At 60.6% G+C, this 57,671-nt stretch carries 53 protein-coding genes, 1 tRNA gene and 1 pseudogene (1 of these 55 running past the window's edge); 33 read left to right on the top strand and 22 right to left on the bottom strand.

What is annotated here, in order from left to right; genetic code table 11:
• On the top strand, positions 1-259 hold the end of the coding sequence (locus EEQ99_RS32045; protein WP_028759138.1) for a transglutaminase-like domain-containing protein. The gene continues 569 nt to the left of window position 1, outside the view; the window shows 259 of its 828 coding nt (coding positions 570-828); the start codon falls outside the window, past its left edge; the stop codon is at positions 257-259.
• A gap of 18 nt (positions 260-277) precedes the next feature.
• Here EEQ99_RS32045 and EEQ99_RS32040 read toward each other — a convergent pair whose 3' ends face one another.
• Both EEQ99_RS32040 and EEQ99_RS32035 read right to left on the bottom strand, forming a co-directional pair.
• Complete coding sequence (locus tag EEQ99_RS32040; protein WP_003559525.1) at positions 278-502, bottom strand: alkylphosphonate utilization protein; 225 nt, start codon at positions 500-502, stop codon at positions 278-280.
• A 72-nt stretch (positions 503-574) separates the two neighbouring features.
• Entirely contained in the window at positions 575-1,468 is an 894-nt protein-coding gene (locus tag EEQ99_RS32035; protein WP_127431783.1) for a LysR family transcriptional regulator, read from the bottom strand.
• A gap of 138 nt (positions 1,469-1,606) precedes the next feature.
• Here EEQ99_RS32035 and EEQ99_RS32030 point away from each other — a divergent pair, with 138 nt between their 5' ends.
• Positions 1,607-3,034, top strand: a complete 1,428-nt coding sequence (locus EEQ99_RS32030) for an MFS transporter (RefSeq protein ID WP_127431782.1) — start codon at positions 1,607-1,609, stop codon at positions 3,032-3,034.
• 608 nt (positions 3,035-3,642) lie between these two features.
• On the opposite strand, the gene EEQ99_RS32020 is transcribed toward EEQ99_RS32030, so the two are convergent.
• From EEQ99_RS32020 to EEQ99_RS32010, 3 genes are all read right to left on the bottom strand, one after another.
• Positions 3,643-3,978 carry a hypothetical protein gene (locus EEQ99_RS32020; RefSeq protein WP_127431780.1) on the bottom strand — a complete coding sequence of 112 codons (336 nt, stop codon included), beginning with the start codon at positions 3,976-3,978 and terminating at the stop codon, positions 3,643-3,645.
• 126 nt (positions 3,979-4,104) lie between these two features.
• Positions 4,105-4,194 (bottom strand) — tRNA-Ser (locus tag EEQ99_RS32015).
• A gap of 196 nt (positions 4,195-4,390) precedes the next feature.
• Complete coding sequence (locus EEQ99_RS32010) at positions 4,391-5,566, bottom strand: GGDEF domain-containing protein (protein WP_127431779.1); 1,176 nt, start codon at positions 5,564-5,566, stop codon at positions 4,391-4,393.
• Positions 5,567-5,781: 215 nt separating this feature from the next.
• Between EEQ99_RS32010 and EEQ99_RS32005 the strand changes: the two genes are divergently transcribed.
• Positions 5,782-6,108: a GYD domain-containing protein gene (locus EEQ99_RS32005; RefSeq protein WP_025554797.1), complete on the top strand. Its 327-nt coding sequence runs from the start codon at positions 5,782-5,784 to the stop codon at positions 6,106-6,108.
• Positions 6,109-6,201: 93 nt separating this feature from the next.
• On the opposite strand, the gene EEQ99_RS32000 is transcribed toward EEQ99_RS32005, so the two are convergent.
• Positions 6,202-7,053: a glycine betaine ABC transporter substrate-binding protein gene (locus EEQ99_RS32000; RefSeq protein WP_025554799.1), complete on the bottom strand. Its 852-nt coding sequence runs from the start codon at positions 7,051-7,053 to the stop codon at positions 6,202-6,204.
• A 275-nt stretch (positions 7,054-7,328) separates the two neighbouring features.
• Positions 7,329-9,368 (bottom strand): NADH:flavin oxidoreductase, encoded by a 2,040-nt coding sequence (locus tag EEQ99_RS31995; protein ID WP_127431778.1) that lies wholly within the window; start codon positions 9,366-9,368, stop codon positions 7,329-7,331.
• Between the two features lie 299 nt (positions 9,369-9,667).
• Between EEQ99_RS31995 and EEQ99_RS31990 the strand changes: the two genes are divergently transcribed.
• A complete protein-coding gene (locus EEQ99_RS31990) occupies positions 9,668-10,591 on the top strand; it encodes a LysR substrate-binding domain-containing protein (protein WP_127431777.1) in 924 nt (307 codons plus the stop codon).
• Between the two features lie 86 nt (positions 10,592-10,677).
• Here EEQ99_RS31990 and EEQ99_RS31985 read toward each other — a convergent pair whose 3' ends face one another.
• Positions 10,678-10,881 carry a hypothetical protein gene (locus EEQ99_RS31985; RefSeq protein WP_127431776.1) on the bottom strand — a complete coding sequence of 68 codons (204 nt, stop codon included), beginning with the start codon at positions 10,879-10,881 and terminating at the stop codon, positions 10,678-10,680.
• 76 nt (positions 10,882-10,957) lie between these two features.
• A complete protein-coding gene (locus tag EEQ99_RS31980) occupies positions 10,958-11,431 on the bottom strand; it encodes a hypothetical protein (RefSeq protein ID WP_244604882.1) in 474 nt (157 codons plus the stop codon).
• 428 nt (positions 11,432-11,859) lie between these two features.
• Between EEQ99_RS31980 and EEQ99_RS31975 the strand changes: the two genes are divergently transcribed.
• The 4 genes from EEQ99_RS31975 (at position 11,860) to EEQ99_RS31960 (ending at position 16,080) form a co-directional block, all read left to right on the top strand.
• Positions 11,860-12,966 carry a septal ring lytic transglycosylase RlpA family protein gene (locus EEQ99_RS31975; protein ID WP_127431775.1) on the top strand — a complete coding sequence of 369 codons (1,107 nt, stop codon included), beginning with the start codon at positions 11,860-11,862 and terminating at the stop codon, positions 12,964-12,966.
• Between the two features lie 73 nt (positions 12,967-13,039).
• Complete coding sequence (locus tag EEQ99_RS31970) at positions 13,040-14,233, top strand: D-alanyl-D-alanine carboxypeptidase family protein (RefSeq protein WP_127431774.1); 1,194 nt, start codon at positions 13,040-13,042, stop codon at positions 14,231-14,233.
• 132 nt (positions 14,234-14,365) lie between these two features.
• On the top strand, positions 14,366-15,046 hold the full coding sequence (gene tmk / locus EEQ99_RS31965) for a dTMP kinase (protein WP_028757350.1): 681 nt from the start codon (positions 14,366-14,368) through the stop codon (positions 15,044-15,046).
• A gap of 8 nt (positions 15,047-15,054) precedes the next feature.
• Positions 15,055-16,080 (top strand): DNA polymerase III subunit delta', encoded by a 1,026-nt coding sequence (locus tag EEQ99_RS31960; RefSeq protein WP_127431773.1) that lies wholly within the window; start codon positions 15,055-15,057, stop codon positions 16,078-16,080.
• Positions 16,081-16,201: 121 nt separating this feature from the next.
• Here EEQ99_RS31960 and EEQ99_RS31955 read toward each other — a convergent pair whose 3' ends face one another.
• The gene (locus tag EEQ99_RS31955) at positions 16,202-16,987 is read right to left on the bottom strand and encodes a sulfite exporter TauE/SafE family protein (RefSeq protein WP_028758508.1); all 786 of its coding nucleotides are present in this window, start codon (positions 16,985-16,987) and stop codon (positions 16,202-16,204) included.
• 233 nt (positions 16,988-17,220) lie between these two features.
• On the opposite strand from EEQ99_RS31955, the gene metG reads away from it, so the two are divergent.
• The 3 genes from metG to EEQ99_RS31940 are packed head-to-tail and all read left to right on the top strand — an operon-like array spanning position 17,221 to position 20,381.
• Positions 17,221-18,771 carry a methionine--tRNA ligase gene (metG, locus tag EEQ99_RS31950; protein WP_127431772.1) on the top strand — a complete coding sequence of 517 codons (1,551 nt, stop codon included), beginning with the start codon at positions 17,221-17,223 and terminating at the stop codon, positions 18,769-18,771.
• 4 nt (positions 18,772-18,775) lie between these two features.
• Positions 18,776-19,558, top strand: a complete 783-nt coding sequence (locus EEQ99_RS31945; protein ID WP_097544300.1) for a TatD family hydrolase — start codon at positions 18,776-18,778, stop codon at positions 19,556-19,558.
• Positions 19,559-19,562: 4 nt separating this feature from the next.
• Entirely contained in the window at positions 19,563-20,381 is an 819-nt protein-coding gene (locus EEQ99_RS31940; RefSeq protein WP_028757355.1) for an MBL fold metallo-hydrolase, read from the top strand.
• A 1-nt stretch (position 20,382) separates the two neighbouring features.
• Here EEQ99_RS31940 and EEQ99_RS31935 read toward each other — a convergent pair whose 3' ends face one another.
• Positions 20,383-21,009: a TerC family protein gene (locus EEQ99_RS31935; protein ID WP_028758505.1), complete on the bottom strand. Its 627-nt coding sequence runs from the start codon at positions 21,007-21,009 to the stop codon at positions 20,383-20,385.
• A 244-nt stretch (positions 21,010-21,253) separates the two neighbouring features.
• Here EEQ99_RS31935 and EEQ99_RS31930 point away from each other — a divergent pair, with 244 nt between their 5' ends.
• Both EEQ99_RS31930 and EEQ99_RS31925 read left to right on the top strand, forming a co-directional pair.
• The gene (locus EEQ99_RS31930) at positions 21,254-21,937 is read left to right on the top strand and encodes a hypothetical protein (protein ID WP_063475627.1); all 684 of its coding nucleotides are present in this window, start codon (positions 21,254-21,256) and stop codon (positions 21,935-21,937) included.
• A 79-nt stretch (positions 21,938-22,016) separates the two neighbouring features.
• Positions 22,017-22,430 (top strand): hypothetical protein, encoded by a 414-nt coding sequence (locus tag EEQ99_RS31925; RefSeq protein ID WP_052213385.1) that lies wholly within the window; start codon positions 22,017-22,019, stop codon positions 22,428-22,430.
• A 76-nt stretch (positions 22,431-22,506) separates the two neighbouring features.
• Here EEQ99_RS31925 and EEQ99_RS31920 read toward each other — a convergent pair whose 3' ends face one another.
• Positions 22,507-23,469 carry a LysR family transcriptional regulator gene (locus EEQ99_RS31920; RefSeq protein ID WP_025554536.1) on the bottom strand — a complete coding sequence of 321 codons (963 nt, stop codon included), beginning with the start codon at positions 23,467-23,469 and terminating at the stop codon, positions 22,507-22,509.
• A gap of 126 nt (positions 23,470-23,595) precedes the next feature.
• Complete coding sequence (locus tag EEQ99_RS31915) at positions 23,596-24,477, bottom strand: LysR family transcriptional regulator (RefSeq protein WP_025554537.1); 882 nt, start codon at positions 24,475-24,477, stop codon at positions 23,596-23,598.
• A gap of 64 nt (positions 24,478-24,541) precedes the next feature.
• Between EEQ99_RS31915 and EEQ99_RS31910 the strand changes: the two genes are divergently transcribed.
• The 4 genes from EEQ99_RS31910 to EEQ99_RS31895 all read left to right on the top strand — a co-directional run bounded on the left by EEQ99_RS31910 (position 24,542) and on the right by EEQ99_RS31895 (position 29,608).
• Complete coding sequence (locus EEQ99_RS31910) at positions 24,542-25,543, top strand: nuclear transport factor 2 family protein (protein ID WP_244604883.1); 1,002 nt, start codon at positions 24,542-24,544, stop codon at positions 25,541-25,543.
• Positions 25,544-25,555: 12 nt separating this feature from the next.
• Positions 25,556-25,918 carry an antibiotic biosynthesis monooxygenase family protein gene (locus EEQ99_RS31905; RefSeq protein WP_025554542.1) on the top strand — a complete coding sequence of 121 codons (363 nt, stop codon included), beginning with the start codon at positions 25,556-25,558 and terminating at the stop codon, positions 25,916-25,918.
• A gap of 202 nt (positions 25,919-26,120) precedes the next feature.
• Positions 26,121-27,119, top strand: a complete 999-nt coding sequence (locus tag EEQ99_RS31900) for an AraC family transcriptional regulator (RefSeq protein ID WP_244604881.1) — start codon at positions 26,121-26,123, stop codon at positions 27,117-27,119.
• Positions 27,120-27,361: 242 nt separating this feature from the next.
• Entirely contained in the window at positions 27,362-29,608 is a 2,247-nt protein-coding gene (locus EEQ99_RS31895) for a methyl-accepting chemotaxis protein (RefSeq protein WP_127431771.1), read from the top strand.
• Between the two features lie 123 nt (positions 29,609-29,731).
• Here the strand turns inward: EEQ99_RS31895 and EEQ99_RS31890 are convergent, their stop codons facing one another.
• On the bottom strand, positions 29,732-30,658 hold the full coding sequence (locus EEQ99_RS31890) for a LysR family transcriptional regulator (protein ID WP_063475623.1): 927 nt from the start codon (positions 30,656-30,658) through the stop codon (positions 29,732-29,734).
• 131 nt (positions 30,659-30,789) lie between these two features.
• On the opposite strand from EEQ99_RS31890, the gene EEQ99_RS31885 reads away from it, so the two are divergent.
• The 6 genes from EEQ99_RS31885 to EEQ99_RS31860 are packed head-to-tail and all read left to right on the top strand — an operon-like array spanning position 30,790 to position 36,315.
• Entirely contained in the window at positions 30,790-31,716 is a 927-nt protein-coding gene (locus EEQ99_RS31885; protein WP_127431770.1) for an ABC transporter substrate-binding protein, read from the top strand.
• A 31-nt stretch (positions 31,717-31,747) separates the two neighbouring features.
• Entirely contained in the window at positions 31,748-33,490 is a 1,743-nt protein-coding gene (locus EEQ99_RS31880) for a thiamine pyrophosphate-binding protein (protein WP_028756749.1), read from the top strand.
• 1 nt (position 33,491) lies between these two features.
• The gene (locus EEQ99_RS31875) at positions 33,492-34,313 is read left to right on the top strand and encodes an ABC transporter ATP-binding protein (protein ID WP_127431769.1); all 822 of its coding nucleotides are present in this window, start codon (positions 33,492-33,494) and stop codon (positions 34,311-34,313) included.
• Positions 34,310-35,086 carry an ABC transporter permease gene (locus tag EEQ99_RS31870; RefSeq protein ID WP_127431768.1) on the top strand — a complete coding sequence of 259 codons (777 nt, stop codon included), beginning with the start codon at positions 34,310-34,312 and terminating at the stop codon, positions 35,084-35,086. The genes EEQ99_RS31875 and EEQ99_RS31870 overlap by 4 nt, the downstream gene beginning before the upstream one ends.
• Positions 35,083-35,850, top strand: a complete 768-nt coding sequence (locus tag EEQ99_RS31865; protein ID WP_049813421.1) for an ABC transporter permease — start codon at positions 35,083-35,085, stop codon at positions 35,848-35,850. Before EEQ99_RS31870 ends, EEQ99_RS31865 begins: the two co-directional genes overlap by 4 nt.
• Before the next feature lie 30 nt (positions 35,851-35,880).
• Entirely contained in the window at positions 35,881-36,315 is a 435-nt protein-coding gene (locus EEQ99_RS31860) for a GlcG/HbpS family heme-binding protein (RefSeq protein WP_049813423.1), read from the top strand.
• Positions 36,316-36,340: 25 nt separating this feature from the next.
• Here EEQ99_RS31860 and EEQ99_RS31855 read toward each other — a convergent pair whose 3' ends face one another.
• The 6 genes from EEQ99_RS31855 to EEQ99_RS31830 form a co-directional block, all read right to left on the bottom strand.
• A complete protein-coding gene (locus EEQ99_RS31855) occupies positions 36,341-38,026 on the bottom strand; it encodes a glycoside hydrolase family 3 protein (RefSeq protein ID WP_097623429.1) in 1,686 nt (561 codons plus the stop codon).
• Positions 38,026-39,093, bottom strand: a complete 1,068-nt coding sequence (locus tag EEQ99_RS31850; RefSeq protein ID WP_063475619.1) for an ABC transporter ATP-binding protein — start codon at positions 39,091-39,093, stop codon at positions 38,026-38,028. The genes EEQ99_RS31855 and EEQ99_RS31850 overlap by 1 nt, the downstream gene beginning before the upstream one ends.
• Positions 39,094-39,095: 2 nt before the next feature.
• Complete coding sequence (locus EEQ99_RS31845; protein ID WP_127431767.1) at positions 39,096-39,989, bottom strand: carbohydrate ABC transporter permease; 894 nt, start codon at positions 39,987-39,989, stop codon at positions 39,096-39,098.
• On the bottom strand, positions 39,986-40,873 hold the full coding sequence (locus tag EEQ99_RS31840) for a carbohydrate ABC transporter permease (protein WP_063475617.1): 888 nt from the start codon (positions 40,871-40,873) through the stop codon (positions 39,986-39,988). The genes EEQ99_RS31845 and EEQ99_RS31840 overlap by 4 nt, the downstream gene beginning before the upstream one ends.
• 70 nt (positions 40,874-40,943) lie before the next feature.
• Complete coding sequence (locus tag EEQ99_RS31835) at positions 40,944-42,179, bottom strand: ABC transporter substrate-binding protein (RefSeq protein WP_127431766.1); 1,236 nt, start codon at positions 42,177-42,179, stop codon at positions 40,944-40,946.
• 143 nt (positions 42,180-42,322) lie between these two features.
• Positions 42,323-43,039 (bottom strand): GntR family transcriptional regulator, encoded by a 717-nt coding sequence (locus EEQ99_RS31830; RefSeq protein ID WP_127431799.1) that lies wholly within the window; start codon positions 43,037-43,039, stop codon positions 42,323-42,325.
• A gap of 123 nt (positions 43,040-43,162) precedes the next feature.
• Between EEQ99_RS31830 and EEQ99_RS31825 the strand changes: the two genes are divergently transcribed.
• From EEQ99_RS31825 to EEQ99_RS31800, 6 genes and pseudogenes are all read left to right on the top strand, one after another.
• Positions 43,163-44,212, top strand: coding sequence for an amidohydrolase family protein (locus tag EEQ99_RS31825; RefSeq protein WP_127431765.1), 1,050 nt, complete (start codon positions 43,163-43,165; stop codon positions 44,210-44,212).
• A 4-nt stretch (positions 44,213-44,216) separates the two neighbouring features.
• Positions 44,217-45,110, top strand: a complete 894-nt coding sequence (locus EEQ99_RS31820) for a VOC family protein (RefSeq protein ID WP_127431764.1) — start codon at positions 44,217-44,219, stop codon at positions 45,108-45,110.
• Between the two features lie 30 nt (positions 45,111-45,140).
• Positions 45,141-46,718: a bifunctional 3-(3-hydroxy-phenyl)propionate/3-hydroxycinnamic acid hydroxylase gene (locus tag EEQ99_RS31815; protein ID WP_127431763.1), complete on the top strand. Its 1,578-nt coding sequence runs from the start codon at positions 45,141-45,143 to the stop codon at positions 46,716-46,718.
• A gap of 51 nt (positions 46,719-46,769) precedes the next feature.
• On the top strand, positions 46,770-48,080 hold the full coding sequence (locus tag EEQ99_RS31810) for an MFS transporter (protein ID WP_127431762.1): 1,311 nt from the start codon (positions 46,770-46,772) through the stop codon (positions 48,078-48,080).
• A gap of 42 nt (positions 48,081-48,122) precedes the next feature.
• On the top strand, positions 48,123-48,971 hold the full coding sequence (locus EEQ99_RS31805) for a fumarylacetoacetate hydrolase family protein (RefSeq protein WP_097544286.1): 849 nt from the start codon (positions 48,123-48,125) through the stop codon (positions 48,969-48,971).
• A 55-nt stretch (positions 48,972-49,026) separates the two neighbouring features.
• Positions 49,027-49,445 (top strand): annotated as a pseudogene (locus EEQ99_RS31800) (universal stress protein); the annotation flags it as partial.
• A gap of 143 nt (positions 49,446-49,588) precedes the next feature.
• Here the strand turns inward: EEQ99_RS31800 and EEQ99_RS31795 are convergent.
• Complete coding sequence (locus EEQ99_RS31795; protein ID WP_063475610.1) at positions 49,589-50,125, bottom strand: PAS domain-containing protein; 537 nt, start codon at positions 50,123-50,125, stop codon at positions 49,589-49,591.
• A gap of 350 nt (positions 50,126-50,475) precedes the next feature.
• Here EEQ99_RS31795 and EEQ99_RS31790 point away from each other — a divergent pair, with 350 nt between their 5' ends.
• Positions 50,476-51,165 (top strand): DUF599 domain-containing protein, encoded by a 690-nt coding sequence (locus tag EEQ99_RS31790; RefSeq protein WP_127431798.1) that lies wholly within the window; start codon positions 50,476-50,478, stop codon positions 51,163-51,165.
• A gap of 112 nt (positions 51,166-51,277) precedes the next feature.
• The gene (locus EEQ99_RS31785; protein WP_097544285.1) at positions 51,278-52,192 is read left to right on the top strand and encodes a LysR family transcriptional regulator; all 915 of its coding nucleotides are present in this window, start codon (positions 51,278-51,280) and stop codon (positions 52,190-52,192) included.
• On the opposite strand, the gene EEQ99_RS31780 is transcribed toward EEQ99_RS31785, so the two are convergent.
• Complete coding sequence (locus tag EEQ99_RS31780) at positions 52,181-53,131, bottom strand: alpha/beta fold hydrolase (protein ID WP_097544284.1); 951 nt, start codon at positions 53,129-53,131, stop codon at positions 52,181-52,183. The genes EEQ99_RS31785 and EEQ99_RS31780 overlap by 12 nt on opposite strands.
• A gap of 413 nt (positions 53,132-53,544) precedes the next feature.
• Between EEQ99_RS31780 and EEQ99_RS31775 the strand changes: the two genes are divergently transcribed.
• On the top strand, positions 53,545-54,855 hold the full coding sequence (locus EEQ99_RS31775) for an epoxide hydrolase family protein (protein WP_097544283.1): 1,311 nt from the start codon (positions 53,545-53,547) through the stop codon (positions 54,853-54,855).
• A gap of 240 nt (positions 54,856-55,095) precedes the next feature.
• A complete protein-coding gene (locus EEQ99_RS31770) occupies positions 55,096-57,246 on the top strand; it encodes a mechanosensitive ion channel family protein (RefSeq protein ID WP_097544282.1) in 2,151 nt (716 codons plus the stop codon).
• The last annotated feature ends 425 nt before the right edge of the window (positions 57,247-57,671 follow it).

Below are 57,671 nucleotides of genomic sequence, written 5' to 3'. Positions count from 1 at the left end.
CACCGGCTATCTCGGCGATATCGGCGTGCCGATCGATCCCAACCCGATGGATTTCAGCGCCTGGTTCGAAGTCTTTCTCGGCGGCCACTGGCATACGGTCGACGCCCGCCACAATACGCCGCGCATCGGCAGAATATTGATGGGAACCGGCCGCGACGCCACGGATGTCGCGATGTCGACGGCCTTCGGGCCGGCAACGCTTTCCCGTTTCGAGGTGATCACCGAGGAAGTGCCGCAGGAGGCACCCAGGAACGATTGATGGTGGGCGACGGAGATCCTATGCCTTCTTCAAAAACTCGGTTTTCAGCACGAGACCTTTGACCTGCTTGGTGCTGCATTCGATCTCACCGGGATTGTCGGTGAGGCGAATGCCCTTGACCAGCGTTCCGCGCTTCAGCGTCTCCGAAGTTCCTTTGACCTTGAGGTCCTTGATCAGCGTTACGGAATCGCCGTCGTGAAGCTGGCTTCCGTTGCTGTCTTTTACGATAATGTCGTCAGCCATGATGTCCTCGCTTGTTGATGCGAGACGGGAAATCACGGCGACATGGCATAGTCAACCTTAGGCGGCCTTCAATCACATAGCCGCGCAGACATCCCGGACACACTCGCGCAGCCAGAGATGGGCGGGATCGGCATCCATCCTGGGGTGCCAAAGCAAGGAAATCGTGATCTCAGGCGTCGGAACGGGCAGGGGAAAACTATGCATCCCCGCGCGCAGCGATTCCGTGTGACGCTCGGGCACGCTGGCGATCAGATCGGAGGTTCGGGCGAGCGCCAGCGCCGTGGAAAAGCCGCCGACGATCGTGGCGACCTGCCTGTCCAACCCGAGCGCATTCAGGGCTTCATCGATCGGCCCCTTGTCGAGCCCGCGCCTGGAGACAATGATGTGCCGGCCGGCCGCGTAACGGGGAGGCGTGATCTCGCCTTCGCTGAGCGGATGGCCCCTGCGCACCACGCCGATGAAACGGTCCCGGAACAAGGCCTGCGCCCGCACCTCCGGACTGGTCGTATCGCCGACGACGCCGGTTTCGAGATCGACGGTACCGTCGCGTAGCGGGGTGCTGTCCTTATCCGGCTTCTGCATGAAGCGCAGCCGGACGCCTGGCGCTTCCCGGCTGAGGCGGGCGATGAGATCGGGACCGAAATTCTCGGCGAAGCCTTCGCTGCTGCGCAGTGTAAACGTCCGGACCAAGCTTTGGAGGTCGAGCGCCTCCAAGGGCCGCAGCACCGCCTGCGCCTCCTCGACGACCCAACCGACCCGCTCACGCAGTTCCAGCGCCCGTGGCGTGGGAACGAGGCCGCGGCCGGCGCGCACCAGCAGCGGATCGCCGGTCGTCTCGCGCAATCGGGCCAGCGCCCGGCTCATCGCCGACGGGCTCAGCCGCAGCCTTCGGGCGGCGCGCGCAACGCTGCCTTCTGCAAGCAGGACGTCCAGGGTGACGAGCAGGTTGAGATCGGGTGTCGACATGCATCCCATATAACATGGTTTCATCATGATGTGGCGTCAGACGCATGAATGAAATGCAAATCGTGCGCCTTCCGCCACGCCACGCAGCGGACTAGCTTTTCATCGGCTCCATTCGGGCCCACGGAAAAGGAGGCCATTGTGAAACCAGTCATTGCAGAGCGAGGCGAGGCCGTCGCCGAACGCATACCCTCCGCCCGCTGGGCGCTTGCCAGTCTTTCCCTATCCATGCTGCTGCCATCGCTCGGCACCAGCATCGCCAATGTCGGTCTGCCGACTTTGGCGCAGGCATTCGACGCCACCTTCCAGGATGTCCAGTGGATCGTGCTCGCTTATCTGCTCGCCATCACCACCCTGATCGTCAGCGTCGGACGGCTCGGCGACATCACCGGCCGCCGCCGGCTGCTGCTCATCGGCATACTGCTCTTCACGCTGGCCTCAATCCTCTGCGGCCTGGCGCCGACACTCTGGCTGATGATTGCCGCGCGTGCGGTGCAGGGCCTGGGCGCCGCCATCATGATGGCGCTGACCATCGCCTTCGTCAGCGAAACGGTGCCGAAGGCGAAGACCGGGAGCGCCATGGGGTTGCTCGGAACCATGTCGGCGATCGGCACCGCTCTTGGGCCTTCGCTTGGCGGGTTCCTGATCGCCGGGCTCGGCTGGCCGGCAATCTTCCTCGTCAACGTGCCGCTCGGCGTGCTGAGCTTCGTTCTCGTCCATCGCTATCTGCCCGCCGATCTCAGCAAGGGGAAGGCGAATCGGACCAGCTTCGATACGATGGGCACGCTGGTGCTTGCCCTGACGCTGTCAGCCTATGCGTTGGCGATGACGATCGGGCGCGGCAGTTTTGGTCCGCTGAACATTGCCCTGCTGCTCACGGCTGTCTTCGGCGCCGGTCTGTTCGTGTTCACCGAGGCGAGAACGGCATCGCCGCTGGTCCGCTTGGCGGTGTTCCGCAACCCGGTGCTCAGCGCCAGCTTGGCGATGAACCTGCTCGTTGCAACGGTGATGATGGCGACGCTGGTGGTCGCGCCGTTCTACCTCTCCCACGCGCTCGGGCTCGATCAAACTCTCGTTGGGCTCGTCATGTCGATCGGCCCTGTCATCTCCATCTTGAGCGGAATCCCGGCCGGCCGCCTGGTCGATCGTCTGGACGCATCATTCGTGGTTATCGCCGGGCTCGTCGCCATGGCGGCGGGCTCCGTCGCCGTGGCCGTGCTTCCCGGCATTACAGGCTATATCGCTGCCATCGCCATGCTGACGCCAGGCTATCAACTGTTCCAGGCGGCCAACAACACCACCGTCATGGCCGACATCAGCCCCGACCAGCGCGGCGTCATCTCCGGCGTGCTCAATCTGTCGCGCAATCTCGGACTGATCACCGGCGCTTCCGTCATGGGCGCCGTCTTCGCTTTCTCTTCGGGAGCGCACGATATTGCGGCGGCGCATCCCGACGCGGTTCACTCAGGCATGCGGATCACCTTCGCCGTCGCGGCAGCGCTGATTGTCGTTGCGCTCGCCATTGCGACCGGGACTTGCCGGTGCCGCCGAGCGCTCGGGGAGAGTTAGCCCGACCCTCATCGGCCGCCGAGCGAAACTCAGACCAAGGTCCGATCTGTCCCGGACTTCATGCCGATACCAAAGCTTCGGTCGCTGCAATAGGTTTTGCGGACTTTGGTGGAGTTTGCGGAGCTATTGCTGTGACCAAGATCATTGTTGCGGGGATGATACTTATGCCAGTAATCTTCTGGGGTTCTGTTGGCGTCCTGATATACTCTCACCTCTCGTGAGGGCACTCACCAGAGCAATTCCAGGATCTGTGGCTCCTCGTAGAGGATCAAGCTGCTCGGACGCCGAGGGCCTGATCGTGAAGGAATGTCTGATGAAAATTATGGCGGAGAATGCCGCTCAGCTGGAAGGTTGAACCAAGCCAAACTCGCTTCAAGGCTGCAGCGAGAACGTCTTTGCGACGCCGGCTCAAAGGACGGCCACGTGATCTCGTGGCAGCGACGTGACGTCAATCTGCCGCCCGACCCCATTCTTAAGTTAATGGCAGTCGCGTCCTGCTGCAGCCTGTATATCATCTCATCGTCAACGCAAAGGAGCAGGCGTAAGACTCACCAAGATCGACGAAGGTGTGATGATCAGTGCGACCACGGCAACGCGCAGCTGCCCGCCTAACGTATGGCGAAGTAAAGCTGTGCTTCACATTGTTCATCCGGCGTCGGCATACGAGTTTCAACCAATGGAAATTTCTCGCCGCGCCGTCGCATGACTATGCCGCCAAGGTTTCCTTTTTCTTCGGAAGGGAAAGGCGCCCATTCAGTCGAGCAACTCATCCAGGAAAGCCATGCAAAAAGCTTCAAGCGAATTATCTCCAAATGACTTTGAGCAGTTTCGCTGACTTGTTCGCAAGTGAATATCCCAGCAACGTCGAGATGATTGAAATCGCGCCAAAAGACAATCGTGATTTTTGGGAGATTGCCCGCGAGCGTCAGGGCGAGCAGAATCATTGGGGCAACACTAAAACGGAGGCCTGCGATACCGCGCCGATGCTTCTGAGATGGCATCCTACCGTTAAGATAAGGGCGCAGCTCCCAAGCGGAAATCGGAAATTATATAACAAAATCAATATGAAATGGCGGAAGAGGTGGGATTCGAACCCACGGTACGGTTTCCCGCACGCCGGTTTTCAAGACCGGTTCCTTAAACCACTCGGACACTCTTCCATCTGATTGAAAAGGTTAAGAAATCGACATTTTGTTGATTCCAGCAACCGGTCATTGCTGCCGATTTGCGACCCAATCATTCGATGGCTGGCTTTTTAGCAGCTTTGATCGCAGCGTCAACGTGCTCTGCAGCATTTGCCGACATCTCCGCTATGATGGGCAAATAGCTCGGGAGAGAACCGCCTTCAACCGTTCTTCAGCCTGCGCGAGCCCGTGCCATTTCCGGCGCAAGGAAGCTGCTGGTCAACCCGGCACTGCTAAACAATTCGACCCTGTTACGGCCGTTGTTTTTGGCAATGTAGAGCGCCTGATCTGCACGTTTCTGGACGTCTTGGTCGGTCAGACCCGCTTCCCAAAGTGCCACGCCTGCGCTGACGGAAGGGGTGACCTGATTTCCTTCGAAGACAAGGCTGACGGCGCTTACCGCCTCGCGTATCCGCTCAGCGAGTGCAAAAGCGGAAGATTGCGTTTGGCCGCGAAGAAAGAGGCTGAACTCCTCGCCGCCCAGCCGGCCGAACACGCAGGAAGGGGGGACATTCTGCGCAATTGTCCGAGCAACATTTATGAGAACGACATCGCCTTTGTCGTGCCCGTACATATCGTTCACACGCTTGAAAAAGTCGATATCGATGAGGACGAAGGCGTCTCCGGGGCCGAGGCTTTTCGGAAGCGAATTGAAGAAATGCTGCCGATTGGGAATGCCGGTCAGCATATCGGTATTTGCAAGTCTGGTAAGCTTCTCTTCGGCTCTCTCCTGCACGAGCACGAGCACAAACAGCGCCACCGCGAAATGACAGATGATCAGCAAAAAGAATGCGTAGCGCGGAGGAAGGGGCGCATCGTTCGGAAAGACGAAGCCGACGACCACCAAAACGGAGAGAGACGTCGCCACCCATATGGATGCAGAAAGACCGAGCCGCGCGGTAAGGCGCTCGTGGAAGAAGTCGCGGGCGATCACGAAACCTGACAAGGCAAGCAGGACGGCGGCGCTGCCGTTGAACACCGATGCTCTCAATCCGTTGTTCAAATACCATGGCGTTATCACCGCACTCAGCGTCAGGACGACGGGCAGGAGTAACGGCCACCAGTCTCGTAGAGAGTTTTGACGCCGGCTGAGGCCGAAAAGCCCAACCGCCATGAGCCCATAACCATTGGCGCCGAGTGAAAAACTCCAGAACGTCCTGGCATCGTCGGACATATGAAGGCTCTCATCCAAACCAGCGAGCGTTGAGGCGATCGCAAGCAAAGAGAAACTGCCGGCAAGTACGCCAAGCCCTGGCGTCGCTCCGGAGCGCCATCTCACGTAAAAGAAGCAGATTGCTCCGACGATGAAGGAAGACTTGTGTAGAAGAAGAACAGTCGCAAGATCCATTGCCGGAACCCGATATGAGATGAGAAGCGGGCTCCGAATAACGGCTAAAATCTACTTTTCAATGAACGCGGAGTGACCTTTAGACGTCAGTATTCGCGGTGCTTCCGGAGACTGGCGATAGGAAGCGTTGAGCGGCCTGTTCCTCCCGCTGGAAATGACTCGCCTTCGCCCCGGCTTGAGCGTTTACTGTGCTATTCTGGCGGAGGACACACACCATGGCCATGTATCTCACGCGCTTCAGCTACACGCCCGAGACATGGGCGCGCATGATCGAAAACCCCGAGGATCGCCGGGAGGCGGCACGCAGCTATATTGAATCCGTAGGCGGAAAGCTCCACGGGTTCTGGTACGCCTTCGGCGAGCATGATGGTTGGAATCTTTGGGAGGCGCCTGACAACGTCTCGATGGCGGCGGTCGCACTGGCTATCGGCGCAGGAGGCGCGCTCAGCGCGATGGAAACCACTGTCCTCCTCAGCGTCGAGGATACGATCGAAGCGTTGGAAAAGGCGAAGTCGGTTCGATATCGTCCACCGGCAGCGTAATAAGCAGGGGCCGAATGCCAGCGAGCCCTCCGCGGCTCTCCGCGTAAAGTCTGAGCCGGGCCGCCGATTGTTCGGTGGCCCGGCAGTTAAGCGTTACTTCGACTTGATGTTTTCCCAGCGCTTCAAGAGGTCGGCATGGGTGTCGGTCCAGCCCTTAACCGCCTCGTCCATTGTCTTGCCGTCGGCGACCGCGCCGGCGATCGCGGTGATATCTGCGAGCGGGAGATATACGCTGGCGATGACTTCGCGCGCATGCGGGTTCTCGGTGGAGAAGCCGCTCTTGGCTATCCAGTTGTAGGTCTGCGCCAGCGGGAATATCGCCTTCGGATCCTTCAGAAACTTGACCGGGTACTTCTGTATCATCCACGACGGCTCCCAGAGCGTCACAGCAATCCATTCCTTTCGGTCGATGGCCGACTTCAATTCAGCCGTCATCGCAGCCGTGCTGCCTTCGACAAGCTGTAGCTTGAGGTCGTAGGCTTTGACCGAGTTGGCGGCATCGCGCATCAGGCCTGAACCCGGTTCGATACCGACGATCTTGCCGCTGAACTTGTCGGCGTTACCGTTCAACTGCTCCATGGAGTCGATCGGCACATAATTCGGAACCGCAATAGCCTGGTACAGGCCAAACGAAACCGGCGATATCTTCTCCAGCTTCTTCTTGTTCTTGTCCCAATAATCCTGTGCGACGTAGTCGGTCAGCGAGGCGAGAATCTGGATATCGCCCTTGCTGAGAGCGGCATAGGCGATGCCCCATTCGGAGAACGACACGACCTTGACGGTGTAGCCGGAATCTTCCAGCGCCTTCTTGGTGACACCGCTGATCGCTCCCAGATCTTCCCACTGCATCGTGCCAATGGTGATGGTCTTTTCTTCCGCGTGCGCGGGCAGCATGGTCATTCCGAACATGGCCGCGGCACAAAGCATTTTCCACAACTTCATCATTTTTTGCTCCTAGTTTTCGTTCCCCTTTTCATGAAACACCAGCGGTCGGCCTGGCCTTCATGATTGCGCGGCGAGGGGTCATCCCTGCGCGCAATTCCTGCAATCAGATCACCGAGTCCCGCTCGTAGCCATCATGGCCACGACCTTGTAGACGGCGAGGCCCACATCTTTCGGGACTTCAGGCATGCCTTGACTTGCGTATGCCTTTAAGATCGATCCCTGGAGGACTGGCCGAAATCGAACTGATTGGCGGGCATTCAACCCTACGGCCTTGATCAAACCGCGGCCATGAATCGATGCGCGTCGTATATGGCCGCGTGGATGTTCCTGCTTGCGACCGCATCGCCAATCCGAAACAGCTGAAACTTGCCACCGGGATTATTGGCAACAACTTGCGGCTTGCCCGCTATGAACGCCCGGTAATCGATTTCACCTTGGTTCCGGGAGAGCGGCTTGAGCGAGAAATAGAGTTCGTCCATCGGCTTCGTCCCGCTTTCGACGACAACCTGGTCCACCTCTTTTTCGACGCAGACCTTGGAATACTCGTCGAAAAGTATGACTGCGATCCTGTTGCCGCGACGTTCGAGGCGCTCAATGCGCAGGTTCAGGGTGATCTTTGCGCCGGCTTTGTTGAGGGCACGGAAATAGGCGGGGTAGCTCGTTGCCCCGATGTCCGGCGCAAGGGTTCGTGCAGGCGTGACAACTTCAAGATTCGAGCCCGCGTCGGCCAGAAACTCAGCGATCGTCATGGCGGGGTGCGAACCGTTGTCGTCGTAGACCAGCACATTTTTCGCGGGCTGAACGCTTCCGCCGAGGATGTCCCAACTGGTCGTCGCAAGCTCCTGTCCTTCCTCAAGACAGTCAACATTAGGCAGTCCGCCCGTGGCAACGACGACGACGTCGGGTTCTTCCGCCACAACGTCACTCTCATCGACGAAGCGATTGTAGTGGAATTCGACGCCGAGGCGCTCGCATTCAGACAAGCGCCAGTCCACGATCCCAAGGATTTCGCGACGGCGTTTCAGTGCCGCGGTTATTAGAATTTGTCCGCCTGCTTTGGATCCAGCCTCAAAAACCGTGACCTTGTGGCCCCGCTCGGCCGCGACCCGTGCAGCCTCAAGACCGCCCGGTCCCGCTCCGACGACCACAATCTTATGCATTGGCCCGTTGGTCTTCCTGATCACATGCGCGAGGCTGCCCTCCCGACCAGTCGCCGCATTGTGCACGCAGGTGGCGTTGCCAGCGGGGTAAATGGAATCGATGCAGAACCCCATGCCGACACAGGGGCGAATTTGATTCTCCTTCCCTTCGATCACCTTGCGGATGATGTGAGGATCGGCAAGGTGCGCGCGTGTCATGGCGACCATATCAAGCTTGCCGCTCGCAATCGCGTGTCGCGCGGTAGCCACATCCTGAATTCTTGCCGCATGAAAGGTCGGTATCTTCACATTCTGACGAACCTCTCCGGCGAAATCGAGATGGGGAGCAGATGCGGTTCCCATGTTCGGAATCACATGACTCAAGGCCTCGTCTTCTGAGACGTGGCCGCGAATGACGTTGACGAAATCGATCAAACCGCCGGCCTTCAATCGACGGGCAATCTCCACCCCTTCGTCTCGCGAGAGCCCTTTATCCCAAACCTCATCGCAGACCATGCGGACGCCGACAATGAATTCGTGACCGATGCGCTTACGGATGGCGGTGAGAATATCGTTCACCAGGCGCATCCGGTTCTCGAGCGAGCCGCCGTATTCATCCTCCCGCTTATTTGTTGCCGGAGACCAAAAATGCGCGATGAGATGCGAGGCGCATTCGAGCTCGATCCCGTCAAGCCCTGCCGCTTTGACCCGCTCCGCACTGTCGGCATAGGCTGTGATCACGCGCTCGAAGTCCCAATCCTCCATCGCCTTGGGATAGGCGCGATGCGCGGGCTCCTGGATGTGGGACGCATCGATTATCGGGAGCCAATCGCCTTTGTTCCAGTTGGTTCGGCTTCCCAGGTGAGTGATCTGAATCATCACGGCAGCGCCGTGGTCGTGAACGTCGTCGGCAAGCTCTCGAAGCCACTTCACGGACTCGTCTTTGTGGAGCTGGATATTGCCGAACGCCTGGGGACTGTCGATGTCGACGACGGACGAACCGCCGATCATCGTCATTGCTATCCCGCCTTTGGCTTTTTCCGAATGGTAGAGACGATAGCGCTCCTTCGGGAGTCCGTCCTCAGTATATCCCGGCTCGTGCGCCGTCGACATCATCCTGTTTCGGAGTGTCAAATGCTTGAGTTGGAAAGGCTGGAGCAATGGATCGTTTGACATCTCAATTGTTCCCGTGACGGCCTATTGTCGTAGTCGCCTGTTCTCCCGACGTCGGGTTCTGGCGGGTGAACGACAATGTCCGGCGAGGGCGTGAGGCCGTAAAGGGCAAATAAATTCATGGAAGTATGAGGCAGGATGGATAAAGACCGGATCGGCCGGCAGGTGAGTGGGTGATCGTCCTCCAGGCTTGTTGACCACGCGAACGATAAGGTGTTTCGCTTCTTGCCGGTGCGCAGTCTTGCACCGTGTGACGGAGATTCCGTGCGCTGCAATTTTCGAACGGCGAAGAACTCGAAACCATGAGTCATGATAGTCAGTCGTTACGACGGACAATTCCCTCCCTCCACAGCCTGATCCTGTTCGAGGCTGCGGCGAGATATCTGAATTTTTCGAAAGCCGCCGCGGAATTGTCCATCACTCAGCCTGCGGTCAGCCACGGGATCCGACAACTCGAGTCGTCTCTCGGCCACGCGCTTTTCGTCCGGGAAAGGCGGGCGTTAAGCCTGACAACGCAAGGCCAACGCCTCTATTCGGCGGTATCGGGGGGATTTGCGTCGATCGCCGAAACGCTTGACGATATCGCCGGCATGCCTCGCCGAGACACCCTCGTCATCAGCGCCTCGACGGTGATGGCAACAGAATGGCTGATGCCGCTGCTGCCGGAATTTCGCCAAGTCCATCCCGACTTGATGATTGACCTGCGATGCCTGGACCGCGATCCAGCGATGACGACGAGCAACATCGATGTTCACATTCGGCTCGGCGATGGAAACTGGCCGGATTGTGATGCCATTCCGCTGTGGAACGAGGAAATATTGCCTGTTTGCAGCCCGGTTTATCAGGCGAAGAGCAAGCCTCTGTCACTTGCCAGCGATATACTGTGCCATCGGCTTATACACTACGTTGACCCGTATCGCTTCAGGATCGGTTGGGCCGACTGGTTGCGGGCTACAGGCGTCGGCGCTCCGCCGACCTTGCCGACATCGCTGCAGGTTAACGATTCCCTTGTCGCGATGAAGGCTGCTGAAAATGGCGAAGGCATCGCGCTCGGTTGGCGACCTCTCATTGATCGTCCCCTTCGAGAAAACCGCCTCGTCATTGCTCTTGACCGCACCCTGAAGACAGGGAGGCGTTTCTATGCGGTAACGCCAAGTGCCCCGAACCGCAGAAAGGTCGCCCTGATTTTCAGGGACTGGCTGGCGAACCGTTTTGAAGGTCTTTGAGGCGCGCGTGTCGTTCCCGCCCTTGGCGTGATTCCGGAGGGGATGCTGCGCATAGACGCAATTCCAACGGCTTTGGGAAGTGGCAGCTAGCGCCCGTCGGATCCAAGGCCCTTCGGACCGTTGAGCTGGTTCATATCCTCGCAAAGAGAACGAACCGCCTCCATCGTCACGGCGAGTGCCGACATCAGGATCGAGATGTCGTTGTCTTTATCTGGCTGGGAAAGCGCGCGAGATCGAGCGTGCAACTGTTGGCTGACCGTGTCGAGCTGCAGAATGGTTTCATTATTCATGGTGATCCTCCAAAGGTCTAAACCTTCAAAGCTCCCGGCGGGCATTTCGTTCCATTATGGCAATTGGTGACGTGACTTAGCCGTTTGGTTTGCGCAAGGGCGGAAGCCGCATGTAGTAGGAGTCCAGGGGGTCGTAGGATCCCTTCGGTTCACCCTTGCCGGGCTTGACCAGATTGGGCGCCAGTTTTCCCTCCGGCCCGAAAATATAGTCAATGCCGGCGCAGAGATGGGCGAGAGAGCGGTAGTTGAAGTGTTTAAACCAGTCGTTCGCGAGGAAGGCGGCTTCGTCCCAGGCCTTTCCGCGGAGACGATCATATCCGGCCTGCTGCAGAAAGGCCTCGCCTGTCCTCGTATTGATGCTGGCGCCGAGGCACAAATTGCCGGCGATCAGCGACAGCCTGAGCACTCTGATGGTTTCGGCATCCTTGTTCGGTAAGGGCTTCAGGGCCTGGGCAAGATAGAAATTCGTCGATGGATCATTGGTCATCGTCTTGCGCCAATAGCCGGGGAAATCCTCCGCGGCGGCGCCGACGGCCGATGAGGCGGTCATTATGACCAACACAATCAAGCTTTTGACAATTCCGCCCACGGCAATCCCCCAACCCTGCGCACAGAATGCATAGCGTCCTTTCGCCTGATGAGGCAAGGTGACGCCGCGTAGTTTGGGAAGCTTGCGCCGCCTGTGCCAATCCAGGCTTTTCGGGCATCGGAAGCGGGCTTGCGTTTACCATATGCCCCGCATCGACACGAGGATTTCGGACCTTGTTGCGGCGGCGGAAGGGCAGGGCGGAGAGGTCCGCGTTAGTGATTTATAAACCATAATCATTAGAATTGTCGCTATCGCTGCGAAATCGTTCGTAAATTTGCCACGAACTTCGCATGATTAAAGTCTCGTTAGGCGGGTGGGGATAAGGCGTTATTGGCCCAGGATGGGGCAAGGTTCCTTAACCATAACGATCTTTGAGCGGCGTGGGACATATGAAACTGGAATACGGGGCGGCGTCTTTCGCAACGACAGCACGGTGGCTGGCGATCTCGGCGATGTGTGCAACGGTTGCGGCATGCGGCACGACACAGGCGGTGCCGAAGAAGAAATTCCACGGCAAAGAATATTTCTCCGAATCCGAATATGGCGTGAAGGCAAGTCCGCGCGTCGCCACCGGCAACAACATCCCCAAGGGCGGCGGCCGCTACATCGTCGGCAATCCTTACGAGGTGAAGGGCAAGTGGTATTATCCGAAGGAAGACTTCGCCTATAACAAGGTCGGCGTCGCCTCCTGGTATGGCTCGGCCTTTCATGGGCGCCTGACGGCGAACGGTGAAGTCTACGATCAGATGCATCTTTCCGCCGCGCATCCGACCTTCCCGCTGCCGAGCTATGCGCGCGTCACCAATCTCGAAAGCGGTTCCTCCGTCATCGTGCGCGTCAACGATCGCGGCCCGTATCACGAAGGCCGCATCATCGACCTTTCCAACAAGACGGCCGACATGCTGGATCTGCAGCACAGCGGCACCGGCAAGGTGCGAGTGCAATATGTCGGCCGCGCCCGCATGGACGGCCACGACATGCCCTATCTGATGGCGTCCTACGTGCCGAAGGGCAGCCGCATTCCCGGCGTCAATCCGGAAGGCCAGATCGCAACCGGCGTGATGGTCGCCTCCAACAGCCGCAAGATCACCCGCGATCAGTTGCAGAGTTCGGAAGATTATGAGACGCCGGCCAACGTGCCGGTACCGATGTCGGCCACTTCCTATGCCGGGTCGACGCCGAGCGCACGCTACAATGCGGCCCCCGTCGCAGCACCCGCTTTGGCAGCGCCCGCCCATGTTCTGGTAGCGCCATCAGCACCATCCGCCACCAATGCCGCTCCGTCCTTCGACCAGATGGTCGTGTTGCCGGAGATCGGCCCCATGCCCTACGAACGGCCGCTGGGGTCTCTCGCGCTCGGCTACCAGAACGAGGATGTGAAGACCGTGACGGTCGATCTCGCCTTCGACGCTGTGATGGTGCGCAATGACGGGCTGACGCAGGAGTCGATCCTTGCTGCGACGAAGCGTCATCAGGCAAAATCCGCCGCGCGCTGAGCGCGGCAATTGCATCGAATTTCCTCTCGCTCTAACCTCCTGAAATACGCCCCCTGATCGATGGGAATTCTTGATGCTGAAGCCTTTGCTTCGTCTGCTTGTATGCATCATGCCGCTCTCCACCGGCGCATTTGCAGCCGATAGCGGTACCGCCGGTTTCGCCACCAAGGCGGCGCAGGCCTATATGATCGAGGCCGCCACCGGCACGGTGCTTCTCGCCAAGAACGAGGACCAGGGCTTTTCGCCGGCTTCGCTCGCCAAGCTGATGACGATGGATCTCGCCTTCGAGGCGGTGACGAAGGGGCAGATCACGCTCGATACCGAATATCCCGTTTCCGAATATGCCTGGCGAACCGGCGGCGCGCCATCGAGGACGGCAACGATGTTTGCCAGCCTGAAATCGCGCGTGCGCGTCGAGGACCTGATCAAGGGCGTCGCCATCCAGGGCGCCAACGACAGCTGCATCATCCTGGCCGAAGGCATGGCCGGCAGCGAGCAGCAATTTGCCGTGTCGATGACACGCCGCGCCCGTGAACTCGGCATGGAGAAGGCTGAGTTCGGCAATTCCACCGGGCTCCCCGACGGCAAGAGCAAGGTGACGGCGCGCGAGATGGTGACGCTTGCGGCCGCCCTGCAGCAGTCTTATCCCAATCTCTATCCCTATTTCGCCCAGCCGGATTTCGAGTGGAACAAGATTTTCCAGCGCAACCGCAATCCGCTGCTCGGGCTCGATCTCGGCGCCGACGGGCTTGCCACCGGCTTTACCGAGGGCGAGGGTTATTCGATCGTCGCCTCAGTCCAGCGCGATGGCAGGCGGCTGTTTCTGGCGCTTGCCGGCATCGCTTCCGACAAGGAGCGGACGGAGGAGGCCAAGCGAGTGCTCGAATGGGGACTGACGGCCTTTGAGGACCGGCAGATCTTCGGTGAGAAGGAAGTGATCGGCGCCGCCAGCGTCTATGGCGGTACGGCGCGTACCGTCGATCTCGTCGCCAAGGCGCCGGTCAGCGTCTATATTCCGATCAGCAATCCCGATCGGCTGTCGGCGCGCATCATCTATCACTGGCCGCTGACGGCGCCGGTCGAGCCGGATACCCAGGCAGGGGTGCTGAGGATTTTCGCAGGCAGCCGGCTGCTCCGAGAAGTGCCGCTTTATACGATGCAGGCGGTCGGCGAGGGCTCGCTCAGCAGCCGGGCGGTCGACGCCATGCTGGAACTCGGCGAATCGCTGTTCTTCTCTTGGCTCTGGGACAAGTCGGCACCCGGCTGAGCGGCCACTTTCTGGTGCAATTTGCCGGGAAAGGTGAATATGTCGCCGCGACGAAAGGTTTTCCTCCCTGACATCTTCGGATAGATAGATGGAGCACGGCGCGTGCGGCGCCTGGAATGCGGGAAGTTGTCATTGTCATCCGGTACGGGATTGTTCGTTACGTTTGAAGGCGGGGAAGGCGCGGGGAAATCCACGCAGATCCGCCGCCTCGCCGAAGCGTTGAAGGGCGAAGGTCACGACGTGCTGATGACGCGCGAACCAGGCGGATCGCCGGGCGCGGAGGCCGTGCGCCACGTGCTTTTGTCAGGGGCTGCCGAAGCCTTCGGCACGCGGATGGAGGCGATCCTCTTTGCCGCGGCGCGCAACGACCATGTCGAAGAGGTGATCCGGCCGGCGCTGGCCGCCGGCAAGATCGTGCTCTGCGACCGTTTCATGGATTCATCCCGCGTCTATCAGGGCATAACCGGCAATCTCGAGCCGGATTTCATCGAGACGCTGCAGCGCATCGCCATCAACGGCGTCATGCCGGATTGCACCGTGATCCTCGACATCCCCGCCAAGATCGGGCTGGAGCGGGCGCAGAAGCGCGCTCCAGCCGACGGTCCCGACCGCTTCGAGAAGGAGCGGCTCGAAACGCATGAGAAACGGCGCGAGGCCTTTCTCGACATCGCCGCCCGCGAGCCGGAGCGCTGCCACGTGGTCAACGCCATGCAGAGCGAAGAGGCGATCGCTGCCGAGATCCTGGCGATCGTCCAACAACTCAAGTCGCCCGCCGACCGTTTGCGAATGCCGGAAGCCGCCCATCATGAGTGAAGCCCATCATGAGTGAGGAAAGGCCCGGACTGCTCGACGGCGCCATCTGGCCGGGAGAAAATACCAGGCTGTTCGGCCATGAGGAGGCGGAAGCCTTCCTTGCGCAATCTTACCGCTCCGGCAAGGGCCACCACGCCATCCTGATCGAGGGCCCGGAGGGCATCGGCAAGGCGACGCTCGCTTTCCGCTTTGCCAATCACGTGCTATCGCATCCCGATCCCGAGCGAGCGCCGGAAATGATCGGCGATCCGGACCCTGCCTCTCCCGTCAGCCGGCAGATCGCCTCCGGCGCCTCGCACAATCTGCTGCATCTTGCCCGGCCGGTGGACGAAAAGACCGGCAAGGTGAAATCGGCGATCACCGTCGACGAGGTGCGCCGCGCCGGCAAGTTCTTCTCGCAGACCTCGGGCACCGGCAACTGGCGGATCGTCATCATCGATCCGGCCGACGACATGAATCGCAATGCCGCCAACGCCATCCTGAAGATCCTGGAAGAGCCGCCGAAGCGGGCGCTGTTCCTGGTGCTTTCGCATGCGCCGGGACGGCTGCTGCCGACGATCCGCTCTCGTTGCCTGCCGCTGAAACTGGCGCCGCTTGCCGACGCCGCGCTGGTCGCGGCCCTTGACCATCTCGGCATATCAGGCGAGGGCGGGGCGGTACTTTCGGCCGCCAAGGGCAGCGTCGGCGAGGCGTTGAAACTCCTGAACTACGGTGGCGGCGAGATCATTGCCGCCTATGATGAGATGCTTTCCGCCCAAGGACCGACGGCGCGCAAGGCGATGCATCGGCTGGCCGACGCGCTTTCGGGCAGGGAAAGCGACACGATCTTCGATTTCTTCGTCAGCCATGTCGGCGACGATATCATGAACCGCGCGCGGGCGGCAGCAAGCGAGGGGCAGATCACAGCTGCGGAGCGGCTGGCTCGGCTCTATTCGGACATTACCGAGCGGCTGACCGTTTCCGACGCCTATAATCTCGACCGCAAGCAGACGATCATCAGCATTCTCGCCGATATCAAACAGCCGGGCCTCTAGAGCGGTTCAGCGTTTAACGGAAGCGCAGAACCGCTCTATCCTTTTGTTTTGACGCAATTCCCGGCAAAACCGCTTCGCGCTTTGCCTGGGAAAACCGCTTCGCACTTTTCCTGGAATTGCTCTAGGTCAGCAGCTTGCCTGCGACCACTGCTAGCGTGGCGGCGAGCACGATGCGGATGGTGCGCTCGTGCAGCTTCGGCGCCAGAAGGCTGCCGATAATGATGCCGGGGATAGAGCCGATGAGCAGGGCAGACAGCATTGGCCAGTCGATCTCGCCGATCAGCCAATAGCCGGTGCCGCCGATCAAGGTCAGCGGCACCGCATGGACGATATCGGAACCGACGATCTCGCGCACATCGAGCCTGGGATAGAGGATCAGCAGGATCGTCACCCCCAGCGCACCGGCGCCGACCGAGGTCAGGGTGACGAGGACGCCGAGCAGGAATCCGAGAATGACGGTAAGGGCGAGGATGGTTGCCGGCCGCGGCGGCGTGCGGTCGCCGATGGCGCGGCGCGCAAGCTGGAGTATCGGACCTCGGAAGACCAGCATGATGGCGGTCATGACGAGAAGCCAGCCCAGCGCGGTGGTGATCGTATTGGTGACGCCGATGCTTTTGCGGTCGACGCCCGCCAACAGCCAGAGCATCAGCAGGGCGGCCGGCACGCTGCCGACGGCCAGACTGCCGACGATCTTCCAGTTGACCCGCCCATGCATGCCGTGAACGGCAGTCCCCGCCGTCTTGGTGATCGCCGCATAGAGAAGATCTGTGCCGACGGCGGTGGCCGGATGGACGCCGAAGAGCAACACCAGCAGCGGCGTCATCAGCGAACCGCCGCCAACGCCGGTGATGCCGACGAGGGCGCCCACACACAGGCCGGAAAGCGAATAGAGCGGCTCGAATGTCAAACAGGCGCCCCTGTCAGCGCGCAGCCACGACAATTCCGATAGATGAAAACTGCCACTTCGTTTTGTCCCGCCCTCTTTTCCATGACGGGTAGATGGCGGCAGAAGCGGAGTCAAGTTCACCACGCCAGCGTCCGGGAAATCATCGACAGCTGGAAAGTTGAGGTTTCGCTCGACGGTGACATGCGCTAAGAGCGGCTGACCATTTTTATAGAGTTAGCCGGACATTGGCCTCCATGACAGACAAGACACCCTTCTACATCACCACCGCGATTTCCTATCCCAACGGCAAGCCGCATATCGGCCATGCCTATGAGCTGATCGCGACGGATTCGATGGCGCGCTACCAGCGTCTAGACGGCAAGGATGTGTTCTTCCTGACCGGCACCGACGAACATGGCCAGAAGATGCAGCAGACGGCGCGCGGCGAGGGGATTACCGCGCAGGCGCTTGCCGACCGCAACTCCGGCGAATTCCAGGCGATGGCAACGCTGCTCAACGCCTCGAACGATGATTTCATCCGCACTACGCAGGAGCGTCATCACGAGACGTCGCGCAACATCTGGAACCTGATGGCCGACAATGGCGACATCTACAAGGACAGCTATGCCGGCTGGTATTCGGTGCGCGACGAGGCCTATTACCAGGAAAACGAGACGGAGCTGCGCGCCGACGGTGTGCGCTACGGGCCGCAGGGCACGCCCGTCGAATGGGTGGAAGAGGCAAGCTATTTCTTCAAGCTCTCCGAATACCAGGAGAAGCTGCTTGCTCATTACGAGGCGAATCCCGACTTCATCGGTCCGGCCGAACGCCGCAACGAGGTGATCTCGTTCGTCAAGTCGGGGCTCAAGGACCTCTCGGTCTCGCGCACGACCTTCGACTGGGGCATCAAGGTGCCGAACGATCCTGCCCACGTCATGTATGTCTGGGTCGACGCGCTGACCAACTACATTACAGCGACCGGCTATATAGAAGACAGGAACGGCCCGCGGGCGAAATACTGGCCGGCCGACGTGCACATCATCGGCAAGGACATTATCCGCTTCCACGCCGTCTACTGGCCGGCCTTCCTGATGTCGGCGAAGCTGCCGCTGCCGAAGCGCGTCTTCGCCCACGGCTTCTTGCTCAACAAGGGCGAGAAGATGTCGAAGTCGCTCGGCAACGTCGTCGATCCCGTCAATCTGGTGAACCATTTCGGCCTCGACCAGGTGCGTTACTTCTTCCTGCGTGAAGTCTCCTTCGGCCAAGACGGCAGCTACAGCGAAGAGGCGATCGGCACGCGCATCAACTCCGACCTCGCCAACGGCATCGGTAATCTCGCCAGCCGCTCGCTGTCGATGATCGTCAAGAACTGCGACGGCAAGATCCCGGAATGCGGGACGCTCAGCGACGAGGACAAGGCGATGCTGGCCCAAGTGGACGCGCTGCATGCATCGACGCGCGAGGACATGGGCAAGCAGCAGATACACCGGGCGCTCGCCTCGATCATAGCAGTCGTCTCCGAGACCGACCGTTATTTCGCCGGCCAGGCGCCCTGGGCGCTGAAGAAGACCGATCCGGAGCGTATGGGCACGGTGCTCTATGTGACGGCCGAAGTCGTTCGCCAGATCGCCATCCTGCTGCAGCCCTTCATGCCGGAATCATCGGGCAAGCTGCTCGACCTGGTTGCCGCACCCGCTGACAAGCGCGACTTCGCCGCCCTCGGCGAGGCAGGCCGTCTCGTTGCCGGAACGGCTCTCGAAGCGCCGACCCCGGTCTTCCCGCGCTACGTGGCTCCGGAGGCTTGAAGCCGTGCTGATCGACACGCATTGCCATCTTGATTTCGCCGACTTCGAGGCGGAGCGGGACGAGATCGTCGCGCGCGCCCATTCGGCCGGTGTTTCGCAGATGGTGACGATCTCGACACGGGTGCGCAAACTCGGCGCGCTGCTTGCCATCACGGAGAAGTATCCCTCGGTGTTCTGCTCGGTCGGCACCCATCCGAACAATGCCGACGAAGAGCTTGATATCCAGACGGAAGAGCTGGTGCGTCTCGCCAATGCCCATGAGAAGGTGGTGGCGATCGGCGAAGCCGGTCTCGACTATTTCTACGACACGCAGAAGCCGGAGGACCAGCAGACCGGTTTTCGCCGCCATATCGCGGCGGCGCGCGAGACCCGGCTGCCGCTCGTCATCCACAGCCGCAGCGCCGACGAGGACATGGCGGCGATCCTGACCGAGGAAACCGGGAAGGGGGCCTTCCCCTTCATCCTCCACTGCTTCTCCGCAGGCCCGGAGCTTGCCACGACCGGCGTCGCGCTCGGCGGCTATATCTCCTTCTCGGGCATCCTGACCTTTCCGAAGTCGGAGGAGCTGCGCGAGATCGCTAAGACGATCCCGCATGACAGACTGCTTGTTGAAACGGACGCGCCGTATCTGGCGCCGAAGCGCTGGCGCGGCAAGCGCAACGAGCCGTCCTATGTCGTCAACACGGCCGAGGTGCTCGCCGATACGATCGGCCTTTCCTACGAAGAGGTGGCGCGGATCACGACCGAGAACGCTTTCCGTCTGTTCTCGAAGATGCCGAGGGTCTAGCGGCGTGCTCTACCGGCGGCGTTTCACCATTCTCGGCTGTTCGTCGTCACCGGGCGTGCCGCGCATTACCGGCGATTGGGGCGCCTGCAATCCCGACAATCCGAAAAACCGGCGCACGCGCGCCGCCTTCATGGTGCAGCAATTCGCGCCGGATGGCGGTGTCACCACGGTCGTTATCGACACCGGGCCGGATTTTCGCGAGCAAATGATCAGGGCAGGGGCCGACCATGTCGATGCCGTGCTCTACAGCCATCCGCACGCAGATCATATTCATGGCATCGACGATCTGCGCGGCTATTTTCACAATACCCGCCGACGGGTGCCGATTTTTGCCGACCAATTCACGATGGACAGGCTGCGGGAAGCCTTCGGCTATTGTCTGGAAACGCCGCCGGGCAGCAATTATCCACCGATCGTACTGCCCGTTGTGATCGAAAACCTGGATGAACCCGTCGAAATTCGCGGCCCGGGCGGCACGATCGCCTTCCATCCGCATCTCCAGCAGCACGGGGATATCCACTCGCTCGGCTTCCGGATCGGCGATGTAGCTTATTGCAGCGATATCAGCGATTTCCCGCCGCAGACCGTCGAAAAGCTTCAGAACCTCGACGTGCTGATCATCGACGCGCTACAATATACCTATCACCCGAGCCATCTGTCGCTGGAACAGTCGCTTGACTGGATCGGCCGGTTGAAGCCGAAACAGGCGATCCTCACGCATATGCACACGCCGCTTGATTACGACGCTGTCATGGCAGAGACGCCGGACCATGTGGTGCCGGCGTATGACCAGATGAGCTTCGAGACCGAGGTCAGGATTTAGTCTAAAGCTTGAGCCCGCTCGCCTGCACGTAGGGCCACACTTCGACGCCGCCGCGATGGATCATGTCGAGCGAGACGTAGAGAATGATCAGCAGACCGACATAGGCGATCCAGCGATGGTTGTTGAGCAACCGGGCGATCAGGTTAGCGGCGATGCCCATCAGCGCAATCGACAGGGCAAGACCGATCACCAACACGCTCGGATGTTCGCGCGCCGCACCGGCAACAGCGAGCACGTTGTCGAGCGACATCGAGACGTCGGCGATGACGATCTGGGTCGCCGCCTGGAAGAAGGTCTTCTTCGGCGCGCGTTCGGCGCCCGTAGCTTCGTGGTTCTCGCCATGGCCGGCGCGAAGCTCGCGCCACATCTTCCAGCAGACCCACAGGAGCAGCAGGCCGCCGGCCAGTAGCAAGCCGACGATCGCCAACAGATAGACCGCGACGCTGGCAAAGAGAATACGCAGAACAGTTGCGGCGACGATGCCGACGATGATCGCCTTACGGCGTTGCGTCGCCTCGAGGCCGGCAGCAGCAAGACCGATAACTACGGCGTTGTCGCCGGCGAGAACGAGGTCGATAGCAATGACCTGCAGCAAAGCCGTCAGACCGGCTGCCGTAAAGATGTCCATATGAATTATCCCCAATGCGTCAAAACCGTGCTAGCGTCTCGAAGGTTTAACGTCAACCGCTGACGGATTTCGCAGGCGGCACAATTCGCGACTCTGTGCATCAGACATGCAAGGCGGAAACACGGCGGGGCATCGCTATTCCCATCGCCATTGCCTTGGAACATTCACGTCAGCCACCGGTTCTTCAAGTCAGGAAAGCTGCCGTCGATCGATGGCAGGATCGAGACATCGAGAGGAGAACCCCGTGAGCAGCATTTACAACGATACCAACCCGGCTTTCTCAGGCCCGACAGGCGGCAGCAGCCTTGCCGCATTTTTCGACAGCCGGTCAGAAGCCGAATCCGCCGTCTCCCGTCTTGAGGACGCAGGCGTGCCGGTTTCAAGAATAAGGTTGATGCCCGGATATGAGGCGGATGGAAAAAATCCCGGCGCCATGAGCGACGACCGCAGCGGCTTCTTCGACGCGCTGGCGGACTTCTTCTTCCCTGACGAAGATCGGGCGGTCTACGCAGAAGGGTTGCGGCGAGGCGGCTTCCTCGTCCAGGTCAATGATATCGATGACGCGCTCTACGAGACCGTCCACGATATTCTGGACGACGAGGGCAGCATCGACATGGATGAACGGGCGGACCTCTGGTCATTGGAGGACAGGCAACAAGGCGCATCAAATACCGGCTTTGCCGGCCAATCCTCTGGCGGCAAGGCGTCGGAAGACCTCGCCGTGTCCGAAAGCGCATTCGACGATGCGCGCCCGCTGGCAATGCGGGACACCACGCATGGAAGCGCCAAGGTGCGCGCCTATACCTTGCCCGGCAGCAGTTCCGAACCATCGGACGATGCCGATGGGAAATCCCAAGGCCAATCTCAGACCCAGTCGCAATCCCAGGGCGGATCTCACCAGAGCCAGGGCTTCCGACGCGATCACTGATAGCGCCTGACGTGGATCACGGCCCGGCGGCGATGCCGGGCCTTGATCTCATCCCGCTTGTTTATTCGAGGATATGTCCATGCAATCATCCATCAATCGCGACGGCCGCCTTCCAGACCCCGACGAACTGATCGCAGAAGGTGAGCCGCCCTTTGCCGATGCCGCCGTGGAGACTGCGCGTGAAAAAGCCGACCAGGATCTCAACGCCCTGCAGCAGGAGCTAAGGCTGCTGAAGGCCCATATCGGCGCGCTGCGCGAGGACGCCGAGGCGGCGCTGAAAGCCAAGGCCACATCGGTCGATGCAAGCGCCCATGTCCAGCTCGGCGACTATCCCTGGCTGAAGCTCGCCGCGGCTATCTGCGCAACCTTCATTGCAGCCAGACTGGTTCGGCGCCTTCCACTCGGGGTCATGCTTGCCGGATTTGCCGGTCATCTCACGGACGCGAGAACACCTGGCATCCGAAGCCGCATGAGCGCGCTACGATCGGTCTAGAGCGGTTCAGCTTTTCACGGAAGCGCAGCACCGCTCTATCCTTTTGTTTATACGCAATCCCGGACGGAAAACCGTTTCACACACTTTTCCTGGAATTGCTCTGGCCGCTGCGCACCGAATGTTCCGCTTCCGTCTGCGATGCCGATGCCAGTTCCATGGCGATGTCGACAAAGCGCTGACCGAGCGAATTGAGTTGCCGGCCTGCAATTTTCTGCAGAGCGAACTGGCGTGAGGCGATGTGTTCCTGCAGCGGAATCGCTGTCAGCACGCCCCGGCGGATCTCCTCGCGCAGGAACTCATCGGACAGTATGCTAACGCCATCCGAGCGTTCCACGATTGCCTTCAGCACGCTGAAGGGAGCTGCCTCGACAAGGTGTACCGGGAAGGGGACGCCATTTGTCGTGAACAGGGCTTCAATCTGTTTGCGGAAAGCGCCGCCGCGCGGGGGCATCACCCATGTCGAGCAGGCGAGTTCCGCGAGAGAGACGTCTTGCCGCCCCTCCAATGGATGCCCCGCCCGAACCACGATCACCGATCGGGCCGTGAAGAGCGGAATGACTTCCACTCTCTCCGGTGCCGGTCTCTGTCCGACATTGGAAATGACGAGATCGAGCTTGTGGGTCAGGAGCCGCTCCATCAACTGCTCGTCCGTGCCCTCAACTACCTCGATGGCAGCATTGCCATTTTCCTCGAGAATGCGGCCGACGACCAGCGGCACGAAACTGCCGGTCGCGAGCGGCGTTCCGCCGATGTGGAGCGGGCCTTCAACACCGCGGCCACGCGCTTCCAATTCCCGTCCGGCTATCTCCAGAATGGCTTCAATGCTTTCGGCATGGCGCACCAGTATCTTGCCAGCCTCCGTCATGATCGCACCATGTCGACCGCGGTCGACAAGCTGCATCTGCGTTACGTCCTCCAGACGCGCGACGCTGACAGAAAGTGCCGGCTGGGAAATATGAAGCGCTTCCGCCGCCTTGAGGAAGGAGCCGGCGCGGTCGATGGCGAGAAGGTAGCGAAGCAGTCGGGGATCCAAGTCCATTTGTCACCAGACCTTCGGCGTGGGTGTGTTCAGAATTCCGTCGAATAGCACGTCCGCAATGGAGGCCCTACAGCGCCGCCCAACGCCACGCATTTCCATCGGCAACTTTTCATGAGGCTGCCGAATTCATGTCTTCATGTGCTTTCTTAAAACGTTGATGAATGCTGCGACCTTGGGTTTGCGGAAGGCCGATGGCAACTGGACTGTCTGGATCGCGATCATTCTCGATGGAAAACCGGCCAGCAGCTGAACGAGCCGGCCTTGGGCAAGGTCGTCAGCCAGAAAAACGTCTGGGCAGATGAAGATACCTTTTCCCGCGCGCGCAGGTATCAGGCAGGCGGGGGGGCTATTGGAGAGGAAGGGGCCGGTGACCGACACTTGGATCTGCTTCCCTTCAATCAGGAAGGGCCAACGGTTCGGGTCAGGATTGTTGGCGTCGCGAATGCAAATGTGGCTGGACAATTCGTCCGGATGGGCCGGTGCGCCATGGCGTTCGATGTAGGATGGGGCGGCGACGACCAGAAGCCTTGCCTCTCCGAGCTTTCGTGCCACGAGGCTCGAGTCCTTCAAAGTGCCGATGCGCACGGCCAGATCGAAACCGTCTTCAGCGAGATCGACGTATTCATCGGACAATTCCAGCTCAACCGTAACCTCCGGATGGAGATCCATGAACTCGAGAATTGCGGTTGCGACGACCGTTTCGCCAAAGGTCAGAGGTGCTGCCACACGCAGCGTGCCTTTCAAGCCACTTGATGCCTCGAGGGACATGTCCAGCAGATCGAGTTCGTTCAGAACACGTCGGCATCCCTCGAGATAGATCCGACCGTCATGCGTCAACGACATGGATCGAGTGGTGCGATGAAGCAGATTCATTCTCAAGTCAGCTTCAAGTGTTGCGATGTATTTGCTGACGAGCTTACCGGAAATGCCCAGCCGCTCGCTTGCGGCGGCAAACGATCCCGCCTCGACCGCGGCGACAAAGGTTCGCATGCCGTCAATCTTATCCATACCGATTGTCTCCATTTTGGCGAAACTGAGACGCTATAATCGCCATTTTGGCGATTAATTGCCAGTGCTAAATCGGAACCCGGCAGATCCAGGAAACATAGATGGTTGCTTCCGAACTGCCGCTCTCGATCGCACGCGGCGTTCCGGCGGTGAGCAATCGGCGTGCCGTATCGCGTTCGACGAAGATACCGTCAACCCGGTCCCGACCGGTCGTCGGGCGCGAAATTCACAAGTTCTGCAGCGCAGTTCCGCGCTGCCTCATGCAAACCAGGTAAAAGGGATTTTAAAAATGAGCCCAAAGGAAATCGTGCTGAGCGCTGTCGTCGCGCTGTTCACCAATTTTGATCCGGAAGCGGCAAGCCAGCTCCTGAAGGAAAACTACATTCAGCACAATCCCGCCGTACCCACGGGCGCCGCTCCTATCCTCGGCTTTCTGCCTGCGCTCAAGCAAAGCGGCCTGACGGCGACAACTCATCGCGTCCTGGCAGAGGGGGATCTGGTGGTCCTGCATTCGACCTATGAAAATGCCCAGGCCTTTGGCGGCCAGACGATGGTCGCATTCGACGTGTTCCGTGTCGAAGACGGCAAGGTTGCCGAACATTGGGACAATCTACAGGCTGCCGTCCCCGCGTCGAAAACAGCCAGTGGCAATTCGATGACGGACGGCGCGACCGAAATCAAGGATCTCGCCAAAACCGCCGAAAACCGTACGCTGGTCGAGAACTTCGTGCATGACGTATTGCTCGGCACGGCACCGCAGAAGATCACCGACTATATTTCGACGGAAACCTATATCCAGCACAACCCGATGGTGGGCAACGGATTGGACGGCCTGGGCGCCGCGCTGAAGGCGATGGCCGAAGCCGGCCAGCCGATGGCCTACACCAAGACACATTTGATCGTTGCCGAGGGCAACTTCGTCTTCACGGCCTCGGAAGGGAAGTTCGGCGAAACACCAACTGCCTTCTTCGACCTCTTCCGCGTGGAGAGCGGCAAGATTGTCGAGCATTGGGATACGATTTCCACCATCCCGGCTCAAATGGCCCACGACAACGGAAAGTTCTGAGGAAGGCGCGAAATGAAATTCGTCCTGTCAGTCATTCTGGCGTTTCTCGTTTCCATGTCCGGTACAGCGATGGGCCAAGAGAAGCATGTCGTCGAAATCGTGACGATGAACTTGAAGGATGGCGTATCAGCCGAAGCCTTCGCGAAGGTCGACAAGGCCCTCGAAGATCAGCACGTCAGCAAGCAGCCCGGTTTCGTTTCGCGTGAGACTGCCATAAACGGCCGCCAATGGCTTGTTATCGTGCATTGGAAATCGGCTGCCGCCGCGCAGGCTTCGATGGACAGTTTTGCCGATGCACCGGCAGCATCAGAGTTCATGAGCATGATCGACGCCTCAACGATGACGATGACGCGTTACGACCTCGTTATCCGCTGAGCGGCTGCACCCGTGTGGGCTCATGCTGTTGGGTGAGCCCACACATCGATATTGCCGGCGGATGGATGTTTTGGTCGCCGACGCGGGTCGTATCGTTGGGCCATCGTATGCGCTATCTCGCGTGTACATCACGCTGATGGGGGCTGTATGAAGGGCGCCGCTCGGATTAAGACGTTCCGTTTCTCGAAATGTGGGGCTGAAATTGAACCGCCGGCATGCAACGATCCCAATCCGTCAATTGTCGCTCAAAGGCTCTAACGTTGATGAGCTTGCGGCCGCTCTTTCCAGCCTCTGCCTGCGAACCGAAGCCGTTCTGGAGAGCAGAGAAGCCGTCTCTTACAATATCCATTCCATCACGGCCGGACCAATCTCTCTCATCGCCGGCGTTTATGAAGGTGATCTGACGGTCCGGCATCGGAGTCCGACGGAGACCGATGTGATTATCCTTCCTCTCTCCGGACGCTCCGTCGTTACCATGAACGGTCAAGAGATGTTATCGGAGGGAACTCGTGGCGTCTTCGTGAACAGTTTGGCCGCAAGCGCGACGCGTTTCATCGGATCAAGAAGACACCTCGGCCTCAGGATCCCTCGCGACGAACTGATACGGCGCCTGGCGCTGCGCCTCAACATGTCAATACGCGGCCATCTCGATTTCGCGCCGGACATCGACTTGTCGACGGCCTCAGGATCCCTGTTGGTGCGGCTGTCGGCCCTTATGTACACCGGTTTGGCAGATGGAAGCCTGGTTCAATCGCCGATAGCGCTGAGCAACCTCACCGAGACAACGATCGAACTCTTGATGGAAGCCGCTCGGCATCGCTATTCGAGCGACCTGCTGTACCGCACTGCCGAGCCGCCCCTGCCGAGGAGCGTCAAGCGGGCGATCGACTATATGCGCGCGCATATCTCGGAGCCGATAACCGTGAACGACATCGCAGCCGCAAGCGGCGTCAGCCCGCGGACGTTGCAGCAGGGATTTCGCGACTTTCGTGATACGACTCCCTTTGCCTTTCTCCAGCGCCTGCGGCTGGAGGCGGCTCATCGCGAATTGATGACAGGTGGATCGGACCTGTCGGTGAAGCAAGTCGCGCTCAAGTGGGGTTTCGTCCACCGCGGTCGATTTTCCGCCGACTACAGAAAGCGCTACGGCGTGCTTCCGTCAGAAACATTGCGGAGCTCGGGGTCGAGTTCGGCCGACTGAATAGCCGCGTCCCTCGTCAGCGCCGGGGGTATCGAGGATGCCGGCGTGAGCCACATATCGCGGGAAAGGTCCGATATCCGAGACGGAATCGTACGGCCTCTCGCGGTTTAAGTTTCTGGTAAGCGCGCGCCATTCACTTATCGCTCGGAAGTGCATGCTTTGCCGATATTCGCAGACCAATTTCGCTGCGGTGAAATCCATCTTGTGTCGGCAAGCAGCGTATTTGAGCTGATGAGGTTGGAATGTCGAGATTGCCGCTAACGTTGCTACTTATGTTATTGACTATATTTCCACTGCTGGCCTTCGCGCTTATGGGTGCGTCGACCGCATTGGAATACTACCATGGGTATTCTTCTTTCGAGCAGGCGGACGTCACGCAACGCCTTGGAAGGGCTGGCGGCGTTCTGGCACAGGTCATCCCGGCAGAAGCGTTTTCTTCTGCTGACGACCGTCAGGCGCGCCGGGCCGCATCGGATGCTGCTCTTGCGGAAGTTCAGTCTGCCTACGACGCCTGGAAAGCGTCCGGTCTTGCCGATCCCGCGATCGAGCATGCCGTACAGATCATTGGCGAGAAGCGCGACAATCTTGCGAATTTCCGCAGCCGTGTCGATGCCGGAACCGCCGGCGAGACTGAAGGAGGTGTTGCCCTGCGTCCCGCTGCGGCGGCCGGTCTGGATCTGATCCGCCGCACCGGCGCGACGATCGACGATCTCGAACTGGCGCGTTTCATCAACGGCTTCCACGCCCTAATGCAATTCAGGGAGGCGGGGTTCATGGAAATCAGGCCGGGCAGGGCTTATATCAAGAATTCGACAATGGCGGTCGATCTCTTTTCGTCGCTTCTGTATTCCAAGAGCCTGCGACAGCTTTATTTCGCGCCGATGCATGAGTTTCTGCCAGCGGACCTGGTAAAACCCTACGACGATTTCGAGGCTGGCGCCGAGGGCAGGTTCATAGCGAGCGTGCGCGATCGGGTTTACGCGAACCTGCCAAACGTCTCCTTTCCCGCCGATACAGCTGATCGCTGGAATGCCGCAACTGGGCGGAGAGCCGAACTGCTGGGCCAGCTTGTCACACGCGCCAGCGCACGGCTCGACCAGACGGCCGCCAAACGCTACTCCGAACTTCGGAAATCCTTCCTGGGCTATTCCGGCTTGACACTCGCGATCATGACGATTGTCCTTTTGCTCTGCGTAACAGTCATTCGCAGGATTTCCCGCTACATTCGGTCGCTGACCGGACGCATGACGGGACTGGCGGAGGGCGATACCGCAACGGAAGTGCCGTTGACGAGCCGACGCGATGAAATCGGTGAGATGGCGCGAAGCCTGGAATTCTTCCGTGAGGCAGCGATTCAGAAGAAGAACCTCGAAGCGTCGGCAGAATCCGAGCGGGATCGCTCGGAAAAAGAAAAACTCGACATCCAGGAAAGCGCCGAGCGCGAGGCGGAAGACCGGCTTACGCGGGCGACCACGGCGCTCGCGACAGGTTTGAAGCGATTGGCGCATGGCGACCTGGTCTGTGAGCTAGAGGAGCCGTTCGCTCCGCAATTCGAAAGCCTGCGCGAGGATTTCAACGCCTCTATACGGCAACTGCGGGACGCGCTCCAGACGGTCGGGCGCTCTGTTGAAAGCGTGACCAGCGGCAGCGCCGACGTGTCCGCCGCCTCCGAAGATCTCTCGAAACGCACGGAGCAGCAGGCCGCCTCGCTTGAAGAGACTGCGGCAGCGTTGGAGGAAATCACCGCCAATGTGATGTCCACCACCAAAAGGACTTCGGAAGCCCGTGGCGCCGTTCAACGCATGCGAGATCATGCCGAGATATCCGGTCGTGTGGTGCGTGACGCGATCGGCGCCATGAACCGTATCCAGGGCTCTTCCCAACAGATCAGCCAGATCATCGGGGTCATCGACGAGATTGCCTTCCAAACCAACCTCTTGGCGCTCAATGCAGGTGTCGAGGCGGCGCGAGCGGGCGAAGCCGGGAAGGGTTTTGCGGTCGTCGCCCAGGAAGTCCGTGAACTCGCTCAACGCTCTGCCAACGCGGCGAAGGAAATCAAGAAGCTCATCGACACTTCGGCTTCGGCTGTCGGGGAGGGGGTAAAACTTGTCAGTGAAACCGGTTCGGGGCTGAGGACGATCGAGGAACTCGTGCTTGATGTCAACGTTCACATGGACGCGATAGCGATGGCGTCCCAAGAGCAGTCCTCCGGACTTCACGAGATCAATACAGCCGTCAATCACATGGATCAGACAACGCAGCAAAATGCCAGCATGGTCGCGGAGATGAGTGCAGCCGGTGCGAGTCTTGCACAGGAGAGCCGGAGTTTGGCGACGCTGTTGAAGCATTTCCGCTTCGAGACCGGGCGGAAGGACATTCGCATACAAAGAGCTGCCACAGAACTCAGAAGCGTTCGACGCCCCTTGCCTCAAACGAGCCGTGGCAATCTAGCACTCGAATCCTCAAATGAAGATTGGCAAGAGTTCTGACTCCGGCAAACTGGCATCGAATATATCAACCATGAAGACAACGGCAGGGTCGTTCCCGGCCGTTTCCTCGACGCTGTTTCACCGCGCGGAACTGCTTGAGTTCAGGATTTGTCTGATCCATCCTCACGCCCCTTGCTTGCCAAGATAACGTGCCTGCCACTTGCCCGTCCTGACGTTTTCCTCGGTTGATTTGTGCAGCATTTCAGTGAAGCGTATCGCTGCAAGCGTGCGCTCCGTATTTTGAAGCGAGGCGATCAGCCAAGTGACGTTGAGGTTGTCGATCGGCGACCAGGCGAACTGGGTCAGCGGTGAGTTGACCATCCCGCAATAGGGCATGATGGCAAAGCCGACCTTGCGCCGAATGAGGTCGTCCATAGGCGCATATTCGGTTTCTACGGCAACTTTTGCCCGGCGGCCGATACGGGCGAATTCTGCTTCGACCAGTGTTCTCAGGCCGTCGGGACGCGGCGTCAGGATCAGCGGTCGGTCCGCCACCGCATCGAGGCTGACCGGCCGATCGGGCGACAGACCGCTGTCGACAGGCCCGACCAGGTAAAGCTGCTCCTGAAGCAATGGCACGGTGTGCAGATCGGGCTCCGTCAACGGTGCAGCCAGAATGCCGATGTCGATGTCCCGGAAAAAGATCGCCTCGCGAAGCTGGACCGAATGTGCACCGCGGACGCGAAGGCGCACATGCGGGTAGGTCTCCACGAAGCTTGCCACAAGTTCGCCGGTCAATACGCGTCCCATGAAGGGCGGCGCGCCGAAGGCAAGCCGGCCTGATGGCGTGTTGGCGGCGTGCATGACTTCCTCCGGAATCCTGGCGATCTCTTCCAGAACCGCTTCCGCGCGCGTCCGGAACACTTCGCCGGCCGGCGTCAGTGTCAAGCCTCGACCCGTGCGATGAAACAGTGGCGCGCCGATCTCCTGTTCCAAGGCTGTGATCTGCCGGCTGAGCGCCGGCTGCGAGATGTCGAGCTTTTCGGCCACGCGCGACAGATTGCCGAACTCGGCGGCCTTCAGAAAATATTCCCATTTTCGAAGGTTCACAGCCTCGCCTCCGTTCGTGCCGCGATATGCATTTAAGGTTATAGCTGAACTGCCGTTCTGTCTATTGATGAAAGGCGCCGCACTTGGAATAGTCGCAATGGGTTGAGGAGCCCGTGTTCGAGGAGATCTTTATGTTCAAGCGCGCAATTCTGATCGCAACTGTCGTCATCGCCGGCGGGACCCAGTCCTGGGCCGAAACCCGGATCGCCATCGGCACGCCCCCCATCGCCGAAGTGGAAGCCGCCTTCGTGGCCAAGGATGAGGGCCTGTTTGAAAAGAATGGCCTCAACGTCGAGTTCCTGCCGACCGGCTCCAACCAGACGCTGGTGGCATCGCTGGTCGCCGGCTCGCACCAGATCGTCGCCGTTTCGCCCACCGTGCTGTTGCAGGCGGTCGACAGCGGGATCGACCTCGTGGTCGTTGCCAATTGCGGCGTGACCGCAGCGCGCACGGCCAGGAATGTCGGTCTTGCGGTGCGCGAGGGTGTCGAGATCGCCAAGCCGGAGGACCTGGTGGGCAAGAAGATCGGTACGCCAAGCATCGGCGGCACCCTGGATATCCTGTTCCGCCAATGGCTCAAGCAGAAGAACGTGTCGGAGAAGAACATCACCTTCATCGAGGTGCCGATCCCGAACACCGCTGACGTCCTCAAGGGCGGCACCATCGATGCAATCATCGCCGGACAGCCTTCACTCGGTCGCGCCGTCAGCCAGTCGAATGGCAAGGTGGCGTTCAATTTCATGGCGGACCTTCCCGAAAGCCTGCCTTATACGACCTTCGTGGCGACCCGCGATTGGGCCAAGGACAATGCCGAGACCATCAAGTCGTTCCGCGCCGCCTTCGCTCAGGCGACAGACCTGGTGGCCGCCAATCAGACCAGAACCCGCGAGATCGTCTCGAAATACACCAAGCTGCCCATTGAGGTTCTGAACAAGATCGAACTGCCGGAATGCAAGACCGTGCCGACCACGGCCGCGCTCGACTATTTCGACAAGGCGATGCGGGAAGGCGGCATGCTGACCGGCGAGATCGATACCGCTGGCCTGATCGCTCCCTGAGCCCCCTTCGTCAATATCCACAGGTGACATCATGGCCCAGATGACCGGCGCGGAAGCGCTAACCCTTTTGCTTGTTCGGGAAGCGGTTCCCTTTGTCTTCGGCGTCGCCGGCGGCAAGCTGAACCCGCTGTTGCATGCAATTTCGCGCGAACCGTCGATCCGTTATCTCGGTGTGCGCCATGAGGCATCTGGCCCCCTGATGGGGGCGGCGATTGCCGCAGCGAGCGGACGGATCTGCGTGGCGCTCGGTGAAATGGGACCGGGCTCGTCCAATCTGGTCGGCGGCCTCGGCACCGCCTTCAACAACAACTTGCCACTCGTGCTCGTCACCTCAAACAATCACCATGCGTGCGCCTATCCCCACCGCGGCATGTTCATGGATCTCGACACGCATGCGCTCCTGAAGCCGCTGACCAAATGGAGCGCGGTGGTGCATGACGGGCGACGGCTGCCCGATCTCGTCCGCGACGCCTTCCGCCAAGCGCTGACCGGGCGGCGCGGCCCGGTTCATCTCGATGTGCCGCAGGACGTATTTACGACCAAGTTCGATTTCGACGACGCGGCGCTTTCGCTGCCGCCATCGGCCTATCGCACCGTCGAAGGCCCGAGAGCCTCCGCTGCCCAGATCGCCCGCGCCGCCGACATGCTGGCGCAGGCGGAGCGCCCGGTGCTGGTTGCCGGCGGCGGCGTCGTGTCCGCGGAAGGGGGCGCGCTGTTCCGCAATCTTCTGGAGGTTCTGAAGGCCCCGGCGCTCGCCACGCAGATGGGCATCGGCACGGTTCCTTCGGATTCGCCGTTCTTCATCGGCCATGGCGGCATCATTGGCGGCGACGCGGTTTCTTCGGCCCTTGCCGAAGCTGATGTCATACTGGCCGTCGGATGCCGGTTTTCCTCCTGGCTCTGGAACGAAACCGGTGCCCTTGCAGGCGGCGGTGCCGACCTCATCAATATCAACATCGATCCGATGAGCCTTGGCGCGAATGCCCGCCATGCCCTCGGCATATGGGCGGATGCCGCCAGCGCGCTTGCCGATCTGCTTGATGCCCTGAGGAGCCGGCAGATACCGGATCGGTCGCGGTGGCTGGCGCGCATGCGCGATATCTACGCCAGCTATCGCGGCAAGCTCGAACGCATGAACGAGGACAATGGCCCGGTCATGCATCCCGCCCGTCTCGGCACCGCGCTCGGCAAGCTTCTACCCGCCGATGCGCTGATCGCCTACGACGGTGGCCACACCTCCTTCTGGAGCAATGATCTCACCCCGGCAACCATCGAACGCACCCGTTTCCACGAGCCCGGCATGTGCCAGCTCGGCTTCGGCACGCCCTATGCGGTGGCGCTCAAGCTACTTCATCCAGACAGGCCGGTCTTCAACATCTGCGGCGACGGCGCCTTCGGCTTCACGCTTTCCGAGCTCGACACCGCCCGGCGCTACGGTCTGCCGATCATCAACATCATCCACAACAATGCCTCCTGGGGCGTCATCAAGATGGGCCAGAGAAAGACCTACGACTTCTCGTTCGGTACGGATCTTGACGGTGTGGACTATGCCGACGTCGCACGCGGTTTCGGTTGCCATGGAGAGCGGGTGACAACGGTGGAAGAGATCGGGCCGGCTCTCGAGCGGGCTATCGCCTCCGGCCTCCCGGCGGTGATAGATTGCCACGTCCGTTTCGAGGCGCATCCCAGCATGCCTTACTTCGCGAAGATGAATGCCTATGGATTCCCGCAGGGGGCAGGCGGCCCGCATGCCGCTCTTGTGAAGGGAGTTTGATGTGGTTGTGACGCAATTTTCCACCCGCCGACCCCATGGTGAAAGCAATGCGCCGGCCTCCGGCGAGACGCGGATTCGCATCCGCGACGTGACGCTCTCCTATGGCCCGCTCCAGATCATCGGCGGCATCAGCCTCGATGTCGCGGCCGGTGAGACCGTCTGCGTCATCGGCCCATCCGGCTGCGGCAAGACCACGCTGCTGCGCATGCTGGCCGGTCTGGCAAAACCGACCTCCGGCAGCGTCGAACTCGATGGCGCGGGGCTTGGCGGACCGAACCGCTCCGTGGCGATCGTCTTTCAGGACTACGGAAAGGCTCTGCTGCCCTGGCGGACGGCAGCAGGCAACGTATCGCTGGCGCTGGAAGCACGCGGCTGCCGCCCCGCCGACCGGCCTGGGATCATCCGAGATCTCCTCGAGAAGATCGGCCTCGGCGCTCACGCCGACAAATATCCGGGTGAAATGTCCGGGGGCATGCAGCAGCGCCTGCAGATCGCCCGCTGTCTGGCGCAGGAGCCGAAGGTGCTCCTGATGGACGAGCCCTTCGGCGCCCTTGATGCCATGACGCGGCAGGCGCTTCAGGACGAGGTTCTCGGACTGGTTGCCGCAACCGGGGCCACCATGGTTTTCGTCACGCATGATCTCGAGGAAGCGATCTATCTTGGCGACCGGATCGTCTGCCTGCAGCCGAATCCCGGCCGCGTCGGGCGGATCGTCGACGTGTCGCTGTCGCGGCCACGCGACCAGCTTCTGACCCGCGAGGATCCGGAATTTCTGCGTCTGCGCCGTGAGCTCTACGATCTCATCAAGGATGATCACCAATGACCGCGCAGCGCCTGCTGAGCACTGGCTGGCGCGCGGCTCTGCTGCCGGTCGCCCTCATCGGCCTGGCGCAGCTTGCCGCGACCGCGACTGCGCTGGAAAGCGACAGCCTGGCGAGCCCGTTCGATATTGCCAAGGCCTTCTTCTCCGTCGTCGCAGACGGTTCGCTGCTGCGGGCGACGGCGGATACGCTGAAAGCGGCTGCCGCCGGGTGCCTTCTCGGTGTCGGGGCAGGATCGCTTCTCGGCATCGTGCTCGGCCTTTCCCGCATTGCAGACGATGCACTCGATCTGACGATCGAGCTGCTGCGGCCGATCCCCGTGGTGGCGCTCATCCCGGTCGTGATGATGTTGCTCGGCTTCGGGGCGGAAATGGAGATCGTCATCATCGCGCTCGGCATGCTGTGGCCCTCGGTCCTGCTGGCACGCGCCGCCGTCAAGGAGGTGGAGCCGCGCCTGATAGAGGTATCCAGCGTACTTCAACTCGGCTTTGCCGCCCGGCTCGGCAAGATCGTTCTGCCGGCCATCCTGCCACAGCTCTTCATGTCGCTGAAACTTGCCGCCGGCTATGCGCTTGTGGTCGCAGTGACGGTGGAGATCACGGCCAATCCGCTCGGCCTCGGCTATGGTATCATGATGGCGCAGCAGGCCCTGAGGCCGGCTGAAATGTTTGCCTATCTGATCTGGATCGGCGCGATCGGCTGGCTCATCAGCCTGCTTCTCAACGCGGCGCAACGGGCCTTCTTTCCGGCCTTCGTCAAGGGAGAGGGGCGATGAGGCATTTTTCCCTGCGACGGCTTTTGCTCGGCACTGGGGCGCTGGTACTCTTCGTTCTTGCGTGGAAGCTGGTGACCGATGCCAAAATTGTCTCGCCGATCTTCTTCCCCGGCCCGGAGCGAACCTATGCCGCGCTGGTGAAGGGGCTCTTCGGCGGCGCCCTTCTCACGCAGACGCTGGAGACGATCCAGCGCATGCTGCTCGGCTGGCTGCTTGCTTCGTTCGTCGGCGTCTTTCTCGGCGCGCTTATCGGCGTGTCGAAACAGGCTCGCGCATTCATCGCTCCGACGCTCGAACTGCTTCGGCCGCTTCCCGCTTCGGCCATGATTCCGATCGCAATCGCCTTTCTCGGTTTCTCCGATCACATGGTCCTCGTCGTCATCGCCTTCGGTGCTCTCTGGCCGATGCTGCTCGCCACGATGCACGGCTTCGCCGCCATGGAGCCGCGGCTCTATGAGGTCAGTCAGGTGCTTGGCCTCAGTCGTTCAGAGGTGATCTGGAAGTTGGCACTGCCGAGCGCCATGCCGATGATCCTCGCCAGCCTGCGGCTCGGCCTGACCATCTCACTCATTCTGGCCGTCGTCGGCGAAATGCTTGCAAGCCGCGAAGGGCTCGGCCAGAGCATTCTGGCGGCCAGCCGAAGTTTCCGTTCCCCCGATCTTTTCGCCGGCATCGTCATTCTGGGGGCAATTGGCCTCGCCGGAAGCCGGTTGCTATCGGTTGCGGAAAAACGCCTCCTGCGCTGGCAGGCCGCCAGCCGCTGATTTTTGTCTTTTGAATAGATGGATCTTGTCATGTTCAAACTTTCCGATGCCTCAACCATCATCGACACCGCCCTTGCGGAAGGACGGACCCGTGGTCTCGCGCCTCTGGCTGTCGCCGTCCTCGACGCCGGTGGCCATCTGGTCGCGTATAAACGCGAGGACGGGGCCGGCATCGTTCGTTTCGACATCGCCTTCGGAAAAGCCTGGGGCTCGCTCGGCATGGGATTCGGGTCGCGCGAATTGACGGAACGCGCCGGCAAGAACCCAACATTCGTCACGGTTCTATCGGCCGTCAGTGGTGGGCGCATGGTGCCTTCTCCGGGCGGTGTCTTGATCGCCAATGGACAAGGGCACATCATCGGCGCGGTCGGAATTTCCGGCGATCTCGGAGACAATGACGAGCTTTGCGCCATTGCCGGCATCGAGAAGGCCGGGTTCCGGCCTATCGCAAAACTTGCAGATTGATTTCTGGAAGAATTCGCCTGTTCATTTAAAGGGAAGCCTCCTGCAGACCGCAAGCTGCATCGACGGGGCTTTGTCCTGCGAACGGAATTTCACCGATTAGAGCCTTCACCAGCGCCTGCTGCACCGGCGGCACGGCGGCATAGCCGTTCACGAAGGTTCTGCATTCCGGCATGTGATACAGCAGGAACGGCGTGCCGAGCGAGATGTAGACTGTGGGAAGATAGTCCCACAGTCTTTGCATCGAAAGCGGGAACAAGCCGTGCAGGTCCTCCCAGCGCGGCCCCAGGTTTTCCTTGGCGGACACACCTTCCTCGGCCATCAGATACATGCCGATATCGTGGGCGGCCGGATCGATAGCATCGCCCCGGCGATAGAGCGTGACGTCAAAACCCCGTTCGCGCAGCATATCGGCCACGCGCAGTTGCGGCAGTGGGCCGGAAGGGCTCATCCGGCTTTCCAGTTGCGCCAGCAGGATACGTTTGTGCCGGCTCGGATCAAGCGGCAGCAGAGCCTGCTGGTCCTTGACCAGCGTGATCCCGGCCTCCGCGGCCGATTTCGACCATGCGGCATGCTCGGCGCCGCCGAGCAGCCGCGGGCGATCTTCCGCCTCCGGGGGATGGCCGCCGGTCTCGTGGAGCTTCATCGATGCTTTGAGCGCAAGCACACGCAAGACCGCTTCATCGACACGCTCCTGCTTGAGAAGACCGTTCTGAAGGCCTTCCCTGATATAGCCGAGATCCTTGTCGAGATCAGCCGGGAACAGCAGGATATCGCAGCCCGAGGCGATGCAGAGCGGCACGAGTTCCCGCCGCGCGCCGCGCGCATTGAAGCCGACCATGCCGGAGGCATCGGAAACGACCAGGCCATTGAAGCCCAGCTCTTCTCTGAGAAGGGTGGTGGTGAGGTCGAAGTTGAGCGACGCAGGCATATGGGCGGGGCTCAGGGCCGACGATCCCAGCTCGGCCGTGTAGGCGGGAAGGGTGATGTGGCCTGCCATGACGACCTGCACCCCCTTCGCAAAGGCGTCGGCATAGATTTTGCCAAACGTCCGGCGCCACTCTTCCATCGGCATCGTATTGTGGGTGGTGGCGAAATGCTGGTCCCTGTCGTCGATGCCGTCACCCGGCCAATGCTTGATCGAGCTTGCGAAACCCGCCGAGCGGGCGCCTTGCTGATAGGCCGTCGTCATTGCCATGACTGTCGAGACATCCGCGCCGAATGACCGGGTGTTGACCACGTTCGAACGGAAATTGACCGCAAGATCGGCAACCGGCGTCCAGGAGATATTGAAGCCGAGAAAACCGCCCTCGCGCGCCGCAACGACACCCATGCGCCGCGCATGCTCGGCGTCTCCCGTCGCAGCGATGGCCATCTGGTTGAGGTAGGGCGTTCCGGCCGCAACGCTGCTCTTCTCCGAGAACTCGATGTCGCAGCTCATCAGGAGCGGTATCGCCGTCTGCGACTGAAGGAATTGCGCGCTGTCGCGCAATTCCTGCTCGGAACGGGAGGGCATGCGATGAATGCCGCCGACATGGCGCTGCAGCGGGGCCGAGAGATTTTCCGGCGAGAGGTCGCGGCAAAGAGGCAGCATGATCTGCCCGAGCTTTTGGTCCAGCGACAGGCTGTCGAAAGTGGATCTCACCCACGCAAGAGCCGTGTCATCGAGATGGAAGGGATGTCCTGCAAGCTTTTCAAGGATGGTCTCGGTCATCAAACCCGCTTTCCGCTGTCTGCGTCAAATATGTGAAGGCGATCCTCGGACAGGCCGAGCCACGCCTTGTCGCCGGGTTTTATGCTGACGGAGGCTGATGTCTTGGCGCAGATGCCAATGCTGCCGCGTTTGCACCAGACGAGCTTTTCGGCTCCCATCGGCTCGACGACGTCGACCTCGACCGCCACGCCCGATGCGGCCTCTTCTGCATGGAGCACGACGTCTTCGGGGCGGATGCCGACGATCACCTTTCGGCCGTTGGCCAGCGGCGCTTGCAGCGCGGACGTGATGCGCACCGCCTTGCCGTCGATGATCACATCGCCGCCTTCAACGGCGGCGTCGAGGAAATTCATGGCGGGCGAGCCGACGAAACGGGCGACGAAGGTGTTCGCCGGCTTGTTGTAGATCTCGTCTGGCGTGCCCTGCTGCTGGATGATCCGGTCCTTCATGACGACGATGCGGTCGGCAAGCGTCATCGCCTCGATCTGGTCGTGGGTCACATAGATCATCGTCGACTTGAGCCGCTGATGAAGACGCTTGATCTCGACGCGTAGGTCTGAGCGCAATTGGGCGTCGAGGTTGGAGAGCGGTTCGTCGAAGAGAAACACGCCCGCGTCGCGCACGACGGCGCGGCCGATCGCCACGCGCTGCCGCTGGCCGCCGGAAAGTTCCGACGGTTTGCGGTCCAGCAAGGGTTCGATCTGCAGCATCCTTGCCGCATTGGCGACGCGCTTTTCGATTTCCGGCTTGGCGGTCCCGGCGACTTTCAGGCCGAAACTCAGATTTCCCCGCACGCTCATCCGAGGATAGAGCGCGTAAGACTGGAAAACCATCGCGATCCCGCGGTTCTTCGGCTCGACATTGGTCATGTCGTGACTGCCGATCAGGATCTGCCCTTCGGCAACGTCCTGGAGCCCGGCGATCGCATTCAGAAGCGTGGACTTGCCGCAGCCGGAAGGCCCGAGCAGGACGATGAATTCCGACGGCGGAATGTCGAGATCTATGCCTTTGAGGACCTCGACCTGCCCGTAGCGGATGCCGAGATTTCGCAGTTGAACGCCTGTCATGATTAGCCTTTCACGGCACCGGAGGCCACGCCGCGGACAAACCAACGGCCCGAGGTGAAGTAAACGAGAAGCGGGATGATCGAGGTGAGCAGCGTTGCCGCCATCTCCACATTGTATTCCCGCTCGCCATAGGTGGAGTGCACGATATTGTTGAGCTGGACGGTCATCGGCGCATAGTTGATGCCGCCGAAGACGAGGCCGACGATGTAGTCGTTCCAGATGAAGGTGACCTGCAGGATGCCGGCGACGGCGATCATCGGAACCGACATCGGCAACAGGATGGAGAAGAAGAAGCGCCAGTAGCCGGCACCGTCGACACGAGCGGCCTTAAAGAGATCGATCGGGATCGTTGCGAAATAATTGCGGAACAGCAGCGTCACGACGGGCAGAGCGAATACGACATGCACCGCGATCACGCCGGCCAGTGAATTGAACAGGCCGATGGTGGAAGTGATGCGCACGAGCGGATAGATCAGCACCTGATAGGGAAAGAAGCCGCCGATCAGCAGCACGGTGAAAAGCACGTTGGCAAAGCGCACCCGCCAGAAGCTCAGCGCATAACCGGTGACCGCGCCGGCTGCGATGGCAAGGGCGACGCTCGGAATGGTGATCAGCACGGAATTCACGAAGCCGACTTTGAGACCCTCGCAACGCAGTCCCGTACAGGCAGAATTCCAGGCCTTGGACCAATATTCGAAGGTCAGCGCATGGGGCAGGGACAGCAGCGTACCCGTCCGGATCTCCTCCATCGACTTGAAGGCCGTCACGATCATCACGTAGAGCGGGATCAGCACCACGATCGCGATTGCGATCAGCAAAACGTAGGTCAACGCGCGCGACAGCGGGGCGGCATAGGCATTGCGGTGTACGGGAGCGCGGCCGTTTTCAGTGGTCATTCGACAGCTCCCTTGCGACGGTTCTTGAGATAGAGAAGCGGCACGGAGACCAGCAGGACGAGAAGCAGCAGCGTGGTGGCCGCGGCGGATGCAAGGCCCACCTGCTGGCGTTCGAACATGTGATCGATGATGAACTTGGCCGGCACATCGGTTGCAATGCCCGGTCCGCCGCCGGTCATGGCAACCACGACGTCGAAGAGGCGCACGACCGTCAGACACATCAGGACCAGCGCAGTCGTGATGCTCGCGCCGATACTCGGGACGATGATATAGAGATGCGCCTTCCAGGCGGGGATGCCCTCGATGCGGATCGCCTTCCACAGATCGTCGTCGACGCCGCGTAGCCCGGCGAGGAGAACGACCATGACCAGGCCGGACGAGTGCCAGACGGCTGCGAAGATGATCGTAAAGATCGCCGTATCCGCATTGACGATCCAGTCGAAGGAGGCATTCTCGAAGCCGAGCTTGCGAGCAACGTCGGCAATGCCGTAATTCGGATCGAATAGCCAGCGCCATACCAAGCCGGTGACGATGAAGGACATGGCGAAGGGATAGAGGTAGATCGTCCGCAGCGCGTTCTCACCGCGGACGCCGCGGTTGATCATGGCGGCGAGCGAATAGCCGATGAACAGCGTGACCGGGATGAAAATCACAGCGAACAGGGCCATATTGGTAAGCGAGACATGCCACCGGGCGTTGGAGAACAGGTTTATGTACTGGGTGAAACCGGCAAACCTGTAATTGGGCAGCATGGAGGACCGGGTGAAGGATATGCCCGCCGCCCATAGAACGCCTCCGACATAGACCGACAAAACGACGAATGCGACGGGAACAAGTGTCAGGGTCGCTTGAAGGCGACTGTTTGAAGGCGACGTTGCGAACACGGCTGGGGACTCCGAATATCTCACTCGTTCGGGGGAGGCGACGGAATACGCTCCCCCCGAAGCGGTTGCGTCAGCTCGCGGAGAGCCCGTTCGCATAGGCCTCGATGAACTGGTCGGCAGTCAGGCCGCCCTTGCTCCAGAAGCGGGTGATCGCATCCTCAACGGCACCGACAACGGCCGGCGGGAACATCATCTGGTCGCCCGCCGTTGCGAGCTTGGCGTCGCTGAAATAATGCGACGCTTGCGCAATACAGCTGTTGAGCTTGGACGTATCGGCGCCCTTCAGGATAGGGATCGTACCGTTGGCAACCGCAAAGGCGGTCTGTGTCGGAATATCCGTGAAGGTCTTGAGGAGCAGATCCTGCGCCTTGCCCATCGCATCATCCGCGGGTTCGGGGAACAGGAACACGTCACCCGAGATGATCATGCCCTGATCGGCGCCGATGATTGCACATTCATAGTCGCTGCCGGCCGATTTCCCGGCAGCAGCAAAGGCTCCGTTCAACCATGTGCCGCCCTGGGTCATAAGCGCCTTGCCTGAGATGACGAGGTTGGTCGAATCCGGCCAGGAGCGCCCCGGCGAGCCGGCATCGGCATAGTCCTTGAGCTTTTCGAACACTTTGACGGCGGCCTTGAACTTGTCGCCCCGCACCGCTGCCGCATCCCTCTTGTAGATAACCGCATCATAGGTTTCGCGCCCTGCAACGCCGAGCACGACGGCATTGAACATCAGCCGCTCCCAGCGCGGCTCCCCGGAGGGCGCGAAAGGAATGAGGCCAGCCGCCTTGGCCTTGTCGAGCGCAGCAAATACCTCGTCCCAGGTCTTGGGCGTCGACACGCCTATTTTGTCGAGGATCGGCTTGTTGAACCAGAACCAGTTGGCGCCGTTGCCGGAGATCGGAAGCGCCCAGATCTTGCCGTCGACCGTGCCCGAATTCAGCAGGGCTTGCGGCATTTTTTCCTGCCAGTTGTCGGCCGTGGCGGTCTCCGTCAGATCACGAAGCAGTTCGTTTTCCTGGAGTTCGATAAACTGGGCACCGGTATTGAACAGCATGGCGGCGGGTGGGTTGCCGCCGACCACCCGGTTGACGGCCGTCGCGCGGGCGTTCGGTCCGCCTGATATGGCATTGTCGACCCAGCTTCCCCCAAGCTCGGTGAACTTCTGGGCCAGAATCTTGACGCCGGCCGACTCGGCGGCGGAGGTCCACTGATGAATTACCTCAGCCTTGATTTCATCTGCATTCGCAGAGGCTGCGAAGCAAAGCGCGACTGCAGTGGTCGCAGTAAAAAGCAATTTGGAAATCACTGTCTTCTCCTCCTGAATTCCGCGGCGGATTATTCAGGAGCGCATTATCATTCGTCCAATAATGGATTTAGCAAATACCATAATCAGAAATTATAGATCTTTTCGACACTCAGACAGCGTTCATAGTTTCTCAAACTCAACCGTCAGGTGGACGCCGCAGCGTCCGGGGGTTCGCTTTCGAGGTCGGCCCTGATGAAATCGGCGGTCTGTTCGTAGTGCTGCTGCAGCAAGCGTACAGCCTCGTCGCTATTGCGATCGAGCACGGCTTTCAGAATATCCGCATGCTCCTGCGCTACGTTGCGCACGCGAAACGCCTTGCGGCTGGAAAGTGAGCGATAACGGTGAAGCCGGTCGGCAAGCTGTTCGCAGAAGCCGATCAACGGTCGCGAGCCGCAGCCGCCGATGAGCTGCGCGTGGAAGGCGCGATGCAGCCGCTCCCATTCCGGATTGCTCTCGAACCGCTCCGGGTTCAATGAGCGAGGTGCGCGCTCCAGCCTGTGGTGCGCAACGAGAAGGGCTTCCTCCCATGCCGGTGTGCTGTTTGCGAGCGACTCCCGCAAAGCCAGACTTTCCACCCAGCAGCGGGTTTTGGTCAGCTCCCCCAATTCCCCCAAGCTGATCGGTTTCACGAAGAAGCCACGCTGCTCCTTACCGATGACCAGATCCTCGGTGGTCAGGCGGTTCAATGCCTCCCGCAAAGGCGTTTGCCCCGCTTCGTATTGCTCCATCAGGAAACGCAGTTGCAGCTTGCGTCCGGGTTCCAAGCGCGCGGACAGGATGTCGGCCTTCAGCCGTTCGTAAATGCTGGTTGCCAGTGTTGCGGGGCTCTCCGCCCCCCTATTCAGCGCATCTGCGTCCATATCGAGTCCATTGTTCAAATCTGTTTTCATATACACGACCACATGCAATTCGTAAAATTTATAAATTTTTACTTTACACGAGCGTTTATGGATATTATTCGAAAGCCAGCACAGGAGGACAGCGTGAGCGTAGGCAAGCAAAGCGCAGGGCGGTTCGACAGCGGTTGCGGCTGCTGTGGCATCGACATTCACTGCCATGTCGTGCCGGCACGTTTTCCGCTGCCGGCTAGTGGCGCGCCGGTGCGCGGCTTTCCTTCTATGGTCGCCTCGGACGATTGCCATGCCACCGTCGTCATCGACGAGAAGCCCTATCGCACGGTCAGCGACGCCTGCTGGGTCGCCGAGCGGCGTCTCGAAGACATGGACCATTGCGGCATAAGGCTTCAGGCATCTTCGCCAATGCCGGAACTTTTCGGCTATTGGATCGAAACCAACGCGGCGAACGACCTCGTCCGTCACGTCAACGACGCGATTGCAGCACTCGTTGCGGAAGGAGAGGAGCGTTTCGTCGGGCTGGCCGGCGTTCCTCTGCAGGATATCGACCTTGCGATCGCCGAGCTTCGCCGCACGGTCGGCACCCTCGGCTTTCGCGGCGTCGAGATCGGCAGCAATATAAATGGCGTTCCGGTCGGCGATCCCAGGTTCCATCCGTTCTTTGCGGAAGCAGAGCAGCTTGGAGCGGCCGTCTTCGTCCATGCGGTGCGACCGGCCGGCATGGACCGGCTCGTCGGGCCGGCGCCGCTTCAGCAGGTGCTCGGCTATCCCACGGATGTGGGGCTGGCAGCGGCCTCGGTGATCACCGGCGGGCTGCTGTTGAAATTCCCGAAGCTGCGGATCGCCTTCAGCCACGGCGGTGGCACGCTCGCCTCGCTTCTGCCGAGGCTGGAGCAGGGCTATGCGGCTTTCCCGGCTCTGAAGGAAACGATGGCTGAACCGCCCTCGGCACAGGCCCGCCGGCTCTACGTCGACTCTCTCGTCTTCGATACGGACACGCTGCGCCGCCTGGTTTCAGTTTTCGGAGAGGAACGCGTGTTGCTCGGCACGGACTACCCCTTCAATTTTCGCGACCAGCAGCCCGTTGCGCGCATCGAGGCCGCTTTCGCCGATACAGGACTGCGCGAACGGCTGTCCTTCAGGAACGCGCAGGCCTTCCTTGCCCTGGATGAGGTTTGATCAGATGTCCGACTTTCCCGTCACCGCCCTGCGCAGCGTCGAACTCGGCACGCCCGACCTGGCTGCATCCGTCGATTTTTATAGCCGGGTCTGGGGACTGGACGTGGTCGCCGAAGCCGGCGGCAAGGTTTTCCTCGCCGCGACCGGCGACGATTTCCATGTGCTGGAACTGAAGCCGAGCGACCGCTCGGAACTGCGCAAGATCACATTCCGCGCCCATTCCGCCGAAGATCTGAAGTCGCTTTTTGCAAAGGCCGTTGCGGCGGGATGCGTCACGATGCGTGAGCCGGGACCTGCCGACGCACCGTCCGGCGGGGAGCGCTTCGTCGTTCGGGAGCCGCAGGGTTCGGTGCTGGAATTCGTCTATGGCGACGACAGGAAGTCGGGCACAGTCGTCGCCAACCGGCCGGAACGCCTCGCGCACGTCAATATCAACAGCGTTGACATCGAGGCCCTTTCGGATTTCTACCGCGATGTCCTGGGCTTCCGCCTGACCGACCGGTCGAAGCTGATGGCCTTCCTGCGCTGCAATGACGATCACCACGCCGTCGTGCTGGCGGAAGCGCCGGGGAACGGCCTGAACCATATCGCCTTTCTGATGCCCGATCTAGAATCGGTCATGCGCGGCTCCGGCCGGGTGGTCGATCACGGTTACCCGATCGGCTGGGGCGTCGGCCGCCACGGGCCAGGCGACAATGTCTTTGCTTACTTCGTCGATCCGCAGGGCGTCGTGGTCGAATACACCGCTGAGGTTCTGGAGGTGGACGATGATTATCGCGTGCGGGGTCCGGACGAATGGGTCTGGCCGCCGGGCCGCACCGATCATTGGGGCATCGCCGCCCCCAAGAGCGACGCCTGCAAGAAGGCACAGATTTCCATCGGATTTTCCGGCGCCTGACGCGGCCATCATCATAGCAGAGGCATTCCGTTGAATAGCGAGAACAACATTTCCCATCGTTATGACGTGCTGGTGGTCGGCTTCGGCCCGGCCGGCGCCGTGGCTGCCGGCATGCTGGGCGCGCGCGGTCATTCCACTCTTATCGTCGACCGGCTGACTGACATCTATGACAAGCCCCGCGCCATTGCCATCGACCACGAGATCCTGCGCCATTTCGACAATATGGGCATCGCCGACGACGTACTGCCCCATATCGCGCCCTTCACCGCTTCCCAGCACTTCGGCGCACAGGGGCAACTCATTCGCCGCATCGACATGGTGCCCGCGCCCTATCCGCTCGGCTACACGCCAAGCATGGTGTTCACCCAGCCTCCGGTCGAGGCCGTGCTCAGGCGGCATGCCGAAAGCTTCGATTGCGTCACGGTCGAACTCGGAACCGAGATGACCGATCTCGATCCGCAGGCCGATCAGGTCGTTGCAACGCTGAGGGACGCCTCCGGCAAGTCCCGGACGGTCGCGGCAAAATACCTGGTCGGTTGCGACGGCGCTTCGAGCCGGGTTCGCGAACTGTCCGGCATGACGCTCGAGGATCTTACCTTCGACGAGCCCTGGCTGGTGGTGGACGTGCAAGTGCATGATGCCGCACTCACCAAGCTGCCGCAGACCTCGGCGCAATTCTGCGATCCCTCGCGGCCGACCAGCTATATCATGGGGCCGAAGAACCATCGCCGTTGGGAAATCATGCTGCTGCCCGGCGAAAATCCGCGCGAAATGGAAAGATCCGAAAACGTCTGGCGGTTGCTGTCGCCCTGGCTCACGTCGGAAGAGGGCGAGCTCTGGCGCGCCGCCGCCTATCGCTTCCATGCGCTGGTTGCCGATGAATGGCGCCGCGGCAGGGTGTTGATCGCCGGCGATGCCGCCCACCAGCAGCCGCCGTTCATCGGCCAGGGCATGTGCCAGGGCTTGCGCGACGTTTCCAATCTCGTCTGGCGGCTCGATCGCGTGCTGAAGGGACAATCCTCGGAGGCGCTGCTCGATACCTATACGGTCGAGCGCAAGCGCCACGTGCAGACCCTGACCGGCAAGATCAAGGCGATTGGCCAGATGATCTGCGAACGCGATCCGGCGGCAGCGGCCGCGCGCGATGCCCGCATTCTCGCCGAGGGCGGCGGCAAGCCGCCGACCATCACCCGCCAGGAAATCGTTCCGCCGATCGAAGAAGGTCTGCTTGCCGCGGCGGGAACGCCGGCGCGGGGGCTGCTCTTTCCGCAGCCTGCCATCGTCGAAGGCGCTTCGACGCGCCTGCTGGATCGTTTCACCGGCCCGGAGTGGCGGCTCATTCTCGACGGCCGCCGGATCGGGGCCGGGGAGGGAGAAGCATTTGCCGGGGAGATCGATGGGATCGTGATCAAGACCGTCGTCCCTGAAGGTGCGGAGACAGTCGATCCCTCGGCCCTTCGCGAGAAGGATGGCGTGCTTTCCGCCTGGTTCGACCGGCATGGCGCAATCGCCGCACTGGTGCGTCCTGACCACTATGTTTTCGGCGCTGCCCAGAACGTTCAGGCGCTTCGCCAGCAGATCGCGGATTTGCATGCTCGCCTCGCCTGAAGAGCAGGGCCTGTCACACATTGAAGTTCAATCGGTTTCTGGGAGGAAGATATGACCGAACCAACCACTGTTACCTCAGGCAAATGGCGCCCCTTTGCCGTTCTTGCCCTTCTCTTTCTGTTCCAGACGCTGAACTTTTTCGACAAGCTCGTCTTCGGGCTGTCGGCGGTGCCGATGATGAAGGAGCTTGGGATTTCGCCACAGCAGTTCGGGCTGATCGGCAGCAGCTTCTTTTTGCTGTTTTCGATCTCCGGCGTCCTCGTCGGCCTTTTCGTGATCGGCCGCATGCCGGTCAAGTGGATCCTCGTCATTCTGGCGGCGATCTGGTCGATCGCCCAGATCCCGATCTATTTCACCAGTTCGGTGACGGTCCTGATCGCCTGCCGCATCCTGCTCGGCCTTGGCGAGGGACCCGGCCTGCCGACGGCATTGCATGCCTGCCATAACTGGTTCAGTCCGGAAAAGCGCAGTGTGCCGAGCGCCGTCGTGCTGCAGGGCATCAGCGTCGGCCTGCTCGCCGGCGGTCCGATCCTCACTTATATCATCGTCAGCCACGGCTGGCGTTCGGGCTTTCTGTTCTGCGGCCTGATCGGCATTGTCTGGATCGTGGCCTGGCTGTTCATCGGCGGCGAGGGGCCGCATGCGGGCACGGAGAATGAAAAAGTTCGCGCCACTGTCGGAGATTCGCCGGTTCCGGCCCGCAAGCTCTGGCTCGATCCGACCGTGATCGGCGTCATCATCATGTCCACCATGTCCTACTGGATCGTCGGCATGTCGGCCACCTGGCTGCCACCTTTCCTGCAGCAAGGCCTCGGCTATTCGCAGACTGAGACCGGTTCAGTCATCTCGGCCGTCTACATCTTCCAGTCTCCGTTGCTGCTCGTCGGTTCATGGATCGCGCAGCGGATGCTGCAGAAGGGCGTCAGCAAGCGCGCCACGCTCGGCAGCGCCTCGGGTTATGCGCTGCTTGTCAGCGGCGTGGCGCTCATCGCCTCCGTTCATGTGAGCGGCCCGCTGCAACTGGTACTGATCGCGATCGCCTTTGCCGCGCCGAGCCTGACGACGATCTACGGCCCGATCACGCTCGGCAGCGTGGCGCCCGCCGCCCAACGCGGCCGGCTGATCGTCGTGATCTATTCGGCGAACGCCATCTCCGCACTCGCGTCAAACGCCGTCACCGGCATGATCGTGCAGGCCGCAGGACCCGACCATGTGGCTGCCGGTTATGCGAACGCCATGCTGTTCACCGCCGGCATCCTCATCATTGGTGCAATTTCCGCCTTCGCGCTGATCTTCCCGGACCGCACCATCGAGCGCTTCGGCAGGATGACGCGCTTCACCGAACAAATGCAGCGGGTCTGAACGGCGCGCAGGAAATTCTGATCACAGACAGGAGAAGAAGTCATGAGATTGTCCACCGTCAAGATCGCCGGCCGAACGACCTGGGGCGTCGTGGAAGGCGAACGCTTCCTCGATGTCGGCGCCACGCTCTCGGCCCGCTATGCCGACCTCAAATCGGCTGTCGCTGCTGGCTTTGACGGCGTTGCCGAGGCCGCTGCTGCCGCGGCCGCCACGCCTGTCGACGCGGTCGAATGGTTGCCGGTCATTCCCAATCCCGACAAAATCCTCTGCGTCGGCCTGAACTACGAAATGCATCGCAAGGAGACCGGCCGTTCGGAGGTGGAGAACCCCACCATCTTCGCCCGCTATGCCAATAGCCAGACAGGACACCTCGCTCCGATCATACGCCCGAAGGTCTCGACCGAACTCGATTTTGAAGGCGAACTGGCCGTCATCATCGGCAAACCCGGCCGCTACATTCCGTACGCCGAAGCCATGAACCATGTCGCCGGTTATGCATGCTACAATGACGGCAGCATCCGCGACTTCCAGCGACATACCCACCAGTTCACCCCGGGCAAGAATTTTCCAGATACCGGCGCCTTCGGGCCATGGATGATGACACCGGATGAACTCGGCCCGCTTGGCGAGCTGCGGCTGCAGACGCGCTTGAACGGCGAGGTGGTGCAGGAGGCGACCTTCAGCCAGATGATCTTCGATATTGCGCGCCAGATCGAATATTGCTCCGCCTTCACCCGGCTCGAAGCCGGCGACGTCATCGTCAGCGGTACGCCGGGTGGGGTCGGTGCCAAGCGCAATCCGCCGCTCTGGATGAAGCCGGGAGACGTGGTCGAAGTCGAGGTCGATCGGCTTGGCAGCCTGCGCAATCCAATCGTCGACGAGACGTGCTGACGAAAGTCGGCGTGCCGCGACACCTCGGCAGTGAAGAACATCTGACTCGTCCGTCGGCGTCCCGTTGGCTGCGTTACAGCCAACGGACAATTGCTGCGGCCGCATCGATGCTGTCGCCGTCGTCTGGGACGGAGGAGCCACTGCCGCAAGGGCATTGACAGGCGCCAGATTGCTTCTGGAACAGGCCTCGCGCGTTGTCCTGATATCCGTCACCGACGACAAGCAGATTGACGAGCGCAGTCGAGACCACCTTGCGTCGGCATTCGGCAAAGCTGGTTTTGCCGTCGACGTCGTGGCCATGCAAGCGAAGGGAGACTCGCCAGCCAGCGTCATTCAATCGATGGCCCCAGAACGCAAGGCCGATTTACTCGTCGCGGGCGCATTCGGTCATTCGAGACTGCGCGAATTCATCTCGGAGGGGTCACACGGTCGCTGTTGAGCCGCCTCGAAATGCCCGCCCTTCTTTGCCACTGATTACAATGCGCGCAAGGCATTGCCGATGACTGCAACATCGATCACTCCTGGAGAAGAGCGCCTTGCACGGGAGGTAAGCAAGGCTCGCACAAACCATAGCGATCACCGAGAGTCGGATGCGACAACGAACGCTTGGGGAGGATTCAATGAATCTGCGCGAAGTCCGAAGGCATCGGCTTGGCAAGCTCTTTGAGAATTGCTTCAAGCGCATTGGCCGTCGCCTGCAGGCCGGATGACTGCGCAATTTTCAGCGCCTCACGGCAGTGAACAGACAATTGGTCCTTCTGGTGGTCTTGGTGGATGTGGTCGTTCGTCGGGAATACGATGCCCGCATATTGCGACGGGTTTCCGGCTTCATCCCTGAAGCACCGGCCGAAGGCGGCCACGGTGACCATCTGCCCGCTTCGGTCAAACACCCGATAGTCATGGCGGTACGGATTTCCTGTGATCACCGATTCTGAAATCGCCTTGGCCACGGATGGCTTGTCGTCCGGGTGAATCCGGTCGAGATATCGCATGACCGGCAGCCCCGCGATGGTCTCTTCCGGATCAAGGCCAAAGAGATTTGCCAGCGCCGTATCCGCATAAACCGTGTCGGTCGCCAACACCCAGGTGAAGATGCCAGCCTCTTCAGAGAGAGGAAATTCGGAGGTTCCAAAAGCTCCGTCGACAAGGTTCATTCGCCATCCCCGGTCTGCTCGCCAATGCTGCCAGTTCACGACACGCTCGATCAATGACAGGGCGGTCGACCACTTCAACCTCGATCTTAGATCTTAGCCGCGTTTCCATCGAACGCAACAGCAGGGAGGTTCCAAGCGCCGACCATCGTTTCCTTGCTTGGCAGCGATCCATGTTTGATGGGGTTAATCTGTGGCGGATGAATGGCAGGCTTGAACGCACATCGCCCGCAGCCCACGTCCGGCGGGCAGCGGAACCGGCGGAAAGAACTCCGGGAGCGGCGATACGTGCTTGGAGCTGCCGCTGCCGCGAAGTAGTGTTTCAGAAAATCCACGTAAAGTTCGGGGGCACCATGGATTTTCTGAACGTCGCGGCGATCGTTTTCTTCCTACTTGTCTGGGTGGCGGTCGAGCCTTTGATGGCCGTGGGGTGGCCGAGGAAGAATGATAGTCTTTCCGTCGATATGGTGCGCATTCGCGCGGCCTGGATGCGGGAGGTGCTGACGCGAGACAACAACTTTATCGGCGACGCCGCGATCCTCGGGCACACGATCAATTCGGCATCCTTCTTCGGCTCGGCCAATCTCATCGTCATCGTTGGGCTGAGCGGCGCGCTTTTCATGGAACCGAACTATGGATCGGGTGGCCTGATTGCGATGTTTGCGGCTCAGGACCCCACCTGGTTTTTCCAGTGCAAGGTCCTCCTGATCATGGCGACGCTGCTGCGGGGCCTATCCGATTTCATATGGGCGGTCCGGCAGATCAACTACTGCCTGGCGGCGATCGGGGCGAGCCCCTCTCGCGATGAAGACAGGGACATTGTCGGCTGGACGAATGCTCTGACTTTGGTGTTGAACCCTGCGCTTCGATCGTTCAGCGTCGGCGTCCGATCCTACTACTTCACCGTCGCAGCCGCGTTCTGGTTCATCGGGCCAATCCCGTTCATTGTTGCCACCATCCTCAGTGTCGGCGTGTTGATCTGGCGTCAGTCCTGGTCGGATGCGGCAAAGGGGATCATGGCCATACGCAAGCTGCTCGACTAGGCCTGCGGCTCGGCGCAAGGTGGTAATCTGGCGGGCGTGCGGTTGAGGACGTTGCGAACGTCCGACACTCGTACGACAATAAACAGAAGCGGTATCTCATGGGCGGCGGCTGATGGATCGTCTTGAAGCAATGCGCATATTGCTGGCGGTCGTCGACGCCGGGAGCATCTCAGCCGGCAGCAGGAAGCTGAACGCGCCACTGCCGAGCGTCAGCCGCAAGGTGGCCGAGCTCGAACGACATCTTGGGGCGAACCTCATCGTCCGCACCAGCCGCAATCTTCAGCTCACGGACGCCGGACGCGATTATGTCGATGCGGCTCGAAAGATCATGGCGGATCTGGAGGAGGCCGAGCGAAGGGCGTCCGGGGAATACCAGACGCCCCGAGGCGTGCTGACGATCACGACGCCGGTCGAATACGGTAGCCGATACGTCCTGCCGGTCGCGCTGAGCTTCATGGAGAAGTACCCGGAGGTGTCACTGAACCTTCTGTCGCTCGACCGCACAGTGGATCTCGTCTCCGAGCAGGTGGATATCGCGATCCGTCTCGGCGACCTCGCCGACAGCTCCCTCCATGCCGCCAAGGTCGGGGAGTTCCGGCTGCTGACCTGCGCGAGCCCCACTTATATCAAGCGGCATGGCATGCCTGAGCGTCCCGGCGATCTCATCCATCGCGACGGGATCATCTTCAACAAGCGGACATTCTTCTGGACATTCGACGTCGACGGCACGCCGATGGAGGCCGTGCCCCGCAACCGGCTGGAAGTGAATACCGCGGCGAATTGTGTTGCGGCGGCTGTCGGCGGGGCAGGGATCGCGCGGCTGTTCGACTATCAGGTTTCGGACGAACTGGCGTCCGACGCGCTCATTCCCATCTTGCGCGACTTTGACGGCGCACCGCAGCCCATCCATATCGTCTACGCGCGCCAGGGGCTTCTCGCCTTGAAGGTACGGGCTTTCGTCGACTGGGCGCTGCCGCGGTTGCGGGTGCAGACAAACCATAAAGATAATCAAATATTATCTGAATGATGCGTGGATTTCCTCAACCGTTTGTTTCGGATTCTGAAGGTGCGGGAAATGACCGATGCCCGGCAGGGTATCGACTTTTGCACCGATCTTGGCGGCGAACTCGATGCCCATTTCGCTTCTGATGTAGATGTCCTTCTCGCCCCAGATCACCCTCACGGGCGTCTTCAGCCGGTCGAGGTTGGCCTCGAGAAAGTTCTGGTCACGTGTGAAATTCGCGTAGTAGTGGGCGAAGGCATCTGCCGCCGTCGCGCCGTCGAGGCTCCAGGAGCGAGCCATGTCTTGCTGGACGTCGACAGGTAGATCGAATTGCTCAGCGGGGGAGAGGCCGCGCCTGTGCACGTTCTGAAGGATCTCGTCGCTCGTCTTGTTCATGTAGGCGCGCGTCGGCGAGGCGGTCGGCTCGGCTTTGAGGTTCTGCAGGTTCTCCCACATGTATTGCGGCCGGTCGAACGGCGCGAAGTCTCCGACGATGATCCGCCTGGCGATCGTCGGCTCATCGAGAGCGAGCAACAGAACGGGGAGGGCGGCGATGTCAGTCGCATAGATCACGAGGTTCGACCGGTCGATGCCTGCCCGCTCGAGATAGGCTTTCAACACCTGGGCATACGCCTTCGGCGCGTAGGAAAAGAATTCAGGAACCGGGCGCGACGACTGCCCGTAGCCCGGCCAATCGAAGGCATGGACGTCGTAGTCGCGAGCAAGCATCGTCGCGATGTCCTTCCAGACCGTCAGCGTTTCCGGAAACCCATGCAGGAAAAGCACGGTGCCTTTCGGCGCCGGGGCTCGGACAATCATCCTTCTCAGCGTCAGGATCTCATCGATCTCGATGAAGTCGACGGCGTCGTGCGCGGCCTCCCGGGAAGCGACGGTTTCAGACGTGCGGGAAGTGGGAGTTGCTGCGACCGATGCAGCCGTATTTGCGGTTTTGTCCCTAGACATAGGAGGTCCTTTCCTGAACGGCGGTCAGCCAAAGCCCAGAGCCGGCTGTCTCCTGACACAATTGAGCACGGCGTCAGCGCGCGGCAGCCGGAGAAAGTGAGAGGCACCCTCTCGACGGCGGCAGCGCCGTAACGGCTGCCCAAGGCTGACATTCGAACGAGAGGGTGCCTCTCACTTTTCCGAGGTTCCGGCCGGCAGCCGACCGCGACAATATAAGGAAGAACTGATACTCCTCGAATACGAGCACGAGGAGCGCGAACCGATAAGGTTCAACGCCCGTCAGCAAGAAAGATCGGCGAGGGCAGGGCGTCCGAGGTGGCGACCTATGTGGTCACCTGGGGCTTGTCCTTGTCGAAAATCTCTCCGTTGGCTCTCGATGTCATGAAAGGACACGTGTCATGGCACTGACCTCTATGAAGCATAGCCACGCCTTGAAACATGGACATATGTCACGACGCTCACTGCTGTTAGCGGTTGCCGCGGCCGGCATGTCTGCCGCTCTCCTTCCACCCACATCGGATGCTGCCGATGTCGTCGCCGCCACACCCGGGGAGATCCAACCGTTCAAGGCCGAAGTCGCCGAGGCGGCGCTCGCAGACCTCAGGCGGCGTCTTGCCGCGACGCGCTGGCCCGACGTCGAAACCGTCATGGATCGTTCGCAGGGCGTCCAACCCCACAGGCTGAAGGAACTGGTGCGCTACTGGCAGTCGTCCTACGACTGGCGGAAGGCGGAGAGCAGGCTGAACAGTTTCCCGCAGTTTCTCACCAATATCGATGGACTCGATATCCATTTCGTCCATGTCCGTTCCCGTCACGAAAACGCGCTGCCGATGATCATGACCCACGGTTGGCCGGGGTCGGTCTTCGAGCTGCTTGACGTCATCGGGCCGCTCACGGATCCGACGGCGCATGGCGGCATGGCGGAAGATGCCTTCCACCTGGTGATCCCGTCGATCCCGGGATTCGGCTTCTCCGGAAAGCCTGCTGCAACCGGTTGGAACCCTCAGCGGATCGCGGCTGCCTGGGACGTACTGATGAAGCGACTGAACTATGACCGCTATGTCTCGCAGGGCGGCGACTGGGGGGCAATCATCAGCGACGCTTTGGGTCGCCTGGCACCCGATGGGCTGCTGGCGATCCACGTCAACAGGGTCGAACGTGCCACGACCCTCCCATCAGACGCAGCCCAGGCGCTTAAAAATGGAGGGCCGGCGCCCGATAGCCTGTCTGCGGATGAGAAAGTCGTCTTCGACGAGGCTCGAGATTTCCTCAACAACGGTTTTGGCTACGCAGCGATCATGAGTACACGGCCGGAGACGATCGGTTACGGCATTGCGGATTCTCCGGTCGGCCTTGCCGCCTGGCTTTACGACAAGATCGCCGACTGGGTGTTTACCCCCGGCGACCCCGAACAGGCGCTTGGCAAGGATGCCATTCTCGACAACATAACCCTGTACTGGCTGACGAACACCGGCCCCTCCAGCGGCCGCATCTATTGGGAAAACGCCATGTCGGGCGCGAAGCTCACGCCCGTCAAAGTGCCGGTGGCGGTCACGGTGTTTCCCGGAGAGGTTTACAAGCCGCCAAGGCAGTGGCTGTCCAAGGCCTATCCGACGCTCATCTACTACAACCGCTCCTCCAAGGGCGGTCACTTCGCCGCCTGGGAGGAGCCGGAACTCTTCAGCCAGGAGATCAGGGCAGGGTTCAGAAGCTTGCGATCTTAGAGCAATTCCAGCAAAAGTGCGTAGTGGCTTTGCCTCCGGAATTGCGTGAAAACAAAGAGATAGAGCATTTCCGTGATTGGGAGAAAAACGTAAATGCTCTAGCGCCTTCTGGCCGTTGGTTCGCAGTCTGCGCCCCGAGACCGGTTCGTCGATTGACGTTGGTCGTGCAACGCTTCACAAAGTCCGAAGTTTCGACCAACCCAGCAAAAGTGACGACAACGTCGCAGGGACCACGGCCACATGCGCATCAACGACGACCGTCATTCCCGCCACAGAATGTGCGCATTCCTGACGCTGGTATTTTCAACGCTTCTGCTCGCGAGCGCAAACCTCGCATCGGCGGCTGAGCCGACCAATTCCTCGGCCCCGATCCGGGTTATTATCGAATTGCCGAATGATGATTCCGGACGAGCGCTGGTCAATCGGATCGTTCCGGGCAATCAGGAAGCGGCGCAGCCGGTAGCAGTCTCGCAAGAGGCGGCACCGACGTCGATTGCGACGTCACTACAGGATTTGCGCCAGAGGTTGCTCACACTCGTCGATGCCGTTCCAACTCTTCCCGGGCAGATCCAGTCGGCGATCCGGGTCTTCCAAACGGATGATCGTATCGAACCTGTCGGCCTGATCTTGGCGGTCATACTCTTCGTCGCCGGCGGGTTCGTTGCGCAGCGCCTGGCCTGGTGGTCAGGGCGAGGGCTGCTCCATTTTGTGCTGAACGCGCCCGCCGGCACCGTCCGGCAACGGATCAAGCTCCACGCAGCCCGGCTTTCAATGGGTCTTCTCGCGTTGGCCGGTTACCTGATCGGAAGCCTCGGCGCGTTTATCCTCTTTCCATGGCCCGCCGTGTTTCGCGATATTGCGCTCATCCTGCTATCGGCCGCGCTCATGGTGCGCCTTGGCGTGCTCGTGGGCCGTATTGTCATCGCGCCAGGCGCCCGCCTGCCGCATATGCGGCTTCTGACGCTTGTCACCTCACTTGCCTGGTTCTGGTACTACTGGCTCCTCGCAATCGTCGCAGTGCTGGCGGCTGGCTGGGCCACCATTGAAGTGATCGGGACGATCCGAGCTTCACCCATCTTGGTCGACCTCTTTACCGCAGCATGGCTTGGTGTCGTTTCAATCGCTTTGATCGTTATGATCTGGCTGCGGCACTATCGTTCTGACGGGCCACCCGTGAGCCGGCTGGTCTGTGTTGGCTTCAGCGCGAGCATCCTGCTCTCGTGGCTGTTATGGGTTTCCGGTCTCCGCGGTGCATTCTGGACAGTGGTCGTCATCGCGCTTCTGCCGCTGACCGTTTCGGTGGCTCATGATATCATTCGTCGCATTATTCAATCTGGGGAGGGGCAGGCGGTCGAGGATCCGGCCATCGTCGGATGGTCCGTCGTTATCATGCAAACGCTGCGGAACGCTCTCATCGTGGTCGCTGCGCTGCTCATTGCCCGCGCATGGAATGTCAATCTCAGTGACCTTGCCGCTGCCGAAACGGTGACCACGCGTTTGATCCGCGCCGGAATTCGCATCGTTATCGTGCTGCTAGTGACCGACGTTATCTGGAAGCTCGCAAGCACGTTGATCGACAGTCAGATGGCGATGGCGTCGCGAAGCGTGCAGGCGGGACATCAGGAGGGACCCGACGCGCGCCGGCGTCAGCGGTTGAATACCCTCCTTCCCATTCTTCGCAATGTACTCTTCCTGGCGATCGGCGCTGTCGGCTTCCTGATGATCCTGGATGCCGTAGGCATTCAGATCGGACCGCTGCTGGCGGGCGCCGGTGTCGTCGGCATAGCCGTCGGCTTCGGTGCCCAAACACTCGTCAAGGACATCATCTCCGGCGTCTTCTATCTGTTCGACGATGCCTTTCGCATCGGCGAATATATCCAGGCGGCGAAATATAAAGGGACTGTCGAAGGTTTCTCGTTGCGATCGATCCGCTTGCGACACCATCGCGGTCCGGTCACCATCGTTCCCTTCGGGGAACTCGGCGCGGTGCAAAACCTAAGCCGCGACTGGGTCATCGATATCATTACGCTCACCCTGAACTATGACAGCGACCTTGAGGAGGTCCGCAAGACCATCAAGCGCATCGGCGTTGAGCTTCTCGAAGATGCCGAACTCGGGCCCAACATCATCGAACCCCTAAAAATGCAGGGGATTGAGCAGATGGCGGATTACGGTGTGCAGATTCGGCTGAAGTTCATGACGAAGCCCGGCGAACAGTTCGGCGTTCGCCGAAAGGCGCTCGCCATGCTCAAGAAGACATTCGCGGAAAAGGGCATTCAATTTGCAACGCCGACCGTTCATGTTTCCGGCGGCCCCGCCGATGCAGCAGCAACCGCTGCCGCCTCGGAGCTGCAAAGACCATCGAAAGTCATCTCGACACTTGAGGAATAGCAACGGCGAGCGGATCAGGTGAGCTTCCGCCGAATCCCGTCGAGCAACACTCTGACCCGCACGTTGCCGCCAAGTGCGCGTCCGTCCGAGACATGGGTTTCAAAAGAGTCTATTGGCTCGGATCAGCTGTTCTATGAGTCACGTTCGCGGTGAACTCGTCGATGCGCTGGATCGTCAAGACGCAAATTCGAGCAGGCCGATTTTAAAAGCGTGGGCCTATGAGATGGATGAAGAGGGTATGCCTTTGTAATCAAACGGCATCCTTATGTTCCATAATCTATCTTATGCGATTGATTGATGTAGCCGCAAAGTTAAAGTGTCCTGTTTCTGCAAAGTTGGAATGTCACACTCCCCGCGTTTGATTGGCGCCGGGGAGATTGCCGATGGGACTGATAGCGATGAGCGAGCGTGATCTGCAGCGGATC

Origin of the sequence: Rhizobium anhuiense (assembly GCF_003985145.1) — a bacterium.
Lineage (GTDB): Bacteria > Pseudomonadota > Alphaproteobacteria > Rhizobiales > Rhizobiaceae > Rhizobium > Rhizobium anhuiense.
The sequence above is the reverse complement of the archived record's forward strand: the minus strand, read 5'-3'. Positions and strand labels throughout refer to the sequence as shown.

Coding starts and splice junctions, on each gene's coding strand:
- EEQ99_RS31920 (WP_025554536.1), bottom strand. CDS start 23,469: ATGGACTTGGATCCCCGACTGCTTCGCTACCTTCTCGCCATCGACCGC.
- EEQ99_RS32035 (WP_127431783.1), bottom strand. CDS start 1,468: ATGTCGACACCCGATCTCAACCTGCTCGTCACCCTGGACGTCCTGCTT.
- EEQ99_RS31880 (WP_028756749.1), top strand. CDS start 31,748: ATGGCCCAGATGACCGGCGCGGAAGCGCTAACCCTTTTGCTTGTTCGG.
- EEQ99_RS31905 (WP_025554542.1), top strand. CDS start 25,556: ATGAAATTCGTCCTGTCAGTCATTCTGGCGTTTCTCGTTTCCATGTCC.
- EEQ99_RS31980 (WP_244604882.1), bottom strand. CDS start 11,431: ATGACCGCCTCATCGGCCGTCGGCGCCGCCGCGGAGGATTTCCCCGGC.
- EEQ99_RS32040 (WP_003559525.1), bottom strand. CDS start 502: ATGGCTGACGACATTATCGTAAAAGACAGCAACGGAAGCCAGCTTCAC.
- EEQ99_RS31780 (WP_097544284.1), bottom strand. CDS start 53,131: ATGTCTAGGGACAAAACCGCAAATACGGCTGCATCGGTCGCAGCAACT.
- EEQ99_RS32010 (WP_127431779.1), bottom strand. CDS start 5,566: ATGGATCTTGCGACTGTTCTTCTTCTACACAAGTCTTCCTTCATCGTC.
- EEQ99_RS31995 (WP_127431778.1), bottom strand. CDS start 9,368: ATGTCAAACGATCCATTGCTCCAGCCTTTCCAACTCAAGCATTTGACA.
- metG (WP_127431772.1), top strand. CDS start 17,221: ATGACAGACAAGACACCCTTCTACATCACCACCGCGATTTCCTATCCC.
- EEQ99_RS31810 (WP_127431762.1), top strand. CDS start 46,770: ATGACCGAACCAACCACTGTTACCTCAGGCAAATGGCGCCCCTTTGCC.
- EEQ99_RS31935 (WP_028758505.1), bottom strand. CDS start 21,009: ATGGACATCTTTACGGCAGCCGGTCTGACGGCTTTGCTGCAGGTCATT.
- EEQ99_RS31960 (WP_127431773.1), top strand. CDS start 15,055: ATGAGTGAGGAAAGGCCCGGACTGCTCGACGGCGCCATCTGGCCGGGA.
- EEQ99_RS32020 (WP_127431780.1), bottom strand. CDS start 3,978: ATGATTCTGCTCGCCCTGACGCTCGCGGGCAATCTCCCAAAAATCACG.
- EEQ99_RS31820 (WP_127431764.1), top strand. CDS start 44,217: ATGTCCGACTTTCCCGTCACCGCCCTGCGCAGCGTCGAACTCGGCACG.
- EEQ99_RS31870 (WP_127431768.1), top strand. CDS start 34,310: ATGACCGCGCAGCGCCTGCTGAGCACTGGCTGGCGCGCGGCTCTGCTG.
- EEQ99_RS31830 (WP_127431799.1), bottom strand. CDS start 43,039: ATGGACGCAGATGCGCTGAATAGGGGGGCGGAGAGCCCCGCAACACTG.
- EEQ99_RS31795 (WP_063475610.1), bottom strand. CDS start 50,125: ATGAACCTTGTCGACGGAGCTTTTGGAACCTCCGAATTTCCTCTCTCT.
- EEQ99_RS31785 (WP_097544285.1), top strand. CDS start 51,278: ATGGATCGTCTTGAAGCAATGCGCATATTGCTGGCGGTCGTCGACGCC.
- EEQ99_RS32000 (WP_025554799.1), bottom strand. CDS start 7,053: ATGATGAAGTTGTGGAAAATGCTTTGTGCCGCGGCCATGTTCGGAATG.
- EEQ99_RS31895 (WP_127431771.1), top strand. CDS start 27,362: ATGTCGAGATTGCCGCTAACGTTGCTACTTATGTTATTGACTATATTT.
- EEQ99_RS31845 (WP_127431767.1), bottom strand. CDS start 39,989: ATGACCACTGAAAACGGCCGCGCTCCCGTACACCGCAATGCCTATGCC.
- EEQ99_RS31805 (WP_097544286.1), top strand. CDS start 48,123: ATGAGATTGTCCACCGTCAAGATCGCCGGCCGAACGACCTGGGGCGTC.
- EEQ99_RS31865 (WP_049813421.1), top strand. CDS start 35,083: ATGAGGCATTTTTCCCTGCGACGGCTTTTGCTCGGCACTGGGGCGCTG.
- EEQ99_RS32005 (WP_025554797.1), top strand. CDS start 5,782: ATGGCCATGTATCTCACGCGCTTCAGCTACACGCCCGAGACATGGGCG.
- EEQ99_RS31790 (WP_127431798.1), top strand. CDS start 50,476: ATGGATTTTCTGAACGTCGCGGCGATCGTTTTCTTCCTACTTGTCTGG.
- EEQ99_RS31985 (WP_127431776.1), bottom strand. CDS start 10,881: ATGAATAATGAAACCATTCTGCAGCTCGACACGGTCAGCCAACAGTTG.
- EEQ99_RS31925 (WP_052213385.1), top strand. CDS start 22,017: ATGCAATCATCCATCAATCGCGACGGCCGCCTTCCAGACCCCGACGAA.
- EEQ99_RS31850 (WP_063475619.1), bottom strand. CDS start 39,093: ATGACAGGCGTTCAACTGCGAAATCTCGGCATCCGCTACGGGCAGGTC.
- EEQ99_RS31975 (WP_127431775.1), top strand. CDS start 11,860: ATGAAACTGGAATACGGGGCGGCGTCTTTCGCAACGACAGCACGGTGG.
- EEQ99_RS31885 (WP_127431770.1), top strand. CDS start 30,790: ATGTTCAAGCGCGCAATTCTGATCGCAACTGTCGTCATCGCCGGCGGG.
- EEQ99_RS31770 (WP_097544282.1), top strand. CDS start 55,096: ATGCGCATCAACGACGACCGTCATTCCCGCCACAGAATGTGCGCATTC.
- EEQ99_RS31775 (WP_097544283.1), top strand. CDS start 53,545: ATGAAGCATAGCCACGCCTTGAAACATGGACATATGTCACGACGCTCA.
- EEQ99_RS31860 (WP_049813423.1), top strand. CDS start 35,881: ATGTTCAAACTTTCCGATGCCTCAACCATCATCGACACCGCCCTTGCG.
- EEQ99_RS31855 (WP_097623429.1), bottom strand. CDS start 38,026: ATGACCGAGACCATCCTTGAAAAGCTTGCAGGACATCCCTTCCATCTC.
- EEQ99_RS31915 (WP_025554537.1), bottom strand. CDS start 24,477: ATGGATAAGATTGACGGCATGCGAACCTTTGTCGCCGCGGTCGAGGCG.
- EEQ99_RS31990 (WP_127431777.1), top strand. CDS start 9,668: ATGAGTCATGATAGTCAGTCGTTACGACGGACAATTCCCTCCCTCCAC.
- EEQ99_RS31970 (WP_127431774.1), top strand. CDS start 13,040: ATGCTGAAGCCTTTGCTTCGTCTGCTTGTATGCATCATGCCGCTCTCC.